The sequence below is a fragment of the Streptomyces sp. NPDC101393 genome (assembly GCF_044767385.1).
In the GTDB taxonomy this organism is placed as follows: Bacteria; Actinomycetota; Actinomycetes; order Streptomycetales; family Streptomycetaceae; genus Streptomyces.
The window spans coordinates 635,706-692,170 of sequence record NZ_JBIWNU010000005.1; the positions used below are offsets into that span (position 1 = coordinate 635,706).

51 protein-coding genes and 3 tRNA genes (2 of these 54 cut by a window edge) are annotated in these 56,465 nt (G+C 72.5%); 38 read left to right on the forward strand and 16 right to left on the reverse strand.

Annotation, left to right across the window (positions count from 1 at the left end; all coding sequences use genetic code 11):
* The 14 genes from ACIRQ7_RS19440 to ACIRQ7_RS19505 all read left to right on the forward strand — a co-directional run.
* A protein-coding gene (locus tag ACIRQ7_RS19440) for a hypothetical protein (protein WP_404263798.1) crosses the window boundary here: on the forward strand, window positions 1-159 show its 3' portion. The gene continues 129 nt to the left of window position 1, outside the view; 159 of the gene's 288 nt are visible here — the last part of the coding sequence; the start codon falls outside the window, past its left edge; it ends in the stop codon at window positions 157-159.
* Window positions 160-805: 646 nt separating this feature from the next.
* Window positions 806-1,327, forward strand: coding sequence for a DUF2617 family protein (locus ACIRQ7_RS19445; protein WP_404263799.1), 522 nt, complete (start codon window positions 806-808; stop codon window positions 1,325-1,327).
* Window positions 1,328-1,444: 117 nt separating this feature from the next.
* A complete protein-coding gene (locus tag ACIRQ7_RS19450) occupies window positions 1,445-3,340 on the forward strand; it encodes a spermidine synthase (protein ID WP_404263801.1) in 1,896 nt (631 codons plus the stop codon).
* A gap of 91 nt (window positions 3,341-3,431) precedes the next feature.
* Window positions 3,432-4,370: a carbon monoxide dehydrogenase subunit G gene (locus tag ACIRQ7_RS19455; protein ID WP_404263802.1), complete on the forward strand. Its 939-nt coding sequence runs from the start codon at window positions 3,432-3,434 to the stop codon at window positions 4,368-4,370.
* 97 nt (window positions 4,371-4,467) lie between these two features.
* Complete coding sequence (locus ACIRQ7_RS19460; RefSeq protein ID WP_404263804.1) at window positions 4,468-5,340, forward strand: aldose 1-epimerase; 873 nt, start codon at window positions 4,468-4,470, stop codon at window positions 5,338-5,340.
* 76 nt (window positions 5,341-5,416) lie between these two features.
* Window positions 5,417-5,983 carry an orotate phosphoribosyltransferase gene (pyrE, locus tag ACIRQ7_RS19465; RefSeq protein WP_403673913.1) on the forward strand — a complete coding sequence of 189 codons (567 nt, stop codon included), beginning with the start codon at window positions 5,417-5,419 and terminating at the stop codon, window positions 5,981-5,983.
* A gap of 298 nt (window positions 5,984-6,281) precedes the next feature.
* A complete protein-coding gene (fbaA, locus tag ACIRQ7_RS19470) occupies window positions 6,282-7,304 on the forward strand; it encodes a class II fructose-bisphosphate aldolase (RefSeq protein WP_401463974.1) in 1,023 nt (340 codons plus the stop codon).
* Window positions 7,305-7,451: 147 nt separating this feature from the next.
* Window positions 7,452-9,065, forward strand: a complete 1,614-nt coding sequence (locus ACIRQ7_RS19475; protein ID WP_404263806.1) for an MFS transporter — start codon at window positions 7,452-7,454, stop codon at window positions 9,063-9,065.
* 106 nt (window positions 9,066-9,171) lie between these two features.
* The gene (locus ACIRQ7_RS19480) at window positions 9,172-9,585 is read left to right on the forward strand and encodes a DUF3151 domain-containing protein (protein WP_404263808.1); all 414 of its coding nucleotides are present in this window, start codon (window positions 9,172-9,174) and stop codon (window positions 9,583-9,585) included.
* Window positions 9,586-9,832: 247 nt separating this feature from the next.
* Complete coding sequence (locus ACIRQ7_RS19485) at window positions 9,833-10,711, forward strand: tryptophan 2,3-dioxygenase family protein (RefSeq protein WP_404263810.1); 879 nt, start codon at window positions 9,833-9,835, stop codon at window positions 10,709-10,711.
* The gene (gene kynU / locus ACIRQ7_RS19490; protein ID WP_404263811.1) at window positions 10,704-11,993 is read left to right on the forward strand and encodes a kynureninase; all 1,290 of its coding nucleotides are present in this window, start codon (window positions 10,704-10,706) and stop codon (window positions 11,991-11,993) included. The genes ACIRQ7_RS19485 and kynU overlap by 8 nt, the downstream gene beginning before the upstream one ends.
* Entirely contained in the window at window positions 11,990-12,871 is an 882-nt protein-coding gene (locus ACIRQ7_RS19495) for an alpha/beta hydrolase family protein (RefSeq protein WP_404263813.1), read from the forward strand. Before kynU ends, ACIRQ7_RS19495 begins: the two co-directional genes overlap by 4 nt.
* Before the next feature lie 142 nt (window positions 12,872-13,013).
* Window positions 13,014-14,393: a histidine kinase gene (locus ACIRQ7_RS19500; RefSeq protein WP_404263929.1), complete on the forward strand. Its 1,380-nt coding sequence runs from the start codon at window positions 13,014-13,016 to the stop codon at window positions 14,391-14,393.
* Window positions 14,390-15,046, forward strand: a complete 657-nt coding sequence (locus tag ACIRQ7_RS19505) for a response regulator (RefSeq protein WP_401463962.1) — start codon at window positions 14,390-14,392, stop codon at window positions 15,044-15,046. Before ACIRQ7_RS19500 ends, ACIRQ7_RS19505 begins: the two co-directional genes overlap by 4 nt.
* Window positions 15,047-15,187: 141 nt before the next feature.
* Here the strand turns inward: ACIRQ7_RS19505 and ACIRQ7_RS19510 are convergent, their stop codons facing one another.
* Together ACIRQ7_RS19510 and ACIRQ7_RS19515 are read right to left on the reverse strand one after the other, a co-directional pair.
* Window positions 15,188-16,828 (reverse strand): ABC transporter permease, encoded by a 1,641-nt coding sequence (locus ACIRQ7_RS19510; protein ID WP_404263815.1) that lies wholly within the window; start codon window positions 16,826-16,828, stop codon window positions 15,188-15,190.
* Entirely contained in the window at window positions 16,825-17,754 is a 930-nt protein-coding gene (locus ACIRQ7_RS19515; RefSeq protein ID WP_404263816.1) for an ATP-binding cassette domain-containing protein, read from the reverse strand. The genes ACIRQ7_RS19510 and ACIRQ7_RS19515 overlap by 4 nt, the downstream gene beginning before the upstream one ends.
* A gap of 93 nt (window positions 17,755-17,847) precedes the next feature.
* Between ACIRQ7_RS19515 and ACIRQ7_RS19520 the strand changes: the two genes are divergently transcribed.
* The gene (locus ACIRQ7_RS19520) at window positions 17,848-18,402 is read left to right on the forward strand and encodes a GbsR/MarR family transcriptional regulator (RefSeq protein WP_404263817.1); all 555 of its coding nucleotides are present in this window, start codon (window positions 17,848-17,850) and stop codon (window positions 18,400-18,402) included.
* 43 nt (window positions 18,403-18,445) lie between these two features.
* Here the strand turns inward: ACIRQ7_RS19520 and ACIRQ7_RS19525 are convergent, their stop codons facing one another.
* Window positions 18,446-19,405: a hypothetical protein gene (locus tag ACIRQ7_RS19525; protein WP_404263818.1), complete on the reverse strand. Its 960-nt coding sequence runs from the start codon at window positions 19,403-19,405 to the stop codon at window positions 18,446-18,448.
* Between the two features lie 236 nt (window positions 19,406-19,641).
* On the opposite strand from ACIRQ7_RS19525, the gene ACIRQ7_RS19530 reads away from it, so the two are divergent.
* The 5 genes from ACIRQ7_RS19530 to ACIRQ7_RS19550 all read left to right on the forward strand — a co-directional run bounded on the left by ACIRQ7_RS19530 (window position 19,642) and on the right by ACIRQ7_RS19550 (window position 22,930).
* Entirely contained in the window at window positions 19,642-20,928 is a 1,287-nt protein-coding gene (locus ACIRQ7_RS19530; RefSeq protein WP_401463952.1) for an adenylosuccinate synthase, read from the forward strand.
* Between the two features lie 100 nt (window positions 20,929-21,028).
* Entirely contained in the window at window positions 21,029-21,892 is an 864-nt protein-coding gene (locus ACIRQ7_RS19535; RefSeq protein WP_404263820.1) for a Scr1 family TA system antitoxin-like transcriptional regulator, read from the forward strand.
* Window positions 21,892-22,086 (forward strand): DUF397 domain-containing protein, encoded by a 195-nt coding sequence (locus tag ACIRQ7_RS19540; protein WP_401463948.1) that lies wholly within the window; start codon window positions 21,892-21,894, stop codon window positions 22,084-22,086. The genes ACIRQ7_RS19535 and ACIRQ7_RS19540 overlap by 1 nt, the downstream gene beginning before the upstream one ends.
* A 386-nt stretch (window positions 22,087-22,472) precedes the next feature.
* Complete coding sequence (locus ACIRQ7_RS19545) at window positions 22,473-22,643, forward strand: hypothetical protein (RefSeq protein ID WP_401463946.1); 171 nt, start codon at window positions 22,473-22,475, stop codon at window positions 22,641-22,643.
* Window positions 22,640-22,930 (forward strand): hypothetical protein, encoded by a 291-nt coding sequence (locus ACIRQ7_RS19550; protein WP_401463944.1) that lies wholly within the window; start codon window positions 22,640-22,642, stop codon window positions 22,928-22,930. The genes ACIRQ7_RS19545 and ACIRQ7_RS19550 overlap by 4 nt, the downstream gene beginning before the upstream one ends.
* Window positions 22,931-22,949: 19 nt before the next feature.
* Here ACIRQ7_RS19550 and ACIRQ7_RS19555 read toward each other — a convergent pair whose 3' ends face one another.
* The 4 genes from ACIRQ7_RS19555 to ACIRQ7_RS19570 form a co-directional block, all read right to left on the reverse strand.
* Window positions 22,950-24,806, reverse strand: coding sequence for a serine/threonine-protein kinase (locus ACIRQ7_RS19555; protein ID WP_404263823.1), 1,857 nt, complete (start codon window positions 24,804-24,806; stop codon window positions 22,950-22,952).
* A 198-nt stretch (window positions 24,807-25,004) separates the two neighbouring features.
* Window positions 25,005-26,780: a serine/threonine-protein kinase gene (locus tag ACIRQ7_RS19560; protein WP_404263824.1), complete on the reverse strand. Its 1,776-nt coding sequence runs from the start codon at window positions 26,778-26,780 to the stop codon at window positions 25,005-25,007.
* Window positions 26,781-26,934: 154 nt separating this feature from the next.
* Complete coding sequence (locus ACIRQ7_RS19565) at window positions 26,935-27,429, reverse strand: MarR family winged helix-turn-helix transcriptional regulator (protein ID WP_404263826.1); 495 nt, start codon at window positions 27,427-27,429, stop codon at window positions 26,935-26,937.
* On the reverse strand, window positions 27,426-28,100 hold the full coding sequence (locus ACIRQ7_RS19570; protein ID WP_404263828.1) for a DJ-1/PfpI family protein: 675 nt from the start codon (window positions 28,098-28,100) through the stop codon (window positions 27,426-27,428). Before ACIRQ7_RS19570 ends, ACIRQ7_RS19565 begins: the two co-directional genes overlap by 4 nt.
* Before the next feature lie 186 nt (window positions 28,101-28,286).
* Here ACIRQ7_RS19570 and ACIRQ7_RS19575 point away from each other — a divergent pair, with 186 nt between their 5' ends.
* Entirely contained in the window at window positions 28,287-29,006 is a 720-nt protein-coding gene (locus ACIRQ7_RS19575) for a DUF4956 domain-containing protein (protein WP_404263829.1), read from the forward strand.
* Window positions 29,003-29,809: a polyphosphate polymerase domain-containing protein gene (locus ACIRQ7_RS19580; protein ID WP_401463932.1), complete on the forward strand. Its 807-nt coding sequence runs from the start codon at window positions 29,003-29,005 to the stop codon at window positions 29,807-29,809. Before ACIRQ7_RS19575 ends, ACIRQ7_RS19580 begins: the two co-directional genes overlap by 4 nt.
* Window positions 29,810-29,824: 15 nt before the next feature.
* Here the strand turns inward: ACIRQ7_RS19580 and ACIRQ7_RS19585 are convergent, their stop codons facing one another.
* Window positions 29,825-31,159: a sensor histidine kinase gene (locus ACIRQ7_RS19585; protein WP_404263831.1), complete on the reverse strand. Its 1,335-nt coding sequence runs from the start codon at window positions 31,157-31,159 to the stop codon at window positions 29,825-29,827.
* A gap of 2 nt (window positions 31,160-31,161) precedes the next feature.
* Window positions 31,162-31,911 carry a response regulator transcription factor gene (locus ACIRQ7_RS19590; RefSeq protein WP_404263833.1) on the reverse strand — a complete coding sequence of 250 codons (750 nt, stop codon included), beginning with the start codon at window positions 31,909-31,911 and terminating at the stop codon, window positions 31,162-31,164.
* A gap of 170 nt (window positions 31,912-32,081) precedes the next feature.
* Here ACIRQ7_RS19590 and ACIRQ7_RS19595 point away from each other — a divergent pair, with 170 nt between their 5' ends.
* The 4 genes from ACIRQ7_RS19595 (at window position 32,082) to ACIRQ7_RS19610 (ending at window position 35,794) form a co-directional block, all read left to right on the forward strand.
* Complete coding sequence (locus tag ACIRQ7_RS19595; protein ID WP_404263834.1) at window positions 32,082-32,603, forward strand: hypothetical protein; 522 nt, start codon at window positions 32,082-32,084, stop codon at window positions 32,601-32,603.
* A 225-nt stretch (window positions 32,604-32,828) separates the two neighbouring features.
* Complete coding sequence (locus tag ACIRQ7_RS19600; RefSeq protein ID WP_401463924.1) at window positions 32,829-34,208, forward strand: aspartate aminotransferase family protein; 1,380 nt, start codon at window positions 32,829-32,831, stop codon at window positions 34,206-34,208.
* A 103-nt stretch (window positions 34,209-34,311) separates the two neighbouring features.
* On the forward strand, window positions 34,312-34,986 hold the full coding sequence (locus tag ACIRQ7_RS19605) for a GntR family transcriptional regulator (RefSeq protein WP_404263931.1): 675 nt from the start codon (window positions 34,312-34,314) through the stop codon (window positions 34,984-34,986).
* Window positions 34,987-35,143: 157 nt separating this feature from the next.
* Window positions 35,144-35,794, forward strand: coding sequence for a hypothetical protein (locus ACIRQ7_RS19610; RefSeq protein ID WP_401463922.1), 651 nt, complete (start codon window positions 35,144-35,146; stop codon window positions 35,792-35,794).
* A 73-nt stretch (window positions 35,795-35,867) separates the two neighbouring features.
* Here ACIRQ7_RS19610 and ACIRQ7_RS19615 read toward each other — a convergent pair whose 3' ends face one another.
* Window positions 35,868-36,623 carry an SLATT domain-containing protein gene (locus ACIRQ7_RS19615; RefSeq protein WP_404263837.1) on the reverse strand — a complete coding sequence of 252 codons (756 nt, stop codon included), beginning with the start codon at window positions 36,621-36,623 and terminating at the stop codon, window positions 35,868-35,870.
* A 342-nt stretch (window positions 36,624-36,965) separates the two neighbouring features.
* Between ACIRQ7_RS19615 and purD the strand changes: the two genes are divergently transcribed.
* The 4 genes from purD to ACIRQ7_RS19635 all read left to right on the forward strand — a co-directional run bounded on the left by purD (window position 36,966) and on the right by ACIRQ7_RS19635 (window position 43,926).
* Window positions 36,966-38,228 carry a phosphoribosylamine--glycine ligase gene (gene purD, locus ACIRQ7_RS19620; RefSeq protein WP_404263839.1) on the forward strand — a complete coding sequence of 421 codons (1,263 nt, stop codon included), beginning with the start codon at window positions 36,966-36,968 and terminating at the stop codon, window positions 38,226-38,228.
* A gap of 503 nt (window positions 38,229-38,731) precedes the next feature.
* A complete protein-coding gene (locus ACIRQ7_RS19625) occupies window positions 38,732-40,513 on the forward strand; it encodes a hypothetical protein (RefSeq protein WP_404263933.1) in 1,782 nt (593 codons plus the stop codon).
* Between the two features lie 374 nt (window positions 40,514-40,887).
* Window positions 40,888-42,375: a N,N-dimethylformamidase beta subunit family domain-containing protein gene (locus ACIRQ7_RS19630; protein ID WP_404263935.1), complete on the forward strand. Its 1,488-nt coding sequence runs from the start codon at window positions 40,888-40,890 to the stop codon at window positions 42,373-42,375.
* A 651-nt stretch (window positions 42,376-43,026) separates the two neighbouring features.
* On the forward strand, window positions 43,027-43,926 hold the full coding sequence (locus ACIRQ7_RS19635; RefSeq protein ID WP_404263841.1) for a phosphoribosylaminoimidazolesuccinocarboxamide synthase: 900 nt from the start codon (window positions 43,027-43,029) through the stop codon (window positions 43,924-43,926).
* Between the two features lie 87 nt (window positions 43,927-44,013).
* On the opposite strand, the gene ACIRQ7_RS19640 is transcribed toward ACIRQ7_RS19635, so the two are convergent.
* The 4 genes from ACIRQ7_RS19640 to ACIRQ7_RS19655 all read right to left on the reverse strand — a co-directional run bounded on the left by ACIRQ7_RS19640 (window position 44,014) and on the right by ACIRQ7_RS19655 (window position 45,316).
* A tRNA-Gly gene (locus ACIRQ7_RS19640) sits at window positions 44,014-44,086 on the reverse strand.
* Window positions 44,087-44,657: 571 nt separating this feature from the next.
* A tRNA-Gly gene (locus ACIRQ7_RS19645) sits at window positions 44,658-44,730 on the reverse strand.
* 74 nt (window positions 44,731-44,804) lie between these two features.
* Window positions 44,805-44,876 (reverse strand) — tRNA-Gly (locus ACIRQ7_RS19650).
* Window positions 44,877-44,995: 119 nt separating this feature from the next.
* Window positions 44,996-45,316 carry an Lsr2 family protein gene (locus tag ACIRQ7_RS19655; RefSeq protein ID WP_401463912.1) on the reverse strand — a complete coding sequence of 107 codons (321 nt, stop codon included), beginning with the start codon at window positions 45,314-45,316 and terminating at the stop codon, window positions 44,996-44,998.
* A 299-nt stretch (window positions 45,317-45,615) separates the two neighbouring features.
* Here ACIRQ7_RS19655 and purS point away from each other — a divergent pair, with 299 nt between their 5' ends.
* From purS to ACIRQ7_RS19685, 6 genes are all read left to right on the forward strand, one after another.
* A complete protein-coding gene (gene purS, locus ACIRQ7_RS19660) occupies window positions 45,616-45,861 on the forward strand; it encodes a phosphoribosylformylglycinamidine synthase subunit PurS (RefSeq protein ID WP_401463910.1) in 246 nt (81 codons plus the stop codon).
* Complete coding sequence (gene purQ / locus ACIRQ7_RS19665) at window positions 45,858-46,538, forward strand: phosphoribosylformylglycinamidine synthase subunit PurQ (protein ID WP_404263844.1); 681 nt, start codon at window positions 45,858-45,860, stop codon at window positions 46,536-46,538. Before purS ends, purQ begins: the two co-directional genes overlap by 4 nt.
* A gap of 91 nt (window positions 46,539-46,629) precedes the next feature.
* Complete coding sequence (gene purL, locus ACIRQ7_RS19670) at window positions 46,630-48,879, forward strand: phosphoribosylformylglycinamidine synthase subunit PurL (RefSeq protein WP_401463906.1); 2,250 nt, start codon at window positions 46,630-46,632, stop codon at window positions 48,877-48,879.
* A 199-nt stretch (window positions 48,880-49,078) separates the two neighbouring features.
* Entirely contained in the window at window positions 49,079-49,630 is a 552-nt protein-coding gene (locus tag ACIRQ7_RS19675) for an ArsR/SmtB family transcription factor (protein ID WP_404263847.1), read from the forward strand.
* A gap of 189 nt (window positions 49,631-49,819) precedes the next feature.
* Entirely contained in the window at window positions 49,820-50,704 is an 885-nt protein-coding gene (locus ACIRQ7_RS19680) for a M23 family metallopeptidase (RefSeq protein ID WP_404263937.1), read from the forward strand.
* Between the two features lie 113 nt (window positions 50,705-50,817).
* On the forward strand, window positions 50,818-51,621 hold the full coding sequence (locus ACIRQ7_RS19685; protein ID WP_404263849.1) for a sterol carrier family protein: 804 nt from the start codon (window positions 50,818-50,820) through the stop codon (window positions 51,619-51,621).
* 166 nt (window positions 51,622-51,787) lie between these two features.
* Here the strand turns inward: ACIRQ7_RS19685 and ACIRQ7_RS19690 are convergent, their stop codons facing one another.
* Together ACIRQ7_RS19690 and ACIRQ7_RS19695 are read right to left on the reverse strand one after the other, a co-directional pair.
* The gene (locus ACIRQ7_RS19690; RefSeq protein ID WP_404263851.1) at window positions 51,788-53,323 is read right to left on the reverse strand and encodes a sulfatase; all 1,536 of its coding nucleotides are present in this window, start codon (window positions 53,321-53,323) and stop codon (window positions 51,788-51,790) included.
* A gap of 389 nt (window positions 53,324-53,712) precedes the next feature.
* Window positions 53,713-53,880, reverse strand: coding sequence for a putative leader peptide (locus tag ACIRQ7_RS19695; RefSeq protein ID WP_403673934.1), 168 nt, complete (start codon window positions 53,878-53,880; stop codon window positions 53,713-53,715).
* Between the two features lie 85 nt (window positions 53,881-53,965).
* Between ACIRQ7_RS19695 and purF the strand changes: the two genes are divergently transcribed.
* A complete protein-coding gene (gene purF / locus ACIRQ7_RS19700) occupies window positions 53,966-55,525 on the forward strand; it encodes an amidophosphoribosyltransferase (RefSeq protein ID WP_401463898.1) in 1,560 nt (519 codons plus the stop codon).
* A gap of 33 nt (window positions 55,526-55,558) precedes the next feature.
* A protein-coding gene (purM, locus tag ACIRQ7_RS19705; protein WP_401463896.1) for a phosphoribosylformylglycinamidine cyclo-ligase crosses the window boundary here: on the forward strand, window positions 55,559-56,465 show its 5' portion. 188 nt of this gene lie beyond the right edge of the window; only the first 907 of its 1,095 coding nucleotides appear in the window; it begins with the start codon at window positions 55,559-55,561; its stop codon lies off the right edge, out of view.

Consider the following 56,465-nt stretch of genomic DNA (forward strand, 5'->3'; position numbering starts at 1 on the left):
GGCTGGTGGGCCGGCGGTGACTCCGGTTCGGGTGGCGGCCACCACGGCGGGCACTCGTGCGGCGGGGGCTCCTCCTGCGGCGGTGGGTCCTCGTGCGGCGGTGGCTCCTCCTGCGGTGGCGGCGGTGGCGGCGGTGGTGGCTGCGGCGGCGGTGGCTGACCGGGCCGTCGTGGCCCGTGTTCCTCTCCGGGGCGCGTGCGGGCGGGAATGCGGGACCGCCGGTTCACCGAAAATACGGGGCCGAATGCCTGTGTGAATATGCACGAAATTCGCGCAGGGATTCGAGTGGGGCGGGCGCCAGGGTCTCGCCGCGATTCCGATACCCGTGCGGAAGCGCGTGCTGATGCATGTGCCGCTGGTTGTTCCGGTGCCGGTTCGGCGGTCTCGGTACGGCCCGGGTCGGGCCTTGGGCCGTACTCGCCACGGGGCCGGATGCCGGTATCCACACGGAATCCGAACGTCCGCGATCCGTCTGCTTTCCCGCCCGGACGATCCCCCGCGAGCTGCACACATGCATGCGGCCCATGGCCATTTGCATATGCGCCCGGCGATTCGTCGAATCAGGCTCAACGGCCGCCGGGCCATTGGTTGTTGAACAATTGAACTGGAGAGCCCTCTAGGGGATGGAAACCCGGCGAAGATGGGTAAAACCACTGTGGGCGATGCCCTATTCATGATTCCCTCTCCTTGAGAATCCCCCAGTTCTCGGACCCCACGTGGGCACGAGCCGGCAGGCAGTCATGAATCCCTGATCCTTCTCGGGCGGGCCGGCCCACCATCCACTGCGTGCTTGCGGAGCCGACCCATGCTCACGACCCTGAAAACGACCTACTCCGATACCCGTGCATCCGACCTTGCGTGGGCACTGGGCAGGGAACCTCTCCCCGCCCTCGCGGTCCTGGATCTTCAACTCGACGACGCTCAGGTGCAGTTGCGGCTGCTCGGGGCCTCTCACCAAGTACTTCTCGAAGAGGAGCACGGCACGTGCTCCGAAACGGTGGCCTGTATGCCCGGCAGCAGTACGCCGCTCCCCCTGGGGGTGGCGAAGCGGCTGGGCGACTGGGAGTACGAATTCGCCGCCCATGTGGAAACCCTGTCGCGCGGCTCCTTCGCGGGGCGTGCGCAGGAATTGCTCGCCCTGGTCGCTGACCATCCGCACGGCCTTGCCGGTACATTCCCCGGCTCGCCGCACGCCTTCACCGCGATGCTCGTGCAGCGTCGGGAGGGCCAGGTGAGCTGGCGGACCTGGCACGCCTACCCCCAGGAGGGGCAACTGGTGGCCACCCGTACGCGTGTTGGCGTACGTGCGGCGGCGGCGGTGGCGTAGGCGTTCCGGGCCTCTCGCGTGGTGTGCCGGTACCTCGTTCCGCTGCCGTGCGCGGGAGGCAGAGTGCACTCGTGTGGGTGACAAAGAGGCACGGAATCGTCACGTAGCGTTCAAATCATGATCGATCCGATCGACCCGATCGACCCGCCGGAGTCCGCTGTCACCAGCTCCCTCGGGCGGTCGGAGGAAATGACGCCGGCGCGGCTGCCCGTGCCGTCCGGGCTCGGCCGGTTCCTCGTCCTCGCCGTCGTCTTCGTCTGCGCCGCCTGCGGGCTGGTCTACGAACTCGAACTGGTCGCGCTGGCCACCTACTTGGTGGGCGACTCCGTCACCCAGGCGTCGGTCGTGCTGTCCGTCATGGTGTTCGCGATGGGCATCGGGGCGCTGCTCGCCAAGCGGCTGCGCTGCCGGGCGGCCGTCGGCTTCGGCGCGGTGGAAGCGGCCCTTGCGCTGGTCGGGGGCAGCTCCGCGATGGCGCTCTACGCCTGCTTCGCCTGGTTCGGCGAGTCCCGCACCGCGCTCGTCGGCTTCTCCCTGGGCATCGGGGTGCTGATCGGTGCCGAGGTGCCGCTGCTGATGACCCTGATCCAGCGGGTCCGCCGGCAGGACGCGGGCGGTGCGGTCGCCGACCTCTTCGCCGCCGACTACGTAGGAGCGCTCGTCGGCGGACTGGCGTTCCCCTTTCTGCTGCTGCCCTGCCTCGGCCAGCTGACCGGCGCGCTGGTCACCGGCGGGGTCAACGCCGTGGCGGGTGCCGCGCTGGTGCTGTGGCTGTTCCGGCACGACCTGACGCCGCGCGCCCGGTGGGCTCTGCTGGGCGTCAACGCCCTGGTGCTCGCGCTGCTCGCCGCCGGGGCGCTGCTGGTCACCCCGTTCGAGCGGGCCGCCCGGCAGGCGGTGTACGGAGCGGGCGCCCGGGTCGCCGTGCAGACCGGGGTTCAGGAGGTCGTGATGACGGGCGGCACGGGCGGCGGAGCCGGTGCGGGGCGCGGGAGGAAAGGTTCCGGCCGACCACTGGAGCTCTATCTGGACGGCCGGCTGCGGGTCAGCGCGGAGAACGAATTCCGCTACCACGAAGCGCTGGTGCACCCCGCGATGGCGAAGGGCCCGCGCGCCCGGGTGCTGGTCCTCGGAGGGGGCGACGGACTCGCGGCGCGCGAGGTGCTGCGCTACCGCTCGGTCCGTTCGGTGACCGTCGTCGAACTCGACCCGGGCGTGGTGCGGTTGGCGCGTACGGACCCGGGACTCTCGGCGCTGAACCGGCATGCGCTGAGCGACCGCCGGGTGCGGGTGGTGACGGGCGACGCCTTCGACTGGCTGCGGAAGCATGCCCGGACGCGGGCCGGCGGTCCGGGGGCCGGTGGCCGGCCCGGCGGTGGCGTGGCGTCCGGTGGCCTCCGGGCATCCGGGTCGATGCCGCTGACCGCGCCGAGGCCCGGTCCCGGCCCGGTTCTCCCGTCCGCCGTGAGCCCCTCGCGGGCACCGGCATCGCGCGGGGGCGGACCGTACGACGTGATCGTCGTCGATCTCCCCGACCCCGGGATCACCGCCAGCACCAAGCTCTACTCGCAGGAGTTCTACGGGCTCGCGGCGCGGGCGCTGGCCGACGGCGGACGGCTCGTGGTGCACGCCGGGGCGCCGGGCCCGCGGGCGCGGTCGTTCTGGACGGTGGAGGCGACCATGCGGTCGGCGGGGCTGGCGACCGCCCCGTACCGCTTCCCCGGCCGCTCCATGGCCTTCTCCGGCAGCCCCGACCGAGCGTCCGGGCCGGGCGGCCCCGACACGCCGGGAGCGCCGGGTGCCGCGGGCGGTGAGCAGGGGGCGGGCCGGGCTCATTACTGGGGATTCGTGCTGGCGGCGCGGCAGCCGCCGCGGCTGACCCTCGCACCGCACCTGCCCTCGCCGGCGGTCGTCACCCGCGATCAGCTGCGGGCCGGGGCGCGGGGCGTCGCCGCCACCCGGATCCCGGGGCTCCCGCCGTCGACCCTCATGCACCCGCGCTACCGGGAGTGACACGCGTGTCGCGGGCGCTGGGGAGGAGGGGCGCCAGAAAGTTGGGCGGGAAGGGGCACGGGTCCGGGGGCGCTGGGTAGGCTCCCATGTCATGGAGCATGAGGTGTACGTTCCGTTTCCCGTCGGGACCGTGCGGCAGGCGCTCACCGAGCCGGAGCGCGTGGCGCGCTGTGTCCCGGGAGTCCAGCTCGACGCCGACGCGGCCCCGCAGATTCCCGAGGGCCGGCTGCGACTGCGCGTCGGCAGCTCCACCATCACCTACCGCGGCACCCTGACGGTCGCCGACCGGGCCGACGCGGAGGGCGGATCCGCTGACGGGGCCGCCCCGGTGACCTTCGAGGCGCACGGCACGGAGGCGCGCGGTGAGGGATCCGTCGCACTGACGCTGACCGTACGACTCTCCCCCGCCTCCGAGCCCGGCCCCGGCACGACGCTGACCTGCACCGGCACACTGCGCAGCGGAGGCCGGCTCGCCGACGCCGACAGCCGGTCCACCGAAAACGCGGGCCGCCGGCTGCTGGACCGCTTCGCGGCGAACCTCGCGTCGGACCTGGAGACCCGTCCCGCGGAGGCGGCCGACGATGACGATTCCCCCACGGCGCCCGGCCCGTCCGGGCCCGCGGCCGCGGCCGGAGTGTTCGACGCCGAGGTGCCGCCGCCCTCGCTCGACCCGCACAGCGACGCGGATGACGTGCCGGATGCCGCAGCAGCGGCATCGGGTGCGGCCGCCGGTGACGTGGAGGACGCCGGCCGTACGGCGCATGCGGAGGGTACGGACGACAACTACCCCGACGACCCCGCCGACCTCGACGACCTCGCCGCCCCGGCCGAGGCCGCGCATGCCCGCCGCACGATGATCGGGCGCAGCGCGGAGGAGGTCGACCACGCCCCGCCGCGCGGGCGGTACGCGCCGGTGCCCGCGCCCGAGGCGAACGGCGCCTCGGCGACGCTGCGCTGGGCGGCCCCCGCCGCCGCGGTGGTGCTGGCCTCGGCCGTGGTCGTCGGCCGGGTACTGCGCCGCCGCCGCTGACCTGACCGCGGCCATCGCTCGGGTGCCACGCCCGGACGTCACCATTCGTGCCGACGCCGTCCGGCAAGGGCATCCGGGCACCGTTAGGGTCGGATCCGTGAGCACCGACAACATCGCGCAGAGCGCGTCGCAGAAGCGGTCGGACGGCGTGCGGCTGGCCGCCGGCGACGCCGAACTGACCGTCCATCCGGAGAACGGCTGCCGCATCGGCAGCCTCCGTGTCGGAGGGACGGAACTGCTGCGGCAGGGCGACAAGTACGGCTGTTTTCCGATGGTTCCGTGGTGCGGGCGGATCGCGCTCGGGCAGTTCCGCAATGGCGGTGAGCTGCACCAGATGCCGGTCAACGCCGCACCGCACGCCATCCACGGCACCGGCCGCAACCTCCGCTGGCGGACCTCGCGTTCCGGCGCGACGCATGCGGCCTTCACCTACGACCTGTCCGATGCGGCGGCCCCCTGGCCGTATCCGGGGAAGGTCACCCAGCTCGTCGAACTCGCCGAGGACGGCGGCTCGCTGACGCTCACCATGGGCGTCGAGGCGACGAGCGACTCCTTCCCCGCGCAGGCCGGCTGGCACCCCTGGTTCCTGCGGAACCTGTCGGCGGGCGAGCCGGGCGGGCAGCCGGCCGACGGCCCGGGGGTTCTGGTCGACTTCGCGCCGGAGTGGCAGGAGGAGCGCGGTGACGATCATCTGCCGACGGGGCGGCGGATCCCGCCGAAGCCCGGCCCCTGGGACGACTGCTTCGGTATGCCGCAGGGGGTGGACGTCACACTCACCTGGCCCGGACGGCTGGAGCTGAAGGTGACCAGCCGCACCGAGTGGGTGGTGGTCTACGACGAGCAGGAGGCGGCGGTCTGCGTCGAGCCGCAGTCGGGTCCGCCGAACGGTCTCAACACGCTGCCGCGCCTGGTCACGCCCATCGACCCGCTGGAGATCTCCACGACCTGGAGCTGGCGGCGCCTGTCGTAGGCCCTGGCCGGGCGACGCCCTGGGCGGCGCGGCCCGTCCGGTCCTGCTCGCCCGGACAGGATCTAAGCTCATGGCCATGACTGACGACGTCCACGAAGCAAGGCCGACAGGCACCCGCGGTGAGCTGCTGCAGCAGATCAAGAGCAAGGCCGTGGTGCACGGCAAGGTGACGCTTTCCTCCGGCAAGGAGGCCGATTACTACATCGACCTGCGCCGGATCACGCTGGACGGCGAGGCGTCGCCGCTGGTCGGCCAGCTGATGCTGGACATCACCGCTGACCTGGACTACGACGCGGTCGGCGGGCTGACCCTGGGCGCCGACCCGGTCGCGACGTCGATGCTGCACGCCTCCGCGGCGCGCGGCCGGCGACTGGACGCCTTCGTGGTCCGCAAGGCGCAGAAGGCGCACGGTATGCAGCGCCGTATCGAGGGCCCGGACATCAAGGGCCGCCGGGTCCTGGTGGTCGAGGACACCTCCACCACCGGCGGTTCGCCGCTGACAGCGGTGGAGGCGGCGCGTGAGGCGGGCGCGGAGGTCGTCGCGGTCGCCACGATCGTCGACCGGGGGGCCGCTTCGGCCATCGCCGAGGCCGGACTGCCCTACATCACGGGATACCAGCTGGGCGACCTCGGCCTCGGCTGAGACCCGCCGGAAACGGTCGGGATCTGTCGGGAGCGGGCCCCGCACAGTGGCGTGGGCGGCGCGGTGAGGGAACGGCGGCCACATCGTGACGTCACGGGCGCGGCGCCGATGGCACCTTCCTGACCAGCGGCTTTGGCGAAGGGAGGTCGGTTTCACGTGAAACCGACCTCCCTTCGCCGTCGGCCGCCGCCCGGGGGATGTGGAGCAAACCGGCGAGTCTGGGAAGATGGCCCCGGCGAAGCCGTCGCCCCCTGGTCAGGGCCATGAACGCACACCCGCACACACAAGGAGCGGACAGATGCCCATCGCAACTCCCGAGGTCTACAACGAGATGCTGGACCGGGCGAAGGCAGGCAAGTTCGCCTACCCGGCCATCAACGTGACCTCGACGCAGACCCTGCACGCAGCGCTGCGTGGTTTCGCCGAGGCCGAGAGCGACGGCATCATCCAGATCTCCACCGGTGGTGCGGAGTTCCTGGGCGGTCAGTACAACAAGGACATGGTGACCGGCGCCGTCGCGCTCGCCGAGTTCGCGCATGTCGTGGCCGCCAAGTACGACGTCACCGTCGCGCTGCACACCGACCACTGCCCCAAGGACAAGCTCGACGGGTACGTCCGCCCGCTGATCGACATCTCCGCGGAGCGTGTGGCCAAGGGCCTCAACCCGCTCTTCCAGTCCCACATGTGGGACGGCTCGGCCGAGACCCTCGCGGACAACCTCTCCATCGGCCAGGAGCTGCTCGCCAAGGCCGCCGCCGCCAAGATCATCCTTGAGGTCGAGATCACCCCGACCGGTGGCGAGGAGGACGGCGTCACCCACGAGATCAACGACGAGCTCTACACCACGGTCGACGACGCGCTGCGCACCGCCGAGGCGCTGGGCCTGGGCGAGAAGGGCCGCTACCTGCTTGCCGCCTCCTTCGGCAACGTGCACGGCGTCTACAAGCCGGGCAACGTCGTGCTCCGTCCCGAGCTGCTGAAGGACCTCCAGGAGGGCGTCAGCGCCAAGTACGGCAAGGCGTCCCCGTTCGACTTCGTCTTCCACGGCGGCTCCGGCTCCTCCGAGCAGGAGATCGCCACCGCGCTGGAGAACGGCGTGGTCAAGATGAACCTGGACACCGACACCCAGTACGCCTTCACCCGCCCGGTCGCGGACCACATGTTCCGTAACTACGACGGTGTGCTGAAGGTCGACGGCGAGGTCGGCTCCAAGAAGACCTACGACCCGCGCACCTGGGGCAAGGCCGCCGAGGCCGGTATGGCCAAGCGCGTGACCGAGGCCTGCGCGAACCTGCGCTCCACGGGCACCAAGATCAAGTAAGCGGCGCCACCCCACGGCTTTCGCAGGCCCCGCACCACGGCAGAGATGCCGGGGTGCGGGGCCCTTCGCATGCCTGGCGGCCGCCGGGCGCCCGGAACGGACGGCACAGGGCGGGCGCGCGCGTCCGGATGCGGGCATGCTCACCGTATGAGTGATCCGAGCCTGCCCGGTGGGGTCCGCATGGCGTCACCCCAAGGCCGCTGGGTGCTGCTGACCGCCGTGCTGGGTTCGGGCATGGCGATGCTCGACAGCACCGTCGTCAATGTCGCGCTGCCCCGGATCGGCGAGGACCTGAACGCGGACCTGGCGGTCCTCCAGTGGACGGTGTCCGCCTACATGCTCACTCTCGCCTCGCTGATTCTGCTGGGCGGGGCGCTGGGTGACCGCTACGGGCGGCGGCGGGTGTTCGTCATCGGGGTGGTGTGGTTCGCCGCGGCCTCGCTGCTGTGCGGGCTCGCACCGAACGCCGGGGTGCTGATCGGGGCCCGTGGGCTGCAGGGCGTCGGCGGGGCGCTGCTCACGCCGGGTTCGCTGGCGCTGATCCAGGCGGTCTTCCACCCGCAGGACCGGGCGCGGGCGGTCGGTGCCTGGTCGGGGCTGGGCGGGGTGGCGGCGGCCATCGGCCCGTTCATCGGCGGCTGGCTGGTGGACGGGCCTGGCTGGCGCTGGGTGTTCTTCCTGAACGTGCCGGTGGCGGCGGTCTGTGTACCGGTCGCGCTGCGGCACGTACCGGAGACCAAGGAGCGGGATGCTTCCGCGCACCGCGGCTTCGATGTGGCGGGCGCGCTGCTGGGGGCGCTGGCGCTGGCCGGGGTGACCTATGCGCTGATCTCGGCACCGGAGAACGGCCTGGGGCCGGGGGTGGTCGTCCCCGCGGTGGCCGGGCTGCTGCTCGGCGTGGCCTTCGTGCAGGTGGAGCGGCGGCGGGCGGATCCCATGCTGCCGCCGGCGATCTTCGCCATCCGGCAGTTCACCGCCGTGAACGCCGTGACGGTGTGCGTCTACGCCGCGTTCGGCGGCTTCTTCTTCCTGGCCGTGCTCCAGTTGCAGGTGGTGGCGGGCTATTCGGCGCTGGCGGCCGGCACGGCGCTGCTGCCGACCACAGTGCTGATGCTGCTGCTGTCCGCCCGTTCCGGGGAGCTGGGCCAGCGCATCGGGCCGCGGATTCCGCTCACCGTCGGCCCGGTGCTGTGCGCCGCCGGGATGCTGATGATGCTGCGGGTCGGCGTGCACGCGTCCTATGTGACCGAGGTGCTGCCCGCGCTGCTGGTGCTGGGCATCGGGATGGTGACGCTGGTGGCGCCGCTCACCGCGACCGTGCTGGCGTCGGTGGACGTGGACCGGGCGGGTCTGGCCAGCGGCATCAACAACGCGGCCGCACGGGCCGCGGGCCTGGTCGCGGTGGCGGCGTTGCCGCTGCTGGCGGGCATGGGGCCCGAGGCGTACCGCTCGGCCGACGAGTTCGCGGCGACCTTCCGGCGCGCCATGCCGCTGTGCGCGGGTGTGCTGCTGGTGGGTGCCCTGATCGCGTTGCTGACCGTCCGCACGAATGTCCTCCGTGGCGCGGAGGAGGAAGCGGGAGCGGGCGTGGGAGCAGGGGTGGGAGCGGGCACGGGAGCGGTTGCCGGCGCCGGGCCCTCCACCGGTCCTGAGGGGGTCTGCCACCCGGAGTGCACCTACCACTGCGGGGTGAGTGCCCCGCCGCTGGACCCGGGCGTCGTGCGGGCCCCGGAGCGGGGACAGGCGGCCGAGGGACGGTAGTGGCCGCTCCGGCATCGGGCCAGGTGGGCAGGGCGCGGCGGCCCGGTGGACGGCCCGGTGGGCGGGTGGGCGGCGACCCGCCGCCGGGACCAGGCAGACTTGGAGCATGGCCATTCACGAGAACCTTCTCGGGGGACCGCCCCCGACCCACCTGCCCGACGACCCGGAGCCCCGCGAGCTGCTCGCCGCGGGCACCGCGCCGTCCGATGTCGCAGCGAAGTACCCGACCTCCTCCCTGGCCTGGGCGCAGCTCGCCGACGACGCGTTCGAGAACGGCCGGACCGTCGAGTCCTACGCCTACGCCCGCACCGGCTACCACCGCGGCTTGGACGCGCTGCGCCGCGCGGGCTGGAAGGGCCACGGCCCGGTGCCGTTCGAGCACGAGCCCAACCGCGGCTTCCTGCGTGCGCTGCACGCCCTCGCCCGAGCCGCGCAGTCGATCGGCGAGCAGGAGGAGTACGAGCGCTGCGCGACGTTCCTGCGCGACTCGTCCCCGACCGCGGCGGACACCCTGTCCTGACCTGGGACGATTCCGCGTCCTGACCGGGGCGGGCGCTCCGCCCCGAGCGGGGCGCGGACGCCGCCTCGGGGGACGCACGGCAGCGCAAGGGCCGACCGCATGATCGCGGTCGGCCCTTGCGCGCTCCGGGCGGAGCACGGATGATTTCAGTGGGCCGGGTCATCCCGCGCCCGAGGGGACCGGGGCTCCCGAGCCGACAAGGAAGGGGCGGACCGCTACCCGGTATTTCGCACCTGAGGAGTCCCTCATGTCGCAGCCTTCTCCTGCACACGGCGCGCGGTCCGCGCAGCTGGCGGCCGATCCGGCCCCGCCGTTCGCCCCCGATCTGAGCATCGGCGCCGCCACCACGACCCCGTACGAGGACTACGTCCAGGCGGGCGTCCTCACCCACCTCCAGCACCCGCTCTCCGACGACCCCGGCGAGATGGTCTTCCTGGTCACCACCCAGGTCATGGAGCTGTGGTTCACCGTCATCGTCCATGAGTGGCAGACCGCCGCCGAGGCGCTGCGCCGGGACGACCTGACGGTGGCGATGGACGCGCTCAAGCGCTCGACCTACGAGCTGGAGGCGCTGAATTCCGCCTGGAAGCCGCTGGCCCGGCTGACCCCTTCGCAGTTCAACGCCTACCGCAGCGCGCTCGGCGAGGGCTCCGGATTCCAGTCCGCGATGTACCGCAGGATGGAGTTCCTGCTCGGTGAGAAGTCGGCCTCGATGCTGGTGCCGCACCGCGGCGCGCCCCGGGAGCACGCGGAGCTGGAGAAGGCCCTCCAGGAGCCGAGCCTGTGGGACGAGGTGCTGCGGCTGCTGGCCCGCCGCGGATACGCCATACCCGCCGCGGTGCTCCGGCGCGATCCGTCCCTGCGCCATGAGCCGGACCCGGCCGTCGAGGCGGTCTGGGCGGAGATCTACGCCGGGTCGCAGGAATCCGAACTCGTCCGGCTCGGCGAGGCGTTGACCGATGTCGGCGAGCTGGTCTGGCGGTGGCGCAACGACCATCTGGTGGCGACCCGTCGGGCGATGGGAGCAAAAATGGGTACCGGCGGTTCCGCGGGGGTGGCCTGGCTGGAGAAGCGGGCCCGTAAGAATGTCTTCCCCGAGCTGTGGACGGCGCGCAGCCATGTCTGAGAGCCCCGAGGACCCCGGGTCCGTCCGGCCCGCGCAGGCGTCCGCCGCCGCAGAGGACCGTGAACACGCCCTGCACGCACGCGAATTGGATGCCGCCGACCCGCTCGCCGCGATCCGTGACCGCTTCACCCTCGACGACACCGTCTATCTGGACGGCAACTCCCTGGGCGCGCTGCCCCGGGCGGTGCCGGACCGGCTCGCCGAGGTCGTCGCCCGTGAGTGGGGGGAGCTGCGGATCCGCTCCTGGAGCGAATCCGGCTGGTGGGCCGCGCCGGAGCGGATCGGCGACCGGATCGCGCCGCTCGTCGGGGCTGCCCCGGGCCGGATCGTGGTCGGCGACTCCACCAGCGTCAATGTCTTCAAGGCCGTCGTCGGCGGCGTACGGATGGCCGGCAAGGGCTGCACGGAGATCCTCGTCGACGCGACGACGTTCCCGACGGACGGCTATATCGCCAGGTCGGCGGCCCGGATGACGGGCCTCGCGGTGCGGCCCGTCGAACCCGCGCGGATCGCCGACGAGGTCACCGAGCGGACCGCGCTCGCGCTGGTCAACCACGTCGACTACCGCACCGGGCGCCTCAACGACCTGCCCGGCATCACCGCCGCACTGCACTCCGCCGGCGCGCTCGCCGTCTGGGACCTGTGCCACAGCGCCGGCGCGCTGCCGGTCGGCCTGGATGCCCACGGCGTCGACCTCGCCGTCGGCTGCACCTACAAGTACCTCAACGGCGGCCCGGGTTCGCCCGCGTATCTCTATGTGCGCGAGAGCCTCCAGGAGCGGTTCGACTCACCGCTGCCCGGCTGGAATTCGCACGCCGAACCGTTCGCCATGGACCCCGGCTACGCCCCGGCCGAGGGCATCGTGCGCGGCCGGGTCGGCACCCCCGACATCCTGTCGCTGCTCGCGCTGGAGGCCGCGCTGGACGCGTGGGACGGGGTCTCCATCGAGGCGGTACGCACCAAGAGTCTCGCCCTGACCGACTACTTCCTGGACTGCGTGAACGCGTACGCGCCGCCCGGCCGGGTCCGTTCGGTCACCCCCTACGACCACAGCCGGCGCGGCAGCCAGGTGTCGCTGGAGTCGGCGCGGGCCGGTGAGGTGATGACGGAGCTGATCCGGCGCGGTGTCGTCGGCGACTTCCGCGAACCGGACGTTCTGCGCTTCGGCTTCACCCCGCTCTACACCTCGTTCGCGGAGGCGGAACGTGCGGCGTGGGTGCTCGGCGAGGTGCTGCGGGCCCTGCCCGAGGAGGAGCCGGAGGCGGCGGGAACCGCGGGGTGAGCACACCGGACGAGGAGTCGGCGCTGCTGGGGCTCGCCCCGGTGGCGCCGGACCGGACAGTGGCCTACGGCCCGCATCCGGACCAGATCGTGGACCTGTACGCGGCGCGGGCAGGGGCGGAGCCGGACGCCGGGGCGTGGCCGGGCGCGGCGCACGGTCCGCTGGTCGTCCTGCTGCACGGCGGGTTCTGGCGTGCCGCCTATGACCGCCGCCATCTCTCGCCGCTCGCCGCCGCGCTCGCCGGCCACGGACTGCCGGTCGCCCTCGCCGAATACCGCAGGGTCGGCGCCGGCGGCGGCGCTCCCCGGACGTTCGACGACGTGACGGCGGCGATCCGGGCGGCGACGCAGGCGACCCGGGCCGCGGCCGGCGGGACCGATGCCGAGAGGCGGGCCGGGGCCGGTGGCACGGCGGCCGCGGCGGACGGTACGGCGGCCGGGCGCGGGACCGTCCTCGTCGGGCATTCCGCCGGCGGCCATCTCGCGCTGCTCGCCGCAGCCCGGCCCGGCACCCCGGTGACCCGGGTCATCGCCGTCTCGCCGGTCGCCGACCTCGCCCGCGCCCACGAGCTGGGCCTGAGCGACGACGCGGTCGGCGCGCTGTGCGGCGGCGGGCCGGGCCTCGCGGACCGGATCGCCGCGGCCGACCCGCTGCGCCATCCGCCGCCCCGGGACCTGCCCGTCACGCTGCTGCACGGCACCGCGGACCCGGACGTCCCGCCGGAGATCTCCCGCCGCTACGCCGCCGCCCACCCGGCCGGCACGACACTGCGCGAGCTGCCCGCCGTCGGCCACTACGCCGCCGTGACCCCCGGCACGCCGTCCTTCCGCACGCTGCTCGGCGAGCTCCTCGACGGCCGGGGGGCCGACGGGGCGTGAGCCGGCGGCCGGCGGCCGGTGCGGTCGGCGCGCCATCGGTGTGACCTGCGCGGGAGCGGGGGCCAGGCGCGTAGTCCTCAAGAGGGACGCCGACAGATCCCCACTGGTGTGGACGCCCGGGGCGCCGTCACTGCTTACCTTGGTGAGCGTGAAAGAGACGACCCAGACGCAGAGCACCCTGCGCTCAGAGGCCCGGATAGCCCGTGGCGCGTTGCACCGACTGCGCCAGGACCTGTTCGTCGATGCCTTCGCCTTCCGCCCGCTGCCGCCGCTGGAGGACGCCAAGGTCGCCCGGTGGGTGCCCTGGCTGCCCGAACGCATCCGGCGCTGGGTGCGCTGGCTGCCGCACTACGCCGTCGGGTTCTTCAGCGTCTGCGTCTTCCTGGGGTCGCTGTCCCTGACGGACTCCCTCGCGCCGCCGCGTGCCGTCCTCGTCACCGCGTTCTGCCTGCTGGTCGCGGCCCCGCCGATGGTCTCCCTCTTCCGCCCGATCGGTGCGTTCTGGCTGTCGCTGTTCGCGTTCGGGGTGTCGATGGTCGCCGGCTCGGTGCTCTCCGACTACGGCGGCGGTGTCTGGACGGGTGCCGGTTTCGCCACTCACCTCGCCGTGATGACCCTGGTCGTGCTGCGCACCCGGCCGCGGCTGGCCGTCGAGATGTGGCTGGTCACCTTCGGGTCGGGGGCTGTGCTGTCCGCCCTGGCCGGCGAGTGGGCGACCTCCGACCTGCCACCGGTGGCGTTCTTCGCGGGCGTCGTGCTGGTCTCCGCCGCCGCGGTGCGGGCCTGGCGCGAGGAGCGCCGGCAGGTCGTCGAGACACGGACGGCCACCGCCGAGGAACGCTCCCGGCGCACGCTGCTGGAGGAGCGCGCCACCATCGCCCGCGAGCTGCACGACGTGGTCGCGCACCACATGTCCGTCATCGCGATCCAGGCGGAGGCCGCCCCGTACCGCGTCGAGAACACCCCGCCCGAGCTGGCGACGTCCTTCTCGACGATCCGGGAGAACGCGGTCGCCGCGCTCACCGAACTGCGCCGCATCCTGGGCGTGGTCCGCTCCGAGGACCCGGACGCCTTTGTGGAGAGCGACCCGGAGGCGCCGCAGCCGACGCTCGCCAACCTGGAGTCGCTGCTCGGCAGCGTGCGGAGTGCGGGGCTGGAGGTCGAGGCGGTGGTGACCGGCGCGGCCCGGCCGCTGCCGCAGGGCGTCGAGCTCTCCGCGTACCGGATCGTGCAGGAGGCGCTGAGCAACGCGCTGCGGCATTCGCCGGGCGCCGATGCCCGGGTCGAGATCTCGTACGTCCTGGGCGGTATCGGGCTGCGGATCGTCAACGGCGTGCCGAGCCGGCTCGCCAAACCGTCCCCGGGCGCCGGGCACGGCGTGCTGGGCATGCGGGAGCGGGTACAAATGCTGGGCGGCGAGATGACGGCCGACCACACCGAGGAAGGCGGCTTCGAGGTCGCGGCGTTCATCCCGGTGGCCAACACGGCGGGGGAGACCGCGCCAGGGGGAGTGACCGCATGATCCGGGTACTGATCGTCGACGACCAGGTCATGGTCCGGGAGGGCTTCTCCGTCCTGCTGAACGCCATGCCGGACATCGAGGTCGTCGGGGAGGCCGTCGACGGCGCGCAGGCGGTGCGGAAGGTCGCGCTGCTCAAGCCCGATGTCGTCCTGATGGACATCCGGATGCCGGTGATGAACGGCCTGGAGGCCACCCGCGAGATCGTCGCCGCCGACGCGGACGCGAAGGTCTTGGTGCTGACCACCTTCGACCTGGACGAGTACGTCTACCAGGCGCTCCGCTCCGGGGCCAGCGGCTTCCTGCTCAAGGACGCGTCGGCCGGCCAGCTCGCCGAGGGCGTCCGCATCGTCGCCTCCGGAGAGGCCCTGCTGGCCCCCACCGTCACCAAGCGCCTGATTTCCGAGTTCTCCCGTCTGGGCACCCCGCGGGCGCCCGCCCAGGAACGCATCGGGGACCTGACGGAGCGGGAGACGGAGGTGCTGGTGCTGGTGGCGCAGGGGTTGTCGAACGGTGAGATCGCCGAGCATCTGGTCGTCGCCGAATCGACGGTGAAGACGCATGTCAGCCGGATCCTGGTGAAGCTGGGCCTGCGCGACCGCACCCAGGCGGCGGTGTTCGCGTACGAGGCGCGGCTGGTGACACCGGGGGGCTGAGGGGCTGAGAGGGAAGGCGCCCACCTTTGTCCACAGGGTGTGGACAAAGGTGGGCGAGAGATGAGTGCGCCGCCGGAGTCCGCTACAGCTCCGGCGGCGCACGGGTGCGGGGGCGGGCCACGGCCGGGCCCGCCCGTGGCGTCAGCCGATGTCGCGGCGGCGCAGGCCCGCGAGGCCCGCGGCCAGGAACACCGCTGCCAGGACGAGCAGCCAGACGAACGGGGCCGCGGTCACCTCGGCGCCGGGGAGCTTGGGCAGGTGGCTGTAGGGCGAGAGGTCCATGGCCCACTGCGGGAACTTCAGGACCGGGCCCAGCCAGCCGATGGCGAGCACGCCGCCGATGAGGCCCCAGACTGCGGCCGTCGCCTTCGGGAGCAGGCCGAACACGAGCACCGCCAGGCCGGTCAGGGCCCATACGGCGGGGAGTTGGGCGAGGGCGGCGCCCAGGACCGGGCCGATGCCGCCGGCGATGTCGTCGGTGGTGAGGCCGTAGCTGACGCCCAGGGCCAGGCCGCCGGCGGTCAGGATGACGGCGCTGCCGAGATAGGCGGCGACCAGATGGCTGACGGCCCAGCGGACGCGGCCGACGGCCCCGGCCAGCACCGGCTCGGCGCGGTCGTCGGTCTCCTCGGAGCGCAGGCGGAGCACCGAGCCCGCGGCGAAGAGCGCCGCGATCATGCCGAGCATGCCGACCATCGTGGCCAGGAAGGCGTCGGTCAGGCCCTGTTGGCCGCCCATCCGCTCGAAGATCTCGCGGGTTCGGGCGTTGTCCCCGACCATGTCCGAGGCGCCCTGGGCGATCCCGCCGAAGATCCCGCCGGCGCAGAGGTAGCCGATCGTCCAGCCCAGCAGGGTGGTGCGCTGGAGGCGCCAGGCCAGGCCGAAGGGGCCGTTGAGCGAGCGGGGCGCGCGGGCCGGTCCCGGCCGGGCCGGCAGGAAGCTCATTCCGAGGTCGCGGCGGGCGGTGAGGACGTAGGCCGCGGAGACGGTGAGCGCCGCCGCCCCCAGGAAGAGCAGGGTGATCCACCAGCGCTCCCCGGCGTACGGGCGGAGGTTCTCGGCCCAGCCGATGGGCGAGATCCAGGTCAGCGGCGAGGTCGCGTCGGAGGTGGCGGCGTCGCCCGCGGCGCGCAGGGCGAAGGCGAGGCCGAGCACGGCGCCCGTCAGCCCCTTGGCGAGCCGCGCGCTTTCGGTGAGCTGGGCGGCGATGGCGGCCAGGCCGGCGAAGAGCACACCGGCGGCGCCGACGGCGACGCCCAGCGCGAGTGAACCGGCCGCCGGCCGACCGGACTTGATGAGTCCGCCGGCCATCACCAGGGCGAGCGCGGCATTGGCGATCAGGGCGGTCAGCAGCGCCGCGGTGAGCGGGGCGCGGCGGCCGACCATGGCGGCCGAGAGGAGCTCCTGACGGCCGGTCTCCTCTTCCTCGCGGGTGTGCCGGACGACGATCAGCAGGCTCATCACGGCGGCGAGGACGGCGCCGAAGCCGGCCATCCGCCAGGCGATCAGGCCCCCGATGGAGTCGCCGAACACCGGGCCGTACAGGGCGCGCAGCGAGGCGTTGGCGTTCATCGAGGCGGCCAGTGCGCCGCGTTCGGCGGGGGTGTCGTAGAGGGTCTCGAAGGACGAGCCCATACCGGCCACGGTCAGGCCGAGGACCAGCACCCAGGCCGGGATCATCAGCCGGTCGCGGCGCAGGGCGAGGCGCAACAGGGCGCCGGTGCCCGCCAGATGGCGGGAGCCGCCGGCGGCGGCGAGGGGGGCTGCGGCCACGGCGGTCATCGCGCGATCGCCTCTTCGGTGCGGACGTCGTCCTGGTAGTGGCGGAGGAAGAGCTCCTCCAGGGTGGGCGGGGTGCTGGTGAGGCTGCGGACCCCGGATTCGCTGAGCGAGCGCAGCACGGCGTCGAGCTTGTCGGTCTCGACCTGGAGCTTGACGCGCAGGCCCTGGATGTCCACGTCATGGACGCCGGGGAGGCGGGCCAGGCCGTTGGGCGGGCCGGCGAGTTCGGCGATGACGGAGGTGCGGGTGAGGTGCCGCAGCTCGCCGAGCGAGCCGGACTCGACGGTCTGCCCCTTGCGGATGATGCTGACGCGGTCGCAGAGCGCCTCGACCTCGGACAGGACGTGGCTGGAGAGCAGGACCGTACGGCCGCGGTCGCGCTCCTCGGCGACGCAGGTCTGGAAGACCTCCTCCATCAGCGGGTCGAGTCCGGAGGTCGGCTCGTCGAGAATCAGCAGCTCGACATCGGAGGCGAAGGCGGCCACCAGGGCGACCTTCTGGCGGTTGCCCTTGGAGTACGTGCGCCCCTTTTTGGTGGGGTCGAGTTCGAACCGCTCCAGGAGGTCGGCCCGCCGGGCGGTGTCCAGCCCTCCGCGCAGCCGGCCGTAGAGGTCGATGACCTCGCCGCCGGAGAGGTTGCGCCACAGGGTGACGTCCCCGGGGACGTAGGCGACGCGGCGGTGGAGGGTGACCGCGTCGCTCCAGGGGTCCTTGCCCAGGAGCCGGGTGGCGCCGCTGTCGGCGCGCAGCAGGCCCAGCAGGACCCGGATCGTGGTGGACTTCCCGGCGCCGTTGGGCCCGAGGAAGCCGTGGACCTCTCCGGCTTCGACCCGGAGGTCGAGGCCGTCCAGCGCATGGGTCCGGCCGAAGGACTTGTGGAGGCCGGACACCGCGATCGCGGGAGCGGGAGTGATTGCCGTCGTCATGATTTCGAAGATACGCTGACTTCACAAATTTGTGAAGTTAAGAAAGCGTATAAACTTGACCGAGTGGTTCTGATCAGGGGAGATGATGCGGATATGAGCGCGCAAGGACAGCAGGGCAAGGACGCGGGCACGGACAAGCGGGACGAAACGCGCGACGGCGAGGCGATCGCCACGTTCGTCGAACGCTTCGCCTCGCAAATGGTCGACGCCGGCATGCAGCGGATGTCCGCCCGTGTCTTCGCCTGTCTGCTGGCCTCCGACACCGGCGTGCTGACCTCCGCCGAGCTCGGCGAGCGCCTCCAGGTCAGCCCCGCCGCCGTCTCCGGGGCGATCCGCTATCTCTCCCAGGTCGACATGGTCAGCCGGGAGCGCGAGCCGGGCTCCCGGCGCGACCGCTACCGCGTGCACACCGATCAGTGGTACGAGGCCCTGGCCAGCAGGAACAGCGTTCTCAACCGCTGGGAGGCGACCCTGCGCGAGGGCGTCGAAAGCCTCGGTGAGGGCTCTCCTGCGGCCGCCCGGATGTCCGAGACCCTCGCCTTCTTCGCCTTCCTGCAAGGAGAACTGGGCGGCCTGCTGGAACGCTGGCGCGAGCACCGCGACGAGCTGCGCAGCGAGGGCGTGCTGCAGGGTCCCGCCACGCGCTGATCGCGCGCGTCACCTCCCCGGCAGCCTCACCTCCGCGGCAGCATCACCTCCGCGGCAGCGTCAGCCACCAGGCGCCCGGCTGCACCGTCCAGGTGCGCGTCCTGACCGGGCCGCCGACCACCGCGTCCGCCCGGTAGTGGAAGTCCGGCCCGGAGACCGTCACGGCCCGCGCCCGCGCCCGTACGGGCCGCTCCGAGCCGGGCCAGTGCACGATGACCTCGGCCAGTCCCTCGGCGCCGGAGGGCAGGGCGTCGCCTGCCGCGCACGCGGCCCTCGCCGCCTCCGTCTGCCCGGCCGGCACCACCGACACCCGCCGCACCGGCCGGTCCAGATCGGCCAGCACGATCCCGTCCGCCTCGATCCGCAGTCGCTGGACCGGCGGCTGTCCGCGCCGCCCGCCCAGCCCGCCCGCCGGCGTGGCCAGCAGCGACAGCGCCGTACGCGCGGTCCGCGCGGCCGGCTCCCACCAGTGCCGGTGCGCGTCCCCGTCCGCCGCGGCGCCGCCCTCGCCCGGACTCCCGGCAGGCACGGACCGCCGGTCCGCCCCGCCGCCCGGCGGCGGCCCCTGCGGGTATCCGGACCCGGTCGTGTCGCCGCCGCAGGGGATCCGCAGCCCGCCCAGCACGATGCCGTCGCTGTCGTCCGTCAGCAGGTCCATCGGCTGCTCGTCGCCGTCCAGGACGGCGCGCGCCGCGGCCACCGTGTCCGTCGGGACGCCGAGCGCCCGGCTCAGTGCGACGGCGGCGGGGGCACCGACCGGCACCATCGACACCGGGGCCCGCCCCAGCTCCCGTTCCTTGTGCAGCAGGCCCACGACCCGCAGCAGCGCACGGTCGTCGCCGATCACCACGGGCCGGCGGTGGCCGCGTTTGGCAAGCGCCCGGCCGAATTCCTCGGGGCCGTCCGGGAGGCAGATTTTCGCCCCCACGGCGGCGCACAGGACATCTTTCGCGATGCGCACGGATTCGCCGTCCGTGCTGCGGGCGAGCGGGTCGATGACCACGAGCAGGGGATACCCCCGAACGGAGTCTGCGGGAGAGTGCCCAGAAGGCTGCGCCGACACCTCGGTCCTTCCTCAGGTAGCATCTCGGTGCAAGAGCCCCTTGCGCTATTGCGCCAGGGGCTTCGTCTATTCCGGGGCACCGGTCCGACGGCTGTAGTGGTGACGTCCGCGTGAACACACACGCTGACGCCATCCACGCACGTGGGACATGCCCCGCCCGGAAGGGGTGTACGCCTGTGCCCGCACTTGTGCTGCTCGGTGCTCAGTGGGGTGATGAAGGCAAGGGAAAGGCCACCGACCTGCTCGGTGGGTCCGTTGACTATGTGGTGCGCTACCAGGGCGGCAACAACGCCGGCCACACGGTCGTCGTCGGCGACCAGAAGTACGCGCTGCATCTTCTCCCTTCCGGAATCCTCTCGCCGGGGTGTACCCCGGTCATCGGCAACGGCGTCGTCGTCGACCCTGCGGTCCTGCTCTCCGAGCTGAGCGGACTCAACGAGCGCGGAGTCGACACGTCCAAGCTGCTGATCAGTGGTAACGCGCATCTGATCACGCCGTACAACATCACCGTCGACAAGGTGACGGAACGGTTCCTCGGCACGCGGAAGATCGGCACCACCGGTCGCGGTATCGGCCCGACCTACGCCGACAAGATCAACCGCACCGGTATCCGCGTCCAGGACCTCTTCGACGAGTCGATCCTGCACCAGAAGGTCGAGGCCGCACTCGACTTCAAGAACCAGGTGCTGGCCAAGCTCTACAACCACCGCGCGATCGTCGCGGAGCAGGTTGTCGAGGAGATGCTCAGCTACGCCGACCAGCTCAAGGGCTTCGTCGCCGACACCACGCTGCTGCTGAACGACGCCATCGACGACGGCAAGGTCGTGCTCTTCGAGGGCGGCCAGGGCACGCTGCTCGACGTCGACCACGGTACGTATCCCTTCGTCACGTCCTCGAACCCGACCGCGGGCGGCGCCTGCACGGGTGCCGGCGTCGGGCCGACGAAGATCAGTCGCGTCATCGGCATCCTCAAGGCCTATACGACGCGGGTCGGCGCCGGTCCGTTCCCGACCGAGCTGTTCGACAAGGACGGCGAGGCGCTGCGCTCCATCGGCGGCGAGCGCGGTGTCACCACCGGCCGTGACCGTCGCTGTGGCTGGTTCGATGCCGTCATCGCACGGTACGCGACCCGCGTCAACGGCCTGACGGACTTCTTCCTCACCAAGCTCGACGTGCTCACCGGCTGGGAGCAGATCCCGGTCTGCGTGGCGTACGAGATCGACGGCAAGCGCGTCGAGGAGCTGCCCTACAGCCAGTCCGACTTCCACCACGCGAAGCCGGTCTACGAGATGCTGCCGGGCTGGTCCGAGGACATCACCAAGGCGAAGTCCTTCTCCGACCTGCCGAAGAACGCGCAGGCGTACGTCAAGGCGCTGGAGGAGATGTCCGGCGCCCCGATCTCCGCGATCGGCGTCGGCCCCGGCCGCGACGAGACGATCGAGATCAACTCGTTCCTCTCGTAGCCGCGTCGGCGGCGTGATGTGGTGCCGTGGACGGCGGTAGTGGCCGCCGTCCACGGCACAATTGCAGGCGGACGTGTGGAGTGACGGAGAAGGGGAGCGGATGCCTGCACGGAAGCCCCCGACCGAGCGGCAGCGCCGGTTGGGCGCGGAGCTGCGCAAGATGCGTGAGCATGTGGGGCTGTCGCTGACAGAGGCTGCGGTGATACACCGCACGGACAAGACCACGATCAGCAACACGGAGTCCGCTCGTTTCGGAGTCAGTGCGGATCGCGTGCGCGTCTGGGCGGCCAACTACTCGTGTACGGACCGTGAGTACGTCGATGCGCTCGCCGAGATGGCGAGGGAACGGCGTGCGGCGATCCGCTACTGGTGGGATGAGTACCGGGACGCCGGTGCCACGGCTATGGACCTCGCGGAGATGGAGCATCACGCGGTCGCGCTACGAGGTGTGCAGATCACGCACTTGCCGGGGCTTCTGCAGTGCGAGGACTACACGCGCGCGGTCCTCGACGAGGCTGTGCCGTCTCTGGTGCCCGAAGACCTTGACCGCAGAGTCGCGTTTCGGATGAGGCGGAGCGGTGTGCTCGATCTGCCGCAGCCGCCGGAGTGCACCTTCCTCATCCACGAAGCAGCGCTGCACATGCAGTTCGGTGGCAGGAAGGTTGTCAAGAAGCAGCTGGACCACCTACTGGAGCAGTCCGAGCGGGAGCGTGTGACGATTCGTGTCGTGCCGTTCTCGTCAGGTGCGTTCCCCAGTGCGGGAAGCTCAACTCACTACGCGTGCGGGCCAGTTCCTCAGCTCGACATGGTTCAGGTCGACGTCCCGACCGGGCCGACGTTCCTGCATGCCGAGACCCAACTCGCGAACTACCGCGCAGTGCTGGATCGCATGGAGCAGCGCTCTCTGGGGCCGGGCCAGTCGCAGGATCTCATTCGTGGCATAGCAAAGGGACATGGAGCGTGATGCAAGTGGACATCCAGTGGCGCAAGTCCTCGTTCTCGGAGCAGACCGATAACTGCCTCGAACTCGCCTCGCACGGAGGCGGCATCCTCATGCGCGAGAGCGACGACCCCGATGTGGTCGTCAGGACCACGCCGGAAAAGCTCAGAGCGTTCCTGGCCGGCGCGAAGTCCGGCGAGTTCGACGACCTCGTGTAGGCCTCCGCCGTCGCAAACCCCTCACCCTCTCGGTGAGGGGCTTTTTGCTCTGCCCGTCCAGGCATATGCCATTTTCACTCTTGGTAGTTACAAACGTTGAGATCGCACGCGTGTTGGCGCTACGGTTCCAACTCTCCGCGGTGGCTCACCGGTTGCCCGGAGAAGGAAAAGCCCCGGCGGTGTTGGAGCACCCCGGGGCATGGCCAACGCCTACCAGGAGCGTCAGCATGACCCACCGTATCCGGTGCGCTTTAGTCCGAACACTGGCTCTGGCCCTCGCGCTGCTCGCCCCCGCAACGGGGCGTCGGCGCAGGGGAGTTGCGGCCGGAGGCCCGTGCGTCGCGGACGCGTGCGCCCGGCCGCGTCCCCGGCCCGCGTCGCCCCGTATGGCCGAGCCGTTCGACGACGCCGGTCCCCTCGTTCGCCCCTACCTCCTCGCTTACGAGCAGCAGGAGCGGCGCACCGCTCTCGCCCTGGCGCTGGACGGGATCGACGTCGGCCCGTGGGTCATTCACGGGCATACGGTCGGGGCGCCGGTCATGGGGGTGGCGGCGTGAAGGACGCCGAGCGGCAGCCCGTTCCGGGCGGACTGCGGATCAGCCGGGTCCCCGGCAAGCCCGTACAGCGTGATGCGGACGGCCGTTACGCGATCCACCTCTGGCTGCGGCAGGAGGGGCGGTTCGACGGCGACATCACTCTTCAACTCTCCCCGTCGGAGACGGAGTTGCTGCACGCGCAGCTCTGCTTCGCACTCGACGGCGAACCGGTGGGCACGGAGCCGCACGCCACACCGGACTGCCGGCGGGACGTACGCACCACCGCCTCGCGGGTGCGGTGGCCCTAGGCGGCCGGGGGCCGCGCGCCTACTCCCCCCGCGTGTACGTCCGTGGCTCCTTCTCGGCGCCGAGGAACTCGCGGCGCAGGCTGCCGTCCCCGTTGAGGCGGAAGACGGAGGTGCTGCTGGGGCGGCAGCCGGGGGCCGGGGTGTCGACGACCGAGGGGCCGACGGTCAGCTTGCCCTCGGCGGAGTAGAGGTCGGCGTGTGCGGTGCAGCGGCCGCCGCGGCCCTCGACGACCGTGGTGAGGGCCGTGCTGCCCACCGGGGCCCGCTTGATGGTGATCCGCTGGGTGCCGTAGCCGTCGGGGTTGGGGCGCTGCCAGCTGCCGAGGTAGGCGGCGGGGATGGTCTCGGCGGCCTTGCCGGCGCGGTGCAGGACGGCGGTGCGGCCGGCCGCGGCCCACTTCAGGGTGTCGGCGGCGCCCGGTTCGAGGGTGTGCTCGCCGAGTGCCGAGCAGCGGTCCCTGGGGATGGACCGCACGACCTTGGTGTCCAGCCGCAGTGCCGGACGGCCGTCGTCCGCTTTCACCGCGACCAGCTTGGCGTCGCTGCGGCACTCGTAGGTCAGGCCCAGGCTGGTGCTGTTCGCGACGACCTCGCCGACCTTGCCGCGCGAGATCACGAAGCGGCGCTGCCCGCCGGTGGGAGTGCCGTCCCGGAGGACCTGGCCCGACCAGGTGCCGACGTACCGGGCGGTGATGTCGGAGGCGCTCTCGCCGTCATCGGCGCCCGCCAGCAGGGGGACGACGACGGCGGTCGCGGCGGCGGCCGCGACGGCCACGGCGAGGAACGGGAGCCAGCGGCGGCGCGCCGGCGCGACGGGGGGCGGGACGGACGCTTCCAGGGCGGCCGCCTCCTGCCCCGACAGGAGGGCCGTGTCCGTCTCGCCGGTGCTGCCGTCGGGCCCCCGGCGTGACGTGGGCGGGTGGCCGCCCGGCGGGGTGTCCGTGTCCAGGAGGCGTACGGCGTGCCGGCCCAGGCTCGCGATCAGCTCGGCCGGCAGCCAGGGGGACGCCGACCCGCCGCCGGTCACCGGACCGAGCCGGGAGGTGAGTTCCTCCGGGGAGGGCCGGGCCTCCGGGTCCTTGGACAGGCACTCCGCGAGGAGTTCGCGCATGCCTTCGGGGGCCTCGGCGATATCGGGCGCGTCCTGGGCGATCCGGAACATCACCGCGTGCACCCCGGAGGCCACACTGCCGAACGGCATCCGCCCGGTCGCCGCGTACGCCAGCACCGAGCCGACGCAGAAGACATCGCTGGCCGGGCCGACGCGGTGGCCCTGGACCTGCTCGGGCGACATGAAGCTGGGCGAGCCGACGACCGTGCCGTAGCGGGTCTGGGTCTGTTCGCCGACCGCGTCCAGCGCACGGGCGATGCCGAAGTCGATGACCCGGGGGCCGTCGATGGTCAGCAGGACGTTGGACGGTTTGAGGTCGCGGTGGACGAGGCCGACGCCGTGGATGTCGAGCAGCGCGCAGGCCAGGCCGTAGGCGAGGCGGCGCAGCGAGTACTCCGGGAGCGGGCCGTAGGTGCCGGGCCGGCCGTAGGCCTCGGCCGCGCTGCCGACGACCTGGCTCAGGGTGGGCCCCGCGATGTAGCCGGTGGCGACCCAGGGGACGTCGGCCTCGGTGTCGGCGTCCAGCACCGGCGCCGTCCAGTGGCCGCCGACCCGGCGTGCGGCCGCCACCTCGGCGCGGAAACGGTCCCGGAACTCCTCCTCGGCCGCCAGATCGTTGCGCACCAGCTTCACGGCGACGGTTCTGCCGCCCTCGGAACGGGCGAGGTAGACGCGGCCCATGCCGCCGCTGCCGAGACGGCTGAGCAGCCGGTAGTCCCCGATCCAGTGCGGATCGTCGGCCGTCAGCCCGCGCAGGCCCTCCATCCGAGCGCCCTCCCCCGTGTCGTCCAGGTCGTGTGGTGCCTGTGGTGCCGTGCCGGGTCATTCTCCGCCAGTTGGCCGGGCGTTCCCCGGGCGTCGGCCCTGTGTCCCCCGTTGAGCGTAGGCCGCCGCCGATCGCGCCGCGGCTGCCGGAGCGTCACGACGGGAGAACGATCGGCGGCCCGGAACCGTGGCTTCCGCTCACCCCGACCTGTCGTACGTCAGCGGCGCCTTGCCGTCGTCGAGGGTGCGGCGCAGCTTGCCGTCCACCATCTGCAGGGTGCTCGTGGCGCCGGGGCGGCAGCTCTCGGCGGGGCCCGAGGTCACCACGGAACGGCCGAGGCGGACCGGCGGGCCCGCGTCCTTGAGGGTGGCCGTGAACTCGCAGTGGTACGCCGGGCCGTCGGCCGTCATCGTCAGCACCGTGGCGCCCGGATCGCCCTGAGTGAGGGTCAGGCGCCGGGTGTTGGCGGCGCCGTCCCCGATCGTCGTCGACCAGGTGCCGAGGTACTCGGTGGGAATGCCGCCGTTTCCGGCGGGCTCGGCCGACCCCTGGCCCGACTTGCCGCCCCCGGTGGTCCCGCCGCTCTTCGCCCCGGCGTTCCGCGCGCCGCCGCCCTCGCCGTTGAGCAGGACGTACGCGGTGGCGGCCCCGGCCCCGGCGAGCACGACGGCGACCACGAACATCAGGGCCAGACCGCCGCCGCGCCGGCGCGGTGCGGGCACGGCCCTCAGGGAAGCCGGCGGGGCCGGCGGGGTCGGATGGCCGGGGGTGGCGTACGCGTACGGGCCGTGGGGCGCGGGCGCGGCCGTGGGCGCGGGCCGGTACGGGGCGGCAGGGGGCGGTGGGGTGGAGCGCGGCGGCACGGGCGAGGCGGTGGTGGGCAGGGAGTGCACCCCGGGAGCGGGCGCCTGGGGGGCGGGTGCCCCCGGGTCCGCGGCGGGCGGGGCCGCCTCGGGCGGCGCCAGCCGCGAACCGGCCCCGTCCGAGGCGCCCTTGGGGTTCTCCGCCTCCAGGAGCTCCACGGCATGCCGGCCGAGCCGGGCGATCAACGCCCCCGGCAGCCAGGGCTCGTCCTCCGCCTCCGGGGTGCCGCCTCCGGCGTGCGCCTCGGCCATCGCCACCAGTTGCGCCGGGGTGGGGCGGTCGCCAGGATCCTTGGCCAGGCATCCGGCGATCAGCTCGCGCAGCGCTTCGGGAACCCCCGACAGGTCGGGCTCCTCCTGGGCGATGCGGTACATGACCGCGTGCACCCCGCTGCCCATCGTCCCGAACGGCTGCTGCCCGGTGGCCGCGTACGTCAGGACCGAGCCGAGGCAGAAGACGTCGCAGGCCTGGGTGAGCGCATCGCCGCGTACCTGCTCGGGCGCCATGAAGCCCGGCGAACCGACCGCGGCGCCGGTACGCGTCAGACCGCTGCCGGTCACCGCCTCCAGGGCACGCGCGATACCGAAGTCGATGACCCGGGGGCCGTCGATGGTGATCAGGACGTTGGACGGCTTGAGGTCGCGGTGGATGATGCCCGCGGCGTGCACCGACTGGAGCGCGCGGGCCAGCCCCGCCGCCAGGATCCATACGGTCCGCTCCGGCAGCGGTGTGCTGCCACCCCTGCCGGTGACGACCTGCTGGAGGGACGGGCCCGCGATATAGCCCGTGGCGACCCAGGGGGTCTCGGCCTCGGTGTCCGCGTCCAGCACCGGCGCGGTCCACTCGCCGCCGACCCGCAGCGCGGCCCGCACCTCCTGCCGGAAGCGCGCCCGGAACTCCTCCTGGCCGGCCAGCTCACCGCGCACCAGCTTCACGGCGACCGTACGGCCGCGGTCCGAACGGGCCAGGAACACTTGACCCATCCCGCCCTCGCCGAGCCGCCCGATCAGGCGGTAGTCACCGATCCGCGTCGGATCCCCGGCCCCGAGCGGCGTCAGCGCCGCGCGGCGTCCCGCCTGCCCCTGCTGCGCACGTCCCGACTGCTCCACGATCCGCTGTCCTCTCCCCCGAAACCGCTCTGCGGGAGAGCAGGCGCAGGCGCGAATCCGCGGGGCGACCGCCGCCGCATGCGCGCGAGGGCGGTTTCGTCACGGCTTCCCGTCACAACTCTCCGCTCCGAGGATAACGACGCACACGGACACCTCACCCCGGCGGTTCGGCCGCTTCCCGGGACAGTGCCTCCAGCGCCCCCGAGAGATCCTCAAGCGCCGTCATCACCCGCCGGAAGTCGCCCTCGCCGCCGAGCTGTTCGGCCAGCCGGGCGGCGAACTCCGCGTGGCCGGGGGAGATCCGGCGGACGGCGGCGCGGCCCGCGTCGGTGGGGGCGAGAAGCTTGGCCCGCCGGTGCGCGGGATTGGGGTGGTACGCCGCCAGCCCGCGCTCCACCAGGAGGTCGGCGATCCGCTGCACGCTCTGGCGGGTGATGCCCATCGCGCGGGCGACGCCGGCGACCGGCAGCGGCTCGGGCAGTACGGCCCCCAGCACCTGCCACCAGGCGGCGGTCAGCCCGGCGGGCCCGGCCAGCCCGTCCGCCACGGACAGGAACTGGCCGTTGAGACGGAAGACCGCGAGAGCGCTGCGGCTGAGGAGTTCGGGGCGTGCGGGCGCGGCCGCCCCCTGCGTCCGGGGCTCGCTCACTGCCCGCCGCCGCCCTGCCCGCCGCCGCCCTGCGCGCGGGCGCCGCTCGCGGCCATCAGCTCCGGGTACGCGGACGCGTCGGAGCGGGCGAACAGCCGGTACCAGGCGTCGAGGACCCGCGGTTCCATCACGTCCAGTTCGGCGAAGATCTCGCGGGCGAACGCCACCGGCTCGGTCGGCCCGGCGGTGATCAGGCCGCGGTCGCGGACCGCGTCGGTCTCGCGGTAGTGGCCGGCGCCCTGATAGCCGGGCTGCGCGGCGAGGTACTCGGCGGCGCCGCTGGTGTGCGCGCGGTCGTCCAGCAGTCCCTCTCTGGCGAGGCCGGCGGTCCCGCCGCAGATCGCGGCGACCGGCACTCCCGCGTCCAGGAACTCCCGGGCCTTTCGGGCGAAGGGAGTCAACTCCTCACCCGCGTCCCACAGTTGGGCGCCGGGGAGGATCAGCAGCGCGCTGTCCTCGGGGCGCAGTGCGTCGACCGCGAGGTCGGGGAGGATCCGCAGCCCGCCCATGGAGGTCACCGGGCGGTCGGCGTCCGGCGCGACGGTGACCAGGTCGTAGGCGGTCAGGGCGGGGCGGAGGTAGCTGCCGTCGCGGAGGGTGCTGGTGGCGTGGCCGCACTCCCAGTCCGCGAGGGTGTCGTAAGCGGCGATGTGCACCGTGCGGGGGTTCATGGCGCTCGTGCTCCTCGGTGGTGAGTCGCGGAGGGATGGCATCACCCAATGACAGCATTCTGTCTAATTGGCAGCATGCTGTCAATAGGGGGAGGGCTCGGGTGGCGCCGGGTTCCTTAACCCGCGGCCGGGGGCGCGCTTAACCCGCGGCTTCCTAGCGTTCTGCACGTACCGGAGAGCGGTGCCGTGACGAATTTCCTGGAAAGTGTGGTGGACGCCTTGGAGACCTACGGGCAGCTGGCGGCGCGGCTGGCGACAGACCTGGCCGCCGTGTGTGTGCTGACGTTCGCGGTGTACTACCCGCGCCACCGGCGGCGGGATCTGGTGCCGGCCTATCTCGCCCTGAACGTCGCGCTGTTCTCCGTGGTCGCCGCCCTGTCGCGGGTCGGCGAAAGCGGCGGGATGGCGCTCGGTTTCGGACTTTTCGGGGTGCTGTCGATCATCCGGCTGCGCTCGGACTCCATCCAGCACCAGGAGGTCGCCTACTACTTCACGACGCTGGTGCTGGGGCTGCTGTGCGCGCTGCCGCACCTCCCGCTCGCCGTGGTCGGCTCGCTGGCCGTGCTGTTGCTGCTGGTCATCCATGTCGCCGACCACCCGCGGCTGTTGTCCGGCACCCGGCGTGCCGTGGTCACCCTGGACGTCGTGCACACCGATCAGGAAGCGCTCCGGGCCGATCTGGCGCACCGGCTCGGTGAACCGCTCCGGTGGACGGTCCAGGAGGTGGATTTTGTCCGGGACTTGATGGTGGTGGATGTCCGTTTCCGGGTGCCGGAACTTTCCGCGGCAGCGAGTCGTACCACCGAAGACGACGAGAACGACAGGAACGACGAAGCCACCGGGACACCCGCTCCCGGGTCCCGCACGATCGCCCGTCCCCTCACGCCCGCCAAGGAGACCGTGTGATTCCCGCCGTCCGAGCCATCGCCCGCGCCGCCATGGCGGCGCGCCCCGTCCCGCTCGCCGAGGTCCAGGCCCGCGCCGAACTGCTCGCCCGCTTCGACAACAGCTACCTCGTGCCGGTCGCCGCCTTCGCCGCCTTCGCGGCCGAACTCACCGACCCCGGGCGGCCGGGCGGCCCGTTCGCCGCACTGTGCATCAACGGCCGCCGCTGGTTCCGCTACCACTCCGTCTACTACGACACCCCCGACCTGCGGTCCTTCCACGACCACCGGCAGGGCCGCCGGCTGCGCTACAAGATCCGCGAACGGCTCTACGAGGACACCGGGGAGCGGCAGTTCGAGATCAAGCTCAAGGGGCGGCGCGGCGAAACCGTCAAGCACCGGCAGCCCCTGCTGCCCGGCGACGCCGCCCTCGGCGCCGCCCCGCGCGACTTCCTCGCCTCCGTGCTGCACCGCACGTACGGCATCGAGGCCCCCACCGAGCTGGGCCGGTCGCTCGTGACCGACTACCAGCGGGCCACCTTCGTCGCCGACGGCCAGCGCGTCACCTGCGACGCGGCCCTGCTCTGCCGGGACGAGGAGACCGGCCGGACCGTACGCGCCGACGGCGGGCTGGTCCTCGTCGAGACCAAGACCACCGGCCATCTCACCGAGGCCGACCGGCTGCTGCACGGCTACGGCCTGCGCGCCGCCGAATTCACCAAGTACTGCGGGGCGATGGCGGCCCTGCGGCCCGACCTGAATGCCAACCACTGGCGCCGGGCGGTGCGCACGGCCTTCCCGGCGGCCGTCGCGCCCGCCGCCTGACGCCCGACACCGCCCTCACGCATCGGAGCCGTCCGCCGCGCCCCCGAAGGACGCCGTGATGCGGGCGCCGCCCCCGGGTGCCGCACCGAACTCCACCGCGCCGCCCGACTCCAGGGCGGCGCGGCGCACGATGTCCAGGCCCAGGCCCGTGGAGCCGCCGCCGCTGTGCCCCCGCTCGGCGACCCGGCCGTCGGGGAAGCCCGGCCCGTCGTCCTCGACGACCAGCAGGCCACCCGGCCAGGCGCCCCCCTCGCCGCCCCCGGTGACCGCCACCCGCATCCCCGCACCCTCCGCGGTGTGGTCGAAGACGTTGCCGATCAGCGCGTCGACGGCGGCGGCCAGATCGGCGCCCTCGGCCCGTACCCACACCGGGCCGCCGCCCGGGGGAGCGGTGAAGGCCAGGGTGCGGCCCTGGTCCTCCGCCAACGGCAGCCAGAAATCGGCCCGTTCGCGGGCCACGGCGGCCAGATCGCTGCGCACCGGCCCGTCCGCGTCGTCCCGCAGCGGCCGCCGCGCCGTACGGATCACCTCGTCCACACCGCGCTCCAGCGCCGCCACCCCCGCCGCGATCCGCTCCGCCTCCGCCGCGTCGCGCAGCCCCTCCGCGTCCAGCCGCAGCGCGGCGACCGGGGTGCGCAGCCGGTGCGCGAGGTCGGCGGCGTTCTCGCGCTCGGCGGTCAGGAAGCCGTCGATGCGCTCGGCGAGGTGGTTGAGCTGGCCCGCCACGAGACGCAGCTCGGGCGGCCCGGAGGGCTCGGCGCGGGCCGTCAGATCGCCGCCGGCCAGCCGGTCGGCGACCGCGGCCAGCCGGCGGGCGGAGCCGACGAGGCGGGAGCCGAGGCGGTCGGCGAACAGCAGGCCGAGCAGCATCAGCCCGACGCCGATGCCCGCGAAGGCGAGCGACGAGGCGAGCGTGCCCGCGTACAACTGCTCGTCGGTGAGTTGGACATGGACGACGGCGGTCCCGCCCGCGACGCCCTGCACGGGCACCAGCACCGTCCGCCCGCCCCGCTCGGGCTCGTTGGTGAACGCCCGCCCGTAGCGCGCCAGCCGCACCGCGTCGGTGACCTTCGCCGGGGGCCCGAGGACCGCGCCGTCGGCGAGGATCACCGAAGTACGGGGCAGACCGGGGCCGTTGGCCGAATGGACGACGGTGGCCGCGGCACGCCGGCCGGACGGGGCCGCGAGGGCCTGGCCGAGGCCGGTGGCCAGCGAATGGGCCCGCGCGGTGGCGTCGGCCGTCGCCCGGTCCGCCGCATGGCTGCGGGCCAGCAGCGACAGCGGCACGAGCAGCGCCGCGAGCACCAGCGCGGTGGTCGCCGCGGTGAGTCGGAGAATGCTGCGCCGCACCCCTACTCCCGCGGCCCGGCGGGGTGCGCGCCCGCCCCGTCCACCCCAGCGCCCGCCGTGTCCACCGGCCCGTCGTCCGGCGCGGCCAGCTTCACCCCCACCGTGCGGACCGTGTGGAGATAGCGCGGCCGCTGCGCCGTCTCCCCCAACTTCCTGCGCAGCCACGACAGATGGACGTCCACCGTCTTGTCGGCGCCACCCAGCGGCTGCTGCCAGACCTCGGCCAGCAGCTCGCGCCGCGATATCACCTGCCCGGCACGCCGGGCGAGATACGCCAGCAGGTCGAACTCCCGGGGCGTGAGGTCCAGCGGGGCGCCCGCCAGCGCCACCTCGCGGGCCGCCCCGTCCAGCACCAGCTCCCCGACCCGGACCGCCGGCTCCGGCTCGTCCGCGCCCAGCCGGCGCAGCACCGCCTTGATCCGCGCGTCCAACTGGGCCGCCCCGAACGGCTTGACGATGTAGTCGTCGGCGCCGTCCCCGAGGACCGCGACCATGTCCGGCTCGTCGTCCCGCGCGGTCGCGACGATCACCGGGACATCGCTGACGGCGCGCAGCATCCGCAGGACCTGGGCGCCGTCCACGTCCGGCAGCCCCAGATCCAGGACGACGAGATCGGGGCGGTCGGTGACGGCGGTGTCGAGTCCGGACATGCCGGTCGCCGCGGTGGCCACGGCGTGCCCGCGGTCGCGCAGCGCGCGCACCAGCGCACCACGCAGCTGCGGATCGTCCTCGACGACAAGTAGATGGGGCATGCAGTCACCGTAGCCAGCGGAGCCGCCACCGGGGAGACCGGGCGGAGCGTCGCGTACGGGCCGCCGCAGGCTTTGTGCCCGCCTTAACCGGGCGTTAGGGACCGGTGCGCGAGGCTGGGGACGGGCCGGAGCCCACCGGCCCCCTGGCACCCGGACGGAAGGCGGCCGGAATGGCGTGGCGCAGTGTGGCGACGACCGCGGCCTGGGTCTGCGTGCTGGCCGGCGCGGGCGGCCTGGGCGCCTGGTCGCTGGCGCACACCGACCCCGGCGACCGCACCCCGCGGGCCGCCCCGCTGGACGACGCGGGCGTCCGCCAAAAGCTCGCCGCGGCCCGCGCCGCCGCCCGACCGGACACCACCCCGGCCCCGGCCACGCCACCCGCGCCCACCGCGTCACCTACGACTTCCCCCTCGACTCCCCCCTCGACCTCCACCGGGGCCACCACCACCCTGCGGGTCACCGGGGGCAGCGTCACCGCCCAGTGCCGGCCCGGCGGCCGCGTCTACCTCACCGCCTGGAGCCCCGCCGCCGGCCACCACGTGGACGACGACGTCCGCCGCGGCCCGGCCCGCACCGCCACCCTGGAATTCGAGCCGGACGACGACGGCGAGGACCGCCCCTACGCGGTGACCTGCCCCCACGGCCGCCCCGAGGCGAGGGGTACGGCGGACGAGGACGGGGCGGAGGACTGACGGGGTGCGGGGCGGGGGGGGGCAGGGGGGCAGCCGGCCCGCGACGCCCCCTGAGCCGCCCCGCCACCTGGAGCTTCCTACAGCCCCGTAGACATTCTGTCCGTGCGCGTGGTGAGTGCCATACACAGTGTCGGTACCGGTCAGCACACCGTGATCCCTAGGCTGGAGGCGTTCGCCGTCCCTGTCTCCCGGCGGACTCGAGCGACCCGATCCGAGGTACTGACCGTGACCACGACGCATCCCGCCTCCGCCGTGCCCGCCGCCGACCCCGCCGCGGGCGCGGCAGTGAAGGCCGACGACCGCGCGCATGTCTTCCATTCCTGGTCCGCGCAGGGTCTGATCGACCCGCTCGCCGTCGCGGGCGCCGAGGGTTCCTACTTCTGGGACTACGACGGCAACCGCTACCTCGACTTCTCCTCGCAGCTGGTCAACACCAACATCGGCCACCAGCACCCCAAGGTCGTCGCCGCCATCCAGGAGCAGGCCGCGAAGCTCTGCACCATCGCGCCCGGATTCGCCGTGGACGTACGCTCCGAGGCCGCGCGGCTGATCGCCGAGCGCACCCCCGGTGACCTCGACAAGATCTTCTTCACCAACGGCGGCGCGGAGGCCGTCGAGAACGCCGTCCGGATGGCCCGGCTGCACACCGGCCGCGCCAAGGTGCTGTCCGCGTACCGCTCGTACCACGGCGCCACCGCCGCCGCGATCAACCTCACCGGCGACCCGCGGCGCTGGCCCTCCGACACCGCCTCGGCCGGTGTCGTGCACTTCTGGGGCCCGTTCCTCTACCGCTCGCCCTTCCACGCCACGAGCGAGGCGCAGGAGTGCGAGCGCGCCCTGGCCCATCTGGAAGCGACCATCACCTTCGAGGGCCCGCAGTCGATCGCCGCGATCATCCTGGAGACCGTCCCCGGCACCGCCGGGATCATGGTCCCGCCGCCCGGCTACCTCGCCGGCGTCCGCGAGATCTGCGACCGCTTCGGCATCGTCTTCATCCTCGACGAGGTGATGGCGGGCTTCGGCCGCACCGGCCGCTGGTTCGCCGCCGACCACTTCGACGTCACCCCTGACCTGCTGACCTTCGCCAAGGGCGTCAACTCCGGCTACGTCCCGCTGGGCGGTGTCGCGATCAGCGCCGAGATCGCCGCCACCTTCGAGACCCGCCCCTTCCCCGGCGGCCTGACCTACTCCGGGCACCCGCTGGCCTGCGCCTCCGCCGTCGCGACCCTCAACGCCATGGCTGAGGAGCGGATCGTGGAGAACGCCGACGAGATCGGCGAGCGGGTCATCGGCCCGGCCCTCCGCGAGATCGCCGAGCGGCACCCCTCCGTCGGCGAGGTCCGCGGCATGGGCGTCTTCTGGGCCCTCGACCTGGTCCGCAACAAGGAGACCCGCGAGCCGCTGGTGCCGTACAACGCCTCCGGTGCCGACAACGCCCCGATGGCCGAATTCGCCGCGGCCTGCAAGCGCGGCGGCCTGTGGCCCTTCGTGAACATGAACCGCACGCATGTGGTGCCGGCCTGCACCGTCACCGAGGCGGAGGCCAAGGAGGGCCTCGCCGCCCTCGACGAGGCGCTGACCACGGCCGACGCACACACGGTCTGACGCGGATCTCCGCAGCGCACGGCGGGTCACCGCCGCGGCCCTCGCCTATCGTGGGCGGGGGCCGCTCCCACCTGCGGTCATGAACGTCGAGGGGACGTACACGATGGCCGTCGGCGGAGACAGCTCAGTCATACGGCGCAGCACCTTGCGCCAGCAGATCGCCGACGCGCTGCGCGACGAGGTGCTGGCCGGGCGGCTGCCCTCCGGCCACCCCTTCACCGTCAAGGAGATCGCCGAGCAGTACGGCGTCTCCGCGACCCCGGTGCGCGAGGCGCTGCTCGACCTGTGCGCCCAGGGCCTGCTCGACGTCGAACAGCACCGCGGCTTCAAGGTGCACGCCTTCACCGCCGACGACTTCCGCGCCATGGTCGAGGCCCGCACCCTGATCATCGAGGGCATCTTCCGCAGCCGCGCGGAGCAGGCGCTGAGCCGGACCCCCACCGAGGTGCTGATCTCCATCCGGCGCCGCGCGGATGAGGCCGAACGCGCCGCGCGGGCCGGCGACCTGGACGTCCTCATCGGCTACGACCTGCGGTTCTGGCGTGAGCTGGGCAGCATCGTCGGCAACCCGTACATCAGCGATTTCCTGGACCGGGTGCGGGTGCAGACGTGGATGTTCGCGGTGCCGCTGCTGCGCCGGGTGGACGACCTCAAGGGCCATCTGTGGCACGGCCACGGGGAGTTGGTCGAGGCGGTCATCCGGCACGATCTGGCCGAGGCACAGCGGCTGGTGGCGGAGTACAACGCACACTCCCTGACCCTGGTGGGGGAGCCGTAGCGCGCTCTGGCCGCTGGCTGCGGACGCGGCGCAGTACTACTGGGAAAGCCCGGCTGGCACTACGCTGTCCCGACCGTCGGCCGTAATGGGCCGTACTCGTATCCGTACCGAACGTGCGCCGGTATCCCCGTCCCCGACCGGAAGCGAGCCCTCACTCGTGGCATGTGACCTGTGGCTGGTACCCCTCGTCGATGTGCTGTGCCACAGCCCCGACAACCCCTTCTCCGAAGAGATCGCCACCTACGACAAGGCCCTGACGGACGCGGGTCTGCCGGCGGTCCCGGTCTTCAGCTACATGCCGGGCCTCTCCGGTGACGTGGCGCCGGTGGCCGGCTTCGACTACGACGCGCTGCACTTCCTGCGCCGCGCCTACCTCCTGCGCCTGTGCGGCCTGGAGGTGTCGCCGGTGGACGAACTGGGCGGTGACTACGAGCAGTTGTTGGAGATGTTCGAGTCGACGGCGCAGCAGTCCCACCTGGTCTGGCACTACGACCACGCGGGCGCCTACGTCCCGGTCGACTTCCCGCACCCGCTCGCCAACGACGAACTGCTGGAGGGCGGCGGCCCGCTCGGCTCCTCGCACGGGCTGCTGCGCGAACTCGAACTCGTCGCACCGTCCCTCGGTATCGATCCGGCCAATCCGCCGGCCGCGCCCGCTCCGCCGGCCGGCCCCACCTCCCTGGAGGAGCGTGCGGGCGCCGTCCCCCAGGACGACGGCCCGTTCGCCAGGGAGCGGCACGTCTGGCTCGGCCTGCACGCGGCCGCCACCCGGAGCCTCGGCCAGGGCTCCATGATCGTCTTCAGCTGACGGGCAGGGGCGGGACGGGCGGCCAGGGCCTCCCGCACCCGCCCCGCCTCCCGCCCGCACCTCCCGTCCCGTCTCAGCGCGGCGGCTCCGGCGGCCGCTGGCGCGGCATGTTCGGCCGGGCGCCGGGCGGCATCGTGAACCGCCCCGGCTGCCCCGGCCGGCCCACGCCCTCCGGGCGGGGCACCGGCCACGGCACCATGGTCCGGGTGGCCTGCGGTGCGGGCCCGGCCCTGAACTCCGCCATCCAGTCGGCCGTTTCGGCCCGTACGAGCTCCCCGATGTCCTCGTTGAACCGGCGCAGCACCCCCAGACAGCGCTCCGCCGCCTCGCTCGCGGTGCCCTCCGTCGGCCCGAGCACCTCGCGCACGCTCTCCGACGCCCAGTCGAACTGCAGCGCCTCCAGCCGGCGGTGAATCGCCTGGGCGGTGGCGAGATCCCGCATCCAGCCCACCGTCATCCCGAAATACCGGTCGCAGCCGATGCACACGACGGCCAGCAGCAGCGACAGATAGCCCCACGGCGCCAGCCCGTGCCGGCCGCCGGCCAGGCCCAGCAGCGGCAGCGCCGCGCCCGTGGACACCCCGGCGGCGGCGCCCAGCCGCAGCGCACGGGCGGTGCGGCGCTTCGCCATCCGGCCGCGCAGGTACCACTCGGCCGCGCGCAGCGCGCCGTCCTCGGTCCATGCGTAGAGGGCGTCCAGGCGGTCGGCCGGCTCACCCCAGTCGCCGAGCGGGAACAGCCGCCCCGCGAGATCTTCCCGCCCCCGGATCCGGCCCTGCCCGCCCTCACCGCGAGGGGGCCCCTCGGGCTGCATCTCCGGCTGACTCACCCGTGCACTCCTCTATACGGATACGTGCGGTGCGTGCGGGGCGTACGAGACGCCCGTTGTACGCGGCCAGCCCCCTTCCTACCGCCGAACGGTGGGGCTCGTTCCCAAGATCGCGTGATCCTCACCCGGAAAAGGCGCCGGATCGGGTATAAGGCCGCAGGGCCTCTCACCCGAAAGAGTTGCCGCGGCCGGAACGGTCGGTTTCCGGCCCACTTCACAGGCGCGGCCGGCCGGGAGCGCCGGGCGCCCGCCGCCGCCGGACCCGTCCCGGCCGCCCGCCCGCTCCGCCCCCGCCCCGGGCCCGTGGCCGGGACCACCGCCATGGACGACTAGGCTGCTTCCGTGAAGGTCCTCGTCATCGGCGGCGGCGCCCGCGAACACGCCCTGTGCCGCTCTCTGTCCCTCGACCCCGACGTCACCGCGCTGCACTGCGCTCCCGGCAACGCCGGTATCGCCGAGGTGGCCGAATTGCATGGGGTCGACGCCCTCGACGGCACGGCCGTCGCCGACCTCGCGGCCGGCCTGGAGGCCGACCTCGTCGTGGTCGGTCCCGAAGCCCCGCTGGTGGCCGGCGTCGCGGACGCCGTCCGCGACCGCGGCATCCCGGTCTTCGGACCGTCGGCCCAGGCCGCCCAGCTGGAGGGCTCCAAGGCATTCGCCAAGGACGTGATGGCCGCCGCGGCCGTGCCCACCGCCCGCAGCTACGTCTGCACCACCCCCGCCGAGATCGACACCGCGCTGGACGCCTTCGGCGCGCCGTACGTCGTCAAGGACGACGGTCTCGCGGCCGGCAAGGGCGTCGTCGTCACCGAGGACGCCGAGGAAGCCCGCGCCCACGCGCTGGCCTGCGACCGCGTGGTCATCGAGGAGTTCCTCGACGGCCCCGAGGTCTCGCTGTTCGCCGTCACCGACGGCGAGACGGTCGTCCCGCTCCAGCCCGCGCAGGACTTCAAGCGCGCCTACGACGGCGACGAGGGCCCGAACACCGGCGGCATGGGCGCGTACAGCCCGCTGCCGTGGGCCGACCCGAAGCTGGTCGACGAGGTCATGGACACCGTCCTGCAGCCCACCGTCGACGAGCTGCGCCGCCGCGGCACCCCGTTCTCCGGGCTGCTCTACGCGGGCCTGGCGATCACCTCGCGCGGTGTGCGCGTGATCGAGTTCAACGCGCGCTTCGGCGACCCGGAGACCCAGGTGGTCCTCGCCCGCCTCAAGACCCCGCTGGCCGGTCTGCTGCACGCCGCGGCCACGAACACCCTCGCCGCCCTCCCGCCGCTCCGCTGGAGCGACGGCGCGGCGGTCACCGTCGTCATCGCGTCCCACAACTACCCGGACACCCCGCGCACCGGCGACCCGATCGAGGGCCTCGCCGAGGTCGCCGCGCAGGACGACCCGCACGCCTACGTCCTGCACGCCGGCACCAAGCAGGACGACTCCGGCGCGGTGCTCAGCGCGGGCGGCAGGGTGCTGTCCGTCACGGCCACCGGCTCCGACCTGACCACCGCCCGGCAGCGTGCCTACCGCGCCGTCGGCCGGATCTCCCTGGACGGCTCGCAGCACCGTACGGACATCGCCGCCAAGGTCGCGGACGACGCCGCGGGCTGAGCGGCGCGACCGCGGGCGGGGATGCCGCCCGCCGCAGCTCACCGGCCCCGTGCGCATGTCTTCCCGGACGTGCACGCGGGGCCGCGGCGTGTGCGGGGGCCGTGGCGCATACGGGGCCTGGCGTAGGCGGGGGACGGGCGTACGCGGGCGTGCGGCATAGGCGGGAGGGCCGCGGTCCGTTCCCGGCTTTACCCAAAGCCATTCCATCGAGTGACCGCACCAGCTATCCGGCTGACGGGAGTGACACCCCCAACTAGGGTGCCGCGCAAGCGTCCTGCGGTGCCCGTGCCGGAAATCGGCACGGTTGCCACGATGACGTCCGGCAAGTGGCTCACCGGCATTGCGATGTCAGTGGCCGGTGCGACAGTGGAATTCATTCAGTCCCGTGTTCTCTCCGTCCGTCTCCACCAGGACAGCAGGGGGTGTACAGGCTCGTGACAGGTCCGGAAACAGGCGTCCTGGCGGCGCGTGCCCGCGCCCTCGCCGTGCTGCGGATCCGCGGCATGGCGCTGGCTGCGGCGCTGCTGCCCGCAGCCGTGGCCGTGGTGCTGTTCGTCGGCGGCGCGACCGGCCATATCGGCGACGCGGGCTCCGGCTGGGGCATCGCCCGCTGGACCGTCAGCGGTGTCGCCGTCGTCGCGCTGCTCCTGGCGGCGCTGGTCGGCGCCGTCGTCGCGCGCGCCCGGCCCGCGCTCAGCCCCTCCGTGCCGATCTCCGAGAAATCGGCACCCGATCTGTACCGCCTGGTGCGCGATCTCGCCGACCGCCTGGACGTCCCGGCGCCGTCCGCGATAGCGCTCACCCCGGACTGCGACAGCTGGCTGGAGGACCGTACGCACCGCGCCCACGGCCCGCCGCGCAGCCGCCCCGGGCCCGCGGACGGCGAGGGCCGCCGCGCCCCCGAGGCGCCGGTCCTCGTCATCGGCTCCCCCTTCCTGTGGTGGATGCGGGTCGCCGAGCTGCGTGCCCTGCTCGCCCCCGTGGTGGCCGGCACCGGCCCGTCCGCCCACCCCGACATAGCTGCCGCCCGCCGTTTCATCCGCGGCCTGGACGCCGCCGTCGCGGTCTCGGCCCGCGCCGGTGGCCTGCGCGGCCTGGCACTCGGTTTCGTCGGCAAGGTGGCACGTCTGCTGCTGCGCGCCTGCCGCGACCACGCCACGATCATGGAGCGCGGCGTCGCCCACGCCGCGTCCGAGCGCGCCCTGACCGTCGACTACGGCCTGCGGGTCGTCGCCCAGGAGCAGGTCGGCCTGGCGTACGCGGGCTGGGACCGGCTGCTGACCCGCGTCGCGCTGCCCGCCTGGCGGATGGGCCGCTGGCCGTCCCGGCTGGACGCCGGTGTGGTCTCGGCGCTCACCGAACTCTCCCGCCGCGACCGCCTCGCCGAGGGCTTCACCTCGCGCCTCGGTGAGCGTCCCGCGTGCGATCTGCTGGAGGAGCCCGGCGCCATCGACAGCGCCGCCTCGCTGCTGGCCGCCCGCCTGTTCCACGGCGGCCCGGCCGAAGCGGGACCCGACTGGTCGCCCGTCGGCTGGAATCAGTATCCGGAAGAGGTCGTGGACCGGAAGTGGCGGCTGGAGGCCGCCCGCCTGCACCGCGTCCTCGACGCCCTTCCGGCCACCGAACCGTCCGACGCCGCCCCCACGCCCGCCGACCCCGCCGCCGACGCCCCGGCCGCACCGGCCCCCGCCCCGTCGCTCTCGTACGCCCGCACCGGCGCCCGGCCCCCGGCCGACGACCGCCCGGCCCCGAACCACCTCGCGAAGGGCCGGCCCGGAAGCCCCGACGCGCATCCCGGCAGCGGCCCGGCAGCGTCCCAGGGCCCGACCCTGGCCCGCGTCATCGACCACCTGGGCCGCGACGCGTCGGCCGGTGACCTCGTCGCCGCCCGGCTGGGCGCCGAGGTCGAGCGGGAGGAGCGGGCGGATGCCGCCCGGCAGGCCGCCCTCGGCACCCCGGCGCAGGATCCGGCGGCCGGCCCGGCCTGGGGCGACGGCACGGCCGAAGGCGGCCTCCCGCTGTTCCCGCTGCAACCGCCCCGCACGGGCCGTGAGTTGCTCGCCGACCACGTCACGGCGATGGTCTGCTGTGCCGCCGTCGACACCGCTGGCGCGGCCCCCGGCCTGGACTGGCTGGACGGGCCCGCCCTGCTGGTGGACGGCGCCCGCCGCTCCGATCTCGGACGTCCGGTGCTCAGCCTGGTCGACGACGGCGACGCCGGACCGCTCCGCGACTGGCTGGCAGCGCTCGGCGTCCGCCCGGAGAAGCCCGTGCGGCTGGTGTGACGCCGGACCGGAGCGGGTCCCCGGCGAGCCATATCCGACCGGGGCGGGCAGGGACCCGGTGCCGCCCTCCGCGCACGCCTGTCGCCTGCACCGATGCCCCCCACCCGAGCCCGCACCGCCCCCGCCGCGTCACCCCCTGGCCCCCGCCGCACCGGCTGAATGTTCCCCTCCAGTTCGCGTTTCGGGCCAGGGGGCCTCTAAATTCACGACGAAGGGTGACGAAGTGAGTGCGTAATGTGATGTGCTGGGGGGTGGCCGGGTGCGTTCAGCCGCACCCGCGGAGCCGGTCCCCCACGCGCGCCGAGCACCGCACGGCAGGGCGAATCGAGACGGCCGGCAGGCCGCAGCCAGGGGACGCAGGAGGGGAGTGGATGGTGGCGACGGAACAGATCAGGCGCTGGGAGTCGGGCGCCCTCGCCCACGCGGTGACGGACCCGTTCGGACAGGGCCCGCTGCCCTGGCTGCGCGGCAGCGAGAACTACTTCGAGTCCGGACAGGTCGTCCCCTGGTACGTCGACCCCGCCATGGCCCAGGGCGACCTCCGCGTCCCCACCCCCCGGGTGGCCCGCAAGCACAACGGCCCGCGCACCGCCGACGACGTCAGCCGCCAGATCAAGGGCTTCGCCAGCACCGGCGCGGTGGCCCCCGGCGAGGCCATCGACTTCCGGGTCTCCGTCGACCCTCCCCAGCCGTTCAGCATCGACGTCTACCGCATCGGCCATTACGGCGGCGCCGGCGCCTCCAAGATCACCACCAGCCCGCGCCTGGCGGGCATCGTCCAGCCGGCCCCGCTCACCGTCGAGCGCACGGTCTCCTGCCACCACTGGTGGCTGTCCTGGCGCCTCCAGGTCCCCGCCTACTGGAACCTCGGCGCGTACGTCGCGGTGCTCACCACCGCCGACGGATACCGCAGCCACATCCCCTTCACCGTCCGCGACGACCACCCCGCGGACCTTCTCCTGCTGCTCCCCGACATCACCTGGCAGGCGTACAACCTCTACCCCGAGGACGGCCACACCGGCGCCAGCCTCTACCACGCCTGGGACGAGAAGGGCGCGCTCCTCGGCGAGCAGGACGCCGCCACCACCGTCTCCTTCGACCGCCCGTATGCCGGCGCCGGACTGCCCCTCCATGTGGGCCACGCCTACGACTTCATCCGCTGGGCCGAGCGCTACGGCTACGACCTCGCCTACGCCGACGCCCGCGATCTGCACGCCGGCCGGGTCGACCCCACCCGCTACCGCGGCCTGGTCTTCCCCGGCCACGACGAATACTGGTCGGTGCCGATGCGCCGCACGGTCGAACGCGCCCGCGACAGCGGCACCTCCCTCGTCTTCCTCTCCGCCAACACCATGTACTGGCAGGTCGAGCTCTCCCCGTCGCCCTCCGGCCCGGACTCGCTGCTCAACTGCCGTAAGCGGCAAGGGCCGGGGCGTCCCGCGCTGTGGCGCGAGGCGGGCGAGGCCGAGCAGCGGCTGATGGGCATCCAGTACGCGGGCCGGGTGCCCGAACCGGCGCCCCTCGTGGTCCGCAACGGCGACCACTGGCTGTGGGAGGCCACCGGCGCCCACGAAGGCGATGAAATCCCGGGCCTGGTCGCCGGCGAGGCCGACCGCTACTTCCCCCGCACCAGCCTCCCCGAGCACACCCACCGCATCCTGCTCTCCCATTCCCCGTACCGCGACAGCGAAGGGGCCCGCCGCCACCAGGAGACCTCCCTCTACCGCGCCCCCAGCGGCGCCTGGGTCTTCTCCTCCGGCACCTTCGCCTGGTCCCCGTCCCTGGACCGACCGGGCCATGTCGACCAGCGCGTTCAACGCGCCACCGCCAACCTCCTCGACCGCATCTGCAAACGCGACTAGACACGGCGCGCTGAGACGACGCGCGATCAGCGGACGGCCGACCGGACAAGGCGCGACCGGACAAGGCGCGACCGGTCAGGGGAGTGTGCGGCCCCCGCCGCTCCCCCTGAGCCGGCGGACCGATGGCCGACGAACGGGCCGCGAGGTGTTCCGGGGACCCCGCAGATACGGCAGGCCGACGACATCCGCCACCCGCCCCCTTCCCACGCGGCCCCGGCGAGCCCCGAAGCGGCCGAGTCCATCACGAACCATCACGACCACCCGTTTCTCGCGCAGCGCATGTCAGCGCACCGCCCCGCAGCCCACCGTCCCGCCCCGCAGCGCTCGGCAATGGTCAACTGCACGAGTCACCCCGGTACTTCGGGCCGGGCTCGGTGAAAGCCGCTGACGGACCCCCGGGGCCGACCCGGCCGAGCGGGGCCCAGGACACCGACCCGCAGCGACCGCTACGTGCGCGCGACGCCGGCCCCGACCCGCCACGGCCGGCACCACCGGGCCGTGCCCCCCGGCCCAGCAGCCGCACATGACCGAGGTCACAGCCTTCGCCAGGCCAATGCGCCCCACTCGCCGTTCACCGACCCTGCGGCGACACCGCGGTGTCTCATACGGGAGAATCGAAGCGACTCCTGGATCAACCTACGCGGAGGCAGCGTGTCCGGTTTCGTAGAAAAGCCCGAGCCCGTGCAGGTCCCGGGGCTCACCCACCTGCACACCGGCAAGGTGCGTGACCTCTATCAGAGCGCCGACGGCGATCTGATCATGGTCGCCAGCGACCGCACCTCCGCCTACGACTGGGTGCTCCCGACCGAGATTCCGGACAAGGGGCGCATCCTCACCCAGCTGTCGCTGTGGTGGTTCGATCAGCTCGCGGACCTCGCCCCCAGCCATGTCCTCTCCACGGACGTACCGGAGGGCGCCCCGGCCGACTGGGCGGGCCGCACCATGGTCTGCACCTCCTTGGCCATGGTCCCGGTCGAATGCGTGGCCCGCGGCTACCTCACCGGCTCCGGCCTCGCCGAGTACGAAAAGACCCGTACGGTCTGCGGCCTCGCGCTCCCCGAGGGCCTGGTCAACGGCTCCGAGCTGCCTGCGCCGATCTTCACCCCGGCCACCAAGGCCGCCGTCGGCGAGCACGACGAGAACGTCTCCTACGAGGAGATCGCCCGTCAGGCCGGCTCCGAGGTCGCCGCCCAGCTCCGTCAGACGACCCTCGCCATTTACAGCCGGGCCCGCGACATCGCCCGCGAGCGCGGCCTCATCCTGGCGGACACCAAGTTCGAGTTCGGCTTCAACGGCGACCGGCTGACCCTGGCCGACGAAGTCCTCACCCCGGACTCCTCGCGCTTCTGGCCGGCCGACCAGTGGCAGCCGGGCCACACCCAGCCGTCCTTCGACAAGCAGTTCGTCCGCGACTGGCTGACCTCGCCCGCCGCCGGCTGGGACCGTACGGGCGAGCAGCCGCCGCCCGCCCTCCCGCAGGACATCGTCGAGCTCACCAGCGCCAAGTACATCGAGGCCTACGAACGCCTCACCGGCCTCGCCTGGTCGTAGGCCCCGCCGGGTTCCTCGCCGCGAGCGGACGAGCAAAAAGGCCCCGGCCGGTAGCAATCGCTACCGGCCGGGGCCTTTCCTGCGCTGAGCGGACGACGAGGCTCGAACTCGCGACCTCAACCTTGGCAAGGTTGCGCTCTACCAACTGAGCTACGTCCGCACGCTCCGCGCCAAGCGCCTGAAATCAGTCGCCGCCGCGCGGTGCGGGCTCCACTATAGCCAACCGCGCCCCTGCGCTGTGCCCGCCGCCGCACGACGTGGCACCGCGCACACACCTGCGCCGTGCCCGACGCGTGGTCACCGCGCACGTCCCCGGCGCCGGCGCGGCCCGCTTGACGATCCCCGCGACGGGCGACCCGTCCTCCGCGACGTGCCGCAGCTCCGCCTCCCGGACCGTCGGCGTCCCCTCCCCGCCCCCCATGGCGCCGGCCGCCAACTCCTGACCGGCACAACGGAATTCCGGTCGGCGCACGGTAGGGACGATCTCCACGGGCTCCCGCACCGAGACCGCCTTCCGCACGGGGCCCGCCCCTGGGCCCCGGCGCCCGTCTCCTGCACCCCGGCCACCCGCGCCCCGTCATGATCAGCCAGCGCCCCGGGACCGCCCCGTCGGCAATGTGTGGCCACCGCCACATATTTCTCTGCGATCGCCGCGGGAGGGCACCTGCCAGTTGGCGGGTGTGGAGAAATGAAGAAGGCCCCGATCGCAATGACCGAGGCCTTCTTTTCTGAGCGGACGACGAGGCTCGAACTCGCGACCTCAACCTTGGCAAGGTTGCGCTCTACCAACTGAGCTACGTCCGCAGGCATCCACTCGGCTTTCACCGAGCGGCGCGACAGCTACTCTACCTGATCCGTAGGACCGGTTGAGCAGTCAGAGCGGGTGACAGGGATTGCACACTGCGCCTCCCCCTTGGAAAGGGGGCGCTCTACTACTGAGCTACACCCGCGCGACTCCGTGAGGTTCGGCCTTTCGGCCTGGCCCCTCGGCGTGCTCCAGACTCTAGCTGATCAGTAGGGGTGCTGTGCAAGTCGGCTGCGCGCGGGCCGCGGAGCGCCGGCAAGTCGGTTAGTGGTTGGCGGCGTTGAAGGCTTCGTAGACCCGCTTGGGGATCCGGCCGCGCGGCGGGACGTCCATCTGGTGGGAGCGGGCCCATGCGCGCACGGCCGCGGGGTCCGGGTTCACCGAGGTGCGGTGGTAGGCCTTGCCGGACTTGGACCGCTTGCGTCCCGCTTCGAGGAACGGGGCGAGGGCGCCGCGCAGTTTCTTCGCATTGGCGGGATTGAGGTCGATCTCGTACGACTTCCCGTCCAATCCGAAGGCGACCGTCTCTGCGGCTTCTCCTCCGTCGATGTCATCGGAGAGCGTTACTACAACTCGCTGCGCCACGGATATCGGTCCTTTCGTGCAGCAGCCCCGTCTTGACGTGGGGTGATGCTCCAGATCCGGCTGATTGGGATCAATGCTTTTTCATTTGTACAGCGATGGGCATTGCATTGTGAAGCCCAGTTAATTTTGCCAGCGTGTCATCCCGCAATCCGGACCCTAGATCTTTTCGAGGATTTTCCCCAACACTCACTCCTGCCGATGCCGGACCGTGATGGGGCCGTGGGATATCTATGCGCGTAGATTTTCGAACACGGTACTGTGAGGGCACCGCTTTACGCACCACACCACCGGGAGTGCCAGTGGCACGCGTCGTAGTCGACGTCATGCTCAAGCCGGAGATCCTCGACCCGCAGGGCCAGGCGGTGCAGCGCGCACTGCCACGCCTGGGGTTCGACGGGATCGCCGACGTCCGTCAGGGCAAGCGTTTCGAACTTGAGGTGGAGGGTCCGGTCGACGAGGCCGCCCTCGCCCGCATCCGTGAGATGGCCGAGACCTTCCTCGCCAACACCGTCATCGAAGACTTCACCGTTCGGGTCGACTCATGACCGCTCGGATCGGGGTCATTACTTTTCCCGGCACGCTCGATGACCGCGACACTCAGCGCGCGGTCCGGGTCGCCGGGGCCGAAGCGGTGCCGTTGTGGCACCGCGACAAGGACCTCAAGCAGGTCGACGCCGTGGTTCTGCCCGGTGGCTTCTCTTACGGCGACTACCTGCGGGCCGGGGCCATCTCCCGTTTCTCGCCGGTGATGGAGACCGTTATCGAGCAGGCGAAGGCCGGGCTTCCGGTCCTCGGGATCTGCAACGGTTTCCAGGTGCTCACCGAGAGCCATCTGCTGCCCGGCGCGATGCTGCGCAACGAGAGCCTGCACTTCGTCTGCCGTGAGCAGAAGCTGCGGGTGGAGAACGCCGGCACCGCCTGGACGACGGACTTCACCGCCGGCCAGGAGATCCACATTCCGCTGAAGAACATCGACGGCCGTTACACCGCCGATGAGCGCACCCTCGACATGCTGGAGGCCGAGGGCCGGATCGCGTTCCGTTATGTGGACGTCAATCCCAACGGCTCGCAGCGGGACATCGCCGGCATCACCAATGAGGCGGGCAATGTCGTGGGCCTCATGCCGCACCCGGAGCACGCCGTGGAGCCGCTGATCGGCACCGCCGGTACGGACGGTCTCGGATTCTTCACCTCCATCCTCAAGAAGTTGGTCGCCTCGTGAGTGACGCGTGCGCGGCCACCGGGCCGCAGACGACGAACACGGCCGCGCCTTCGCGCCGCGCGGGCGGAGAAGCGAACGAAAGGGCCGCAGCATGACGCTCGACACGGTCGCCAACGCCGAGAAGACGCCCGACACCGAGCAGCCGTGGGCCGAACTCGGCCTGAAGCAGGACGAGTACACGCGGGTCCGGGAGATCCTGGGTCGCCGCCCCACGGGCGCCGAGCTGGCCATGTATTCGGTCATGTGGTCCGAGCACTGCTCCTACAAGAGCAGCAAGGTCCATCTGAAGCAGTTCGGTGAGAAGGCCCCGCAGACCGACGCGCTGCTCGTCGGCATCGGCGAGAACGCCGGTGTCGTCGACGTCGGCCAGGGCTACGCCGTCACCTTCAAGGTGGAGTCGCACAACCACCCCTCGTACGTCGAGCCCTACCAGGGCGCCGCCACCGGTGTCGGCGGCATCGTCCGCGACATCATCGCGATGGGTGCCCGCCCGATCGCCGTGGTGGACCCGCTGCGGTTCGGTGCGGCCGACCACCCCGACACCAAGCGCGTCCTGCCGGGCGTCGTGTCAGGTATCGGCGGCTACGGCAACTGCCTGGGCCTGCCCAACATCGGCGGCGAGACCGTCTTCGACGCCTGCTACCAGGGCAATCCGCTCGTCAACGCCGGCTGCATCGGCGTGATGAAGCACGAGGACATCCACCTCGCCAAGGCGTCCGGCGCCGGCAACAAGGTCATCCTCTACGGCGCCCGCACCGGTGGCGACGGCATCGGCGGCGCCTCCATCCTGGCGTCGGAGACCTTCGACGACGCCAAGCCGTCCAAGCGCCCCGCCGTCCAGGTCGGTGACCCGTTCCAGGAGAAGCTCCTGATCGAGTGCACCCTGGAGGCGTACGCCGAGAAGCTGGTCGTCGGTATCCAGGACTTCGGCGCGGCCGGACTGTCCTGCGCGACCAGTGAGCTGGCGTCCAACGGGTCCGGCGGCATGAGCGTCGTCCTGGACGACGTACCGCTGCGTGACTCCACGCTCTCGCCCGAGGAAATCCTCATGAGCGAGTCGCAGGAGCGGATGTGCGCGGTCGTCGAGCCGGAGAAGGTCGAGCGCTTCCTGGAGATCTGCCAGAAGTGGGACGTGATCGCGACCGTCGTCGGTGAGGTCACCGACGGCGACCGGCTGGAGATCTTCTGGCAGGGCGAGAAGATCGTCGACGTCGACCCGCGCACCGTCGCCCACGAGGGCCCCGTCTACGAGCGGCCGCTGGCCCGCCCGGACTGGCAGGACGCCCTCCAGGCCGACGACGCGAACAAGCTGGCCCGCCCGGCCAACGCCGACGAGGTGCGGGCGCAGGTCCTGCAGCTGGTCTCGTCGCCCAACCAGGCGTCGAAGGCGTGGATCACGGACCAGTACGACCGGTTCGTGCAGGGCAACACCGTGCTCGCCCAGCCGGAGGACTCCGGCATGGTGCGGATCGACCCGGACACCCACCTGGGCGTGGCCCTCGCCACGGACGGCAACGGCCGCTTCACCAAGCTCGACCCGTACACCGGCGCCCAGTTGGCGCTGGCCGAGGCCTTCCGCAACGTCGCGGCCTCCGGCGCCAAGCCGCTGGCCGTCTCCGACTGCCTGAACTTCGGTTCGCCCGAGGACCCGGCCGTCATGTGGCAGTTCTCCGAGGCGATCCGCGGTCTCGCCGACGGCTGCCAGACCCTCGGCACCCCGGTCACCGGCGGCAACGTCTCGCTCTACAACCAGACCGGCGACGTGGCGATCCACCCGACGCCCGTGGTTGCCGTGCTGGGCGTGATCGACGACGTCCGCAGGCGCACCCCGATGGCGTTCGCGGACGAGGGCCACCTGATCTACCTCCTGGGTGACACCCACGAGGAACTGGGTGGTTCTGCCTGGTCTCAGGTCGTGCACGACCACCTCGGTGGTCTGCCGCCGAAGGTCGATCTGGCCCGTGAGCAGCTGCTCGCGGACATCCTGATCTCGGCCTCGCGGGACGGCATGATCGACGCCGCGCACGACCTCTCCGACGGCGGCCTGATCCAGGCCCTCGTCGAGTCGTGCCTGCGCGGCGGCAAGGGTGCCCGCCTCGTGGTCCCGGACGGCATCGACCCGTTCGTGCTGCTCTTCTCCGAGTCGGCGGGCCGCGCGATCGTCGCGGTCCCGCGCAGCGAGGAGCTCCGTTTCACCGACATGTGCGGTGCGCGGGGCCTGCCGGCCACCCGTATCGGCGTCATCGACGGCGAGGAGATCGACGTCCAGGGCCAGTTCAGCATTCCGCTGAGCGAGCTCAAGGAAGCGCACGAGGCGACGATCCCGAACCTGATCGCCTGAGAGGACGGATCCGGGCTCCCCGGATCGGTACTCACGCAGCGGCCCGCCGGTCCATCCGGCGGGCCGCTGCGGCGTTCCCGCCGGACGGACCGGCGGCCCGATTGCCTGCCTGCCCCGCCGATGACTCGTGCCGGCACCCGTACGCGTACTCGTACCTCCCCCCTTGTTTGAAGTTACGTAATTACGTAATCTTGCACGCATGGATCTCGAAGGCCGTGTGACCGAGCTCGAACGACGGCTTGCCGCGCTGGAGCTGCCCGAGGAGGGGCGACCGGCGAAGGACCGGCGCGCCGACCGGGCCGCCGCAACCGAACCCGAGCGGGAGCCCGGCGCCGGTGACGACCTGTGGGCGCTGCACGGCCTGAAGGAGCAGTTCGCCGACCTGGGTGCCGACAACGGCGGAGTGCTGTTCACCGGCGCCGTCCGCACCCCGGCCGGACTGCGCTACGAGTGGCAGTACGGCCTGGCCACGGACACCGTGCTGGACATCGACTGGGAGGACGCGGCCGACTCCTTCGCGGCGCTCGGCCGGCCCGTCCGGCTGCGGCTGCTGCGCGAGGTCCTCGGCGGGCGCTGCACGGCCGCCGAACTCACCGAACTCGACGGCACCGGCACGACCGGCCAGATCTACCACCACCTGCGGCAGCTGACCGCCGCCGGCTGGCTGCACACGGCCGCCCGCGGGCGGTACGAGATCCCGGCCGACCGCGTCGTACCGCTGCTGGTGATGCTCACCGCCGCCGGGCGTTGACGTCCGACCGACCGATTGCAGGGGGAAGAGATGAAGCCCACCACGCCAAAGCCCGCCACGCCCAAGCCGACCACGCCCAAGCCGACCACGCCGCAGCCCACCACGACGAAGCCCCCGCCGGGGAATTCCAGGACCCTGCGCAAGCTGTCCGAGAATGCCGCCCGCGCCTGCCTTTTGCTCTTCCTGGCGATGGTCGTCACCAGTATTTTCGTTGACATCCCGTACTGGTGGGGCTGGGTCCCGCTGGGCCTGTGGGTGGTGCTCGCGTTCGGCGTGAACCAGCGGGCGGCGCGCGCCCGCGCGAATGCCGCGAAGACTGCCACGCCGGAGCCGGTGGAGGTGGCCGCGCCGGTCACCGGCCGCTGGAATGCGCTGAACAGCCCCGCCGACAAGGTCCCCAGCCACGGCACCCGGTCATACGGGCAGGCGTACGCCATCGACATCGTGGCGGAGCCGGAGCCCGGCGCCCGCCCCGGTTTCGGCTGGTGGCCCCTGGCCCGGCGGAACGACGACTTCCCGGCGTTCGGCGCGCCCCTCCTCGCCGTCGCCGACGCCACGGTCATCCGCGCCGACGACCGCCAGCGCGATCACCTCAGCCGTACGTCATGGCTCGCGCTCGGCTATCTGTTCATCGTCGAGGGCCTCTTCCGGTCCATGGGCGGAGTGCGCCGCGTCGTCGGCAACCACGTGATCCTCGACCTGGGAGAGGGGACGTACGCGCTCTACGCCCACCTCCGGCGCGGATCGCTCGCCGTCCGCACGGGCGACCGCGTCCACGCCGGACAGCAGCTCGGCCAGTGCGGCAACTCCGGCAACAGCACCGAGCCGCATGTCCACTTCCAGCTCATGGACGACGCCGACCCGGACACCGCCGCCGGCACCCCGTTCACCTGGCGCGGCATCGGTGTCCCGCACAACGGCGAGATATTCGAGGCTTCGACGGGCGACTTGGCTGCCACGGGCGACGCGGTGACCAGTGACGCGGTGACCAGTGACGCGGAGACGAGTGACGCGGCGACGGGCGACGCGGCGACGGGCGGCGCCGAGCCGTCGGTTGAGAGGCCCGCGAGCTGAGGCCCGCTGCCTGCTGCCCCTTGAGTCCTGAGTAGGGAGAGCCGTGCCGGGGCCGGCTGTGCGGCACCGCCTGCCCGGACCGGCTGTCAGGGGTGCCGCATAGGCTGACGGGCATGCCTCCCGCCGCCCGGAAACAGCGTGTCCGCCGGTACGACCCCTCGAAGACCCGCGCCGCCGTCACGACCCAGTTCGCGCATGTCCAGGAGGCCGTACGCGGGCTGTCGGACGGGCAGCTGGCGCTGCCGACCCGGGTCGGTGACTGGACGGTGCGTGAGCTGGTGGCGCATCTGTCGATGGCGGTCGGCAGCGTGGTGAGCAATCTCCGGGAGCCGGCTCCGCCGCAGCCCGAAACCGCCCTGCTGGACTGGCCGTTCGCGACCGCCCCGCTCGCCGCCGGCATCGACGACGACACCCGCGCCCTGGCGTCCGCGAGCGACCCCGGCGAGCTGCTGACCCGCACCGCCGAGCAGCTCGCCGAGGCCCTCGCGGCGGCCCCGGAAGACCAGGACCGGCTACTGGTCACCCGCGTCGGTGCGATGCGGCTGGCGGACCACCTCGTCACCCGCTGCGTCGAACTGGTCGTGCACACCGACGATCTGGCGGCGGCGACCGGCGTGGAGATCCCGTACGACCGGCAGGCCCTGGCCACCGCCACCCGCCTGCTCGCCGACGCACTCGCGATCAAGGCTCCGGGCGGGTCGGTCGAGGTCCGGGTGCCGCCCTTCGCGGTGGTGCAGTGCGTCGAGGGCCCCAAGCACACCCGCGGAACCCCGCCGAACGTCGTCGAGACCGACCCGCTGACCTGGATCAGGCTCGCCACCGGCCGTACGGCATGGGCCGAGGAGCTGGATGCGGCGAACGTCAGCGCCAGCGGCGAGCGGGCCGATATCGGCGGCCTGCTCCCCGTACTGAGCTGAGCCCACGGGGTGGAGACGGATCCGCGCAGCCCTCCGATGCACCGGAGGCGGGACGCGGACACGGCCACAGGCCGGCCGTCGCTGATGCAGCCCGACCCGGCCGACCCCTCCCGCCAACCCCGCCCGCCTACCCCTCCCGCCAACCCCGCCCGCCTACCCCGCCCGCTCAGCCCTTCGGCTCGTACGGCAGCAGCGTCTTGTCGACCGCCTCCCAGGCGGCCCGCAGCCGCCCCAGCAGCTGCTTCTCGGCCCCGGACCTGTCCGCCTGCTCGCGCGGATCGTCGGTGACGTGGAAGAGCTGGTCGGTGCCGCCCTTGCCTCGGTAGTACTTCCAGTCGCCGCGCCGCAGCGCCCGCTCACCGCGCACCCGCCAGAAGAGATCGCGCTCGGCGAGCCGTTCACCGCGCAGCAGATAGCCCGCCAGGCTCGTCCCGTCCAACGGGTGGGCGCGGTCCGGCCGGGCGCCCGCGATCTCCAGCAGGGTCGCCGTCCAGTCCGGGGTGAAGACCGGCTCGTGGCTGACCTGGCCGGGATCGAGCCGGGACGGCCAGCGCAGCACGGTCGGCGCCCGGATACCGCCCTCCTGGAGCGAGGCCTTGTTGCCGGAGAGCGGCCAGTTGTACGACCAGCGTTCGCCGCCGTTGTCGCTCGCGAAGAACACGAGGGTGTCCTCCTCCTGACCGGAACGCTTCACAGCGGCCAGCACCTCACCGACCGAACGGTCCAGGTCCTCGACCATCTCCCGGTACTTCTCCAGCGACCCGCCGTCCCGGTGCTGGAGCGCCCCCGGCTCCCCGGCCTTGATCCTGCGGACGATTTCCGCGCTCTCCTCCTCGTCGCCGTCCGCGATCCACGGCCAGTGGGGAGTGGTGAAGTTCAGGTTCAGCAGCCACGGCGTGTCCGCACCCTTTCCGGGCGTCACCTGCCCGGCCCGCTCCCCGCCTGGGGAACGCCCCGCCCGCGTCACGTAGTCCACCGCCCGCTCGGTGATGATCCGCGTGTAATAGCGCAGGTCCTTGTACTCGGCGTCGCCCTCATAGAGGTCGTACTCCCCGGCGAGCCCCAGCTTCGAGTAGTACTCCAGCGCTCCGCCGAGATTCCCGAAGAAGGTGTCCCAGCCCGACTTGGTGGGGCTGTAGTCCGGCAGGTAGCCGCAGTGCCACTTGCCGATCAGCGCCGTGGCGTAGCCCGCGTCGCGCAGCAGGGAGGCGAGGGTGGGGTGACCGGGTTCGAGCCCGGCGCTCCGGTCGGCGATGGGTTCGGCGAGACCGCCCTTCGTACGGCCGGGGAAGCGGCCCGTGTAGAGGGAGAAGCGGGTGGGGGAGCAGGTCGCCGAGCCCGCGTACGCCTGGGTGAAGCGCACGCCCTGGCGTGCCAGCCGGTCCAGATGCGGGGTGCGGATGTCGGGTGCCCCGTAGGAGGAAAGGTCGGCCCAGCCGAGGTCGTCGCCCAGGATGAACAGGATGTTGGGGCGGCGGGAGCGCCGGCCGCGGGCGGCGCGGAACGGGCGCTCCTGGTAGTCGGGGGTTTCGGTGGTGGCGGCCGCGGCATCCGGGGCGCCGGCCACCGTCGCGGCGGCGCCGATTCCGGTCACGGCGGCCGCGGCACCCACACCGGCCAGGCCGCCGAAGGTGCGCCGGGATATCGCCGAGCTGTCGGCTACCGGGGAGTTTGCAGGCAAGGAAGGGTCGACGGAGGACATCGGTTCGGCTCTCCAAGGTGAGCGAGACAGGCGATCAAGGCAGGCGATCGGGGCGGTCCATCACGCTGACGAGCGGCACAGGTGATCGAGGCGAGCGATCAAGAAGGACGAGCGGCACAGCTGATCGAGGCAGATGAGCGAGACGGGCCATGAGGCCCTGCGGCGGCCACCGTGGACGGCGGTGGACGGCGGCAGGCAGCGAGGGGTAGCGCATCTCACACCGACGGGACGGCGTCGAAAGTGAGGAAAGCCGCAAAGGGCGCCCAGCGGGCATCGTTCCGCGGCGAAGGGAGGGGGCGGCGGCTGACGCGAAAGCGCAGATCAGGGACGTGGGTGCGCGCCGGAACCCGGCGTACCCGCGCTCGCTCCGCTACGCGAAGTGACCGCGCTTATCCGCAGCGACAGATGGCGCCGGCGACGTGACAGAGGTCGACGTGGCGGCGGCGCACCAGGGGGTGCGCGAGGCGGGGCACCCGGTGACACACCAGGTGTGCCAAGGGTTGCGGGGTCTGCATGGCCAGAAATCCTGTCCGTGCATGCATGGTCACGTCAAGCATGCTTCACGCTCCGTTCATGTACTCATCCAGGATCTGCGGCATCCCCGGTTCGGATGAATAGTCGACCTGCCCTAGACTCGGTGACGTGCCACGTGGTGACGGACGACTCAGCCACGACCTGCTCCCCGGTGAGAAGGGCCCCCAGGACGCTTGCGGCGTTTTCGGTGTCTGGGCTCCGGGTGAAGAGGTCGCCAAACTCGCCTATTTCGGGCTGTACGCGCTGCAGCACCGTGGACAGGAGTCCGCGGGCATCGCAGTGAGCAACGGCTCGCAGATCCTCGTCTTCAAGGACATGGGCCTGGTTTCCCAGGTCTTCGACGAGACTTCGCTCGGCTCCCTCCAGGGTCATATCGCTGTGGGCCATGCCCGCTACTCCACCACCGGAGCCTCGGTGTGGGAGAACGCCCAGCCGACGTTCCGTGCGACCGCGCACGGCTCGATCGCGCTCGGCCACAACGGCAACCTGGTCAACACCGCCGAGCTGGCGGATCTGGTCGCGGCGCTGCCCCGTGAGGGCGGCCGCGCGACCCAGGTCGCGGCCACCAACGACACCGACCTCGTGACGGCCCTGCTGGCCGGACAGGTCGACGAGGACGGCAAGCCGCTGACCGTCGAGGAGGCCGCACCCCGCGTCCTGCCGAAGGTCATGGGCGCCTTCTCGCTCTGCTTCATGGACGAGCACACGCTCTACGCCGCCCGCGACCCGCAGGGCATCCGCCCGCTGGTCCTCGGCCGCCTGGAGCGTGGCTGGGTGGTGGCCTCCGAGACCGCCGCCCTCGACATCTGCGGCGCCAGCTTCATCCGGGAGATCGAGCCCGGCGAGATGGTCGCCATCGATGAGGACGGCCTGCGCAGCAGCCGCTTCGCCGAGGCCCGCCCCAAGGGCTGCGTCTTCGAGTACGTCTACCTCGCCCGCCCGGACACGGACATCGCCGGCCGCAATGTGTACCTCTCCCGCGTGGAGATGGGCCGCAAGCTGGCCGCCGAGGCGCCTGCCGAGGCGGACCTGGTCATAGCGACGCCGGAGTCCGGTACCCCGGCGGCCGTCGGGTACGCCGAGGCCAGCGGGATCCCTTACGGATCCGGCCTGGTCAAGAACTCCTACGTCGGCCGGACCTTCATCCAGCCGTCGCAGACGATCCGCCAGCTCGGTATCCGTCTGAAGCTCAACCCGCTCAAGGAAGTCATCCGCGGTAAGCGCCTGGTGGTCGTCGACGACTCGATCGTCCGCGGCAACACCCAGCGCGCCCTGGTGCGGATGCTCCGCGAGGCCGGCGCTCTGGAGGTCCACATCCGGATCTCGTCGCCGCCGATCAAGTGGCCGTGCTTCTTCGGCATCGACTTCGCCACCCGCGCGGAGCTGATCGCCAACGGTCTGAGCGTGGACGAGATCGGCAAGTCCCTGGGCGCCGACTCCCTCGCCTACATCTCCATCGACGGCATGATCGAAGCCACCACCATCGACAAGCCGAACCTGTGCCGCGCCTGCTTCGACGGCGTGTACCCGATGGAGCTGCCCGACCCGGAGCTGCTGGGCAAGCACCTCCTGGAGGCGGAGACCGCCGGTCAGGCCAAGCCGGACCTGGACGGCGTCGAGACGCTGACGGCCGGAGTCGGCGGCGCCGACGCGCTGCGCCGTCCGTAGCGCGCACCACACACGACACGAAAGTTCTGGGCCATGCCTACTGAGTCCTCCGAGCCTGCGCGATCCGCGGACACCGGTGCCAGCTACGCGGCTGCGGGAGTCGACATCGAAGCGGGCGACCGCGCCGTCGACCTCATGAAGGAGTGGGTCAAGAAGGCGACCCGCCCCGAGGTCGTCGGCGGGCTCGGCGGCTTCGCCGGTCTCTTCGACGCCTCCGCACTGAAGCGCTACGAGCGCCCGCTGCTGGCCTCGGCCACCGACGGCGTCGGCACGAAGGTCGACATCGCCCGCAAGATGGGCGTGTACGACAGCATCGGCCACGACCTCGTCGGCATGGTCGTCGACGACCTCGTCGTGTGCGGCGCCGAGCCGCTCTTCATGACCGACTACATCTGCGTCGGCAAGGTCTACCCCGAGCGGGTGGCCGCGATCGTGAAGGGCATCGCCGAGGGCTGTGTCCTGGCCGGCTGCGCGCTGGTCGGCGGGGAGACCGCCGAGCACCCCGGCCTGCTGGGCGCGGACGAGTTCGATGTCGCGGGCGCCGGCACCGGCGTGGTCGAGGCCGACCAGGTGCTGGGAGCGGACCGTATCCGTAGGGGCGACGCGGTCATCGCGATGGCGTCCTCCGGACTTCACTCGAACGGGTACTCGCTGGTCCGCCATGTGCTGTTCGACCGTGCGGGATACGCCCTGGACCGGGAGATCCCGGAGTTCGGCCGCTCCCTCGGCGAGGAGCTGCTGGAGCCCACCAAGATCTACTCGCTGGACTGCCTGGCGCTGACCCGTACGGCCCAGGTGCACGCGTTCTCGCACATCACCGGCGGCGGCCTCGCCAACAACCTTGCCCGGGTGATCCCGGACGGCCTGCACGCCACGGTCGACCGCACCACCTGGACGCCCGGCGCGGTCTTCGACCTGGTCGGCGCGGCCGGCTCGGTCG

What these genes read in the sequence shown, in the direction of transcription:
- ACIRQ7_RS19445 (WP_404263799.1), top strand. Translation starts at nt 806, where the DNA reads ATGCTCACGACCCTGAAAACGACCTACTCCGATACCCGTGCATCCGAC.
- ACIRQ7_RS19450 (WP_404263801.1), top strand. Translation starts at nt 1,445, where the DNA reads ATGATCGATCCGATCGACCCGATCGACCCGCCGGAGTCCGCTGTCACC.
- ACIRQ7_RS19455 (WP_404263802.1), top strand. Translation starts at nt 3,432, where the DNA reads ATGGAGCATGAGGTGTACGTTCCGTTTCCCGTCGGGACCGTGCGGCAG.
- pyrE (WP_403673913.1), top strand. Translation starts at nt 5,417, where the DNA reads ATGACTGACGACGTCCACGAAGCAAGGCCGACAGGCACCCGCGGTGAG.
- fbaA (WP_401463974.1), top strand. Translation starts at nt 6,282, where the DNA reads ATGCCCATCGCAACTCCCGAGGTCTACAACGAGATGCTGGACCGGGCG.
- ACIRQ7_RS19475 (WP_404263806.1), top strand. Translation starts at nt 7,452, where the DNA reads ATGAGTGATCCGAGCCTGCCCGGTGGGGTCCGCATGGCGTCACCCCAA.
- ACIRQ7_RS19480 (WP_404263808.1), top strand. Translation starts at nt 9,172, where the DNA reads ATGGCCATTCACGAGAACCTTCTCGGGGGACCGCCCCCGACCCACCTG.
- ACIRQ7_RS19485 (WP_404263810.1), top strand. Translation starts at nt 9,833, where the DNA reads ATGTCGCAGCCTTCTCCTGCACACGGCGCGCGGTCCGCGCAGCTGGCG.
- kynU (WP_404263811.1), top strand. Translation starts at nt 10,704, where the DNA reads ATGTCTGAGAGCCCCGAGGACCCCGGGTCCGTCCGGCCCGCGCAGGCG.
- ACIRQ7_RS19505 (WP_401463962.1), top strand. Translation starts at nt 14,390, where the DNA reads ATGATCCGGGTACTGATCGTCGACGACCAGGTCATGGTCCGGGAGGGC.
- ACIRQ7_RS19510 (WP_404263815.1), bottom strand. Translation starts at nt 16,828, where the DNA reads ATGACCGCCGTGGCCGCAGCCCCCCTCGCCGCCGCCGGCGGCTCCCGC.
- ACIRQ7_RS19515 (WP_404263816.1), bottom strand. Translation starts at nt 17,754, where the DNA reads ATGACGACGGCAATCACTCCCGCTCCCGCGATCGCGGTGTCCGGCCTC.
- ACIRQ7_RS19520 (WP_404263817.1), top strand. Translation starts at nt 17,848, where the DNA reads ATGAGCGCGCAAGGACAGCAGGGCAAGGACGCGGGCACGGACAAGCGG.
- ACIRQ7_RS19535 (WP_404263820.1), top strand. Translation starts at nt 21,029, where the DNA reads ATGCCTGCACGGAAGCCCCCGACCGAGCGGCAGCGCCGGTTGGGCGCG.
- ACIRQ7_RS19540 (WP_401463948.1), top strand. Translation starts at nt 21,892, where the DNA reads ATGCAAGTGGACATCCAGTGGCGCAAGTCCTCGTTCTCGGAGCAGACC.
- ACIRQ7_RS19545 (WP_401463946.1), top strand. Translation starts at nt 22,473, where the DNA reads ATGGCCGAGCCGTTCGACGACGCCGGTCCCCTCGTTCGCCCCTACCTC.
- ACIRQ7_RS19555 (WP_404263823.1), bottom strand. Translation starts at nt 24,806, where the DNA reads ATGGAGGGCCTGCGCGGGCTGACGGCCGACGATCCGCACTGGATCGGG.
- ACIRQ7_RS19570 (WP_404263828.1), bottom strand. Translation starts at nt 28,100, where the DNA reads ATGAACCCCCGCACGGTGCACATCGCCGCTTACGACACCCTCGCGGAC.
- ACIRQ7_RS19590 (WP_404263833.1), bottom strand. Translation starts at nt 31,911, where the DNA reads ATGCCCCATCTACTTGTCGTCGAGGACGATCCGCAGCTGCGTGGTGCG.
- ACIRQ7_RS19595 (WP_404263834.1), top strand. Translation starts at nt 32,082, where the DNA reads ATGGCGTGGCGCAGTGTGGCGACGACCGCGGCCTGGGTCTGCGTGCTG.
- ACIRQ7_RS19605 (WP_404263931.1), top strand. Translation starts at nt 34,312, where the DNA reads ATGGCCGTCGGCGGAGACAGCTCAGTCATACGGCGCAGCACCTTGCGC.
- ACIRQ7_RS19625 (WP_404263933.1), top strand. Translation starts at nt 38,732, where the DNA reads ATGGCGCTGGCTGCGGCGCTGCTGCCCGCAGCCGTGGCCGTGGTGCTG.
- purQ (WP_404263844.1), top strand. Translation starts at nt 45,858, where the DNA reads ATGACCGCTCGGATCGGGGTCATTACTTTTCCCGGCACGCTCGATGAC.
- purL (WP_401463906.1), top strand. Translation starts at nt 46,630, where the DNA reads ATGACGCTCGACACGGTCGCCAACGCCGAGAAGACGCCCGACACCGAG.
- ACIRQ7_RS19675 (WP_404263847.1), top strand. Translation starts at nt 49,079, where the DNA reads ATGGATCTCGAAGGCCGTGTGACCGAGCTCGAACGACGGCTTGCCGCG.
- ACIRQ7_RS19680 (WP_404263937.1), top strand. Translation starts at nt 49,820, where the DNA reads ATGGTCGTCACCAGTATTTTCGTTGACATCCCGTACTGGTGGGGCTGG.
- ACIRQ7_RS19685 (WP_404263849.1), top strand. Translation starts at nt 50,818, where the DNA reads ATGCCTCCCGCCGCCCGGAAACAGCGTGTCCGCCGGTACGACCCCTCG.
- ACIRQ7_RS19690 (WP_404263851.1), bottom strand. Translation starts at nt 53,323, where the DNA reads ATGTCCTCCGTCGACCCTTCCTTGCCTGCAAACTCCCCGGTAGCCGAC.
- ACIRQ7_RS19695 (WP_403673934.1), bottom strand. Translation starts at nt 53,880, where the DNA reads ATGCTTGACGTGACCATGCATGCACGGACAGGATTTCTGGCCATGCAG.